This is a genomic window from Thiocystis violacea, from assembly GCF_016583575.1.
Lineage (GTDB): Bacteria > Pseudomonadota > Gammaproteobacteria > Chromatiales > Chromatiaceae > Thiocystis > Thiocystis violacea.
This window is the reverse complement of sequence record NZ_NRRG01000027.1, coordinates 1-57,671: the sequence shown is the minus strand read 5'-3', so window position 1 is coordinate 57,671 and position 57,671 is coordinate 1. Positions and strand designations below refer to the sequence as shown.

The following is a 57,671-nucleotide window of genomic DNA, read 5'->3' as shown; positions in this document are numbered from 1 at the left end:
CAACAGATAGACCACCGGGATCAGGATCAGGCTCAGAAGCGGGGCGGTGATCATGCCCCCGACCATGGGCGCGGCGATGCGCCGCATGACCTCCGATCCGACCCCGGCGCCCGCCATGATCGGCAGGAGTCCGGCGAAGATGGTCGCCACCGTCATCGCCTTGGGCCGGATGCGCATCACGGCCCCCTCCATGATGGCGCCTTCCAGACCGCCGGGTTGGTCGAGCCGTCCCTCCCGGCGCGATTGCCTCACCGCGTTGTCGAGATAGACGAGCATCACGACGCCGAACTCCGCGGCCACGCCCGCCAGGGCGATGAAGCCGACGGCGACCGCGACCGAGAGGTTGTAGCCAAGCAGATAGATCAGCCAGACCCCGCCGACCAGGGCGAAGGGCAGCGAGAGCATCACCAGGAGCGCCTCGCCAGCGGAGCGGAAGGTCAGATAGAGCAGGACCAGGATGATGACGAGCGTGACCGGAACCACCTGGGTCATCCGCGCCTCGACGCGGCGCATGTACTCGTACTGGCCGGACCAGGTGATGGAGTAACCGGGCGGAAGCTTGACCTGGTCGCGCACCAGCGCCTGGGCCTCGGCGACATAGCCGCCGAGATCGCGCCCTCGGATGTCGACGAAGGTCCAGCCATTGAGACGCGCGTTCTCGCTCGTCAGCATCGGCGGTCCGTCGACGATCGCCACCTCCGCGATCTGTCCGAGCGCGACCTGGGCGCCGGTCGGCGTCACGATCGGCAGCTCGCGCAGCTTTTCGGGGTCGTCGCGCAGCTCCCTCGGGAAGCGGATGTTGACCGGATAACGGCTCGGACCCTCGATCGTCTCGGTCACATTGACCCCACCCAGGCCAATCGCGACGATCCGGTTGATGTCGGCGATGTTCAGACCGACCCGCGCGGCGGCGAGCCGATCCGGGCGGATCTCGATATAACGTCCACCGGCCACCCGCTCCGAATAGGCCGAGGTGGTGCCTTCGACGCGCATCACCGCGCGCTCCACCTCCCGCCCGAGCCGTTCGATCTCGGTCAGATCCGCCCCGGCGATCTTGATCCCGACCGGGGTCTTGATCCCGGTCGCGAGCATGTCGATCCGGGTCTTGATCGGCATCACCCAGGCATTGGTGACGCCGGGGAAGTTCACCGTCGCGTCCAGTTCCTCGATCAGATCCGCCAGGGTGAGACCGGGGCGCCACTGGTCGCGCGGTTTGAGCTGAATCAGGGTCTCGATCATGCTGAGCGGGGCCGGATCGGTGGCGGTGTCGGCGCTGCCCGCCTTGCCGAACACCCGCTCGACCTCGGGCAGGGTCGCGATCAGTCGGTCAGTCTGCCGCAGCAGTTCGCCGACCGTGCCGATGGAGATCCCCGGCAGGGTGGTCGGCATGTACATGAGATCGCCCTCGTCGAGTTCCGGCATGAACTCCGAACCCAGACCGCGATGCCAGTCGCGCAGCACCGGGACGCCCGCGAAGGTCGCGCGCCAGCCCGAGGCCAGGCCCGCCTGCCAGTCCTCGACACGCGCCAGCGCGGCGCGATGCGGTCCCTCCTGCACCACCAGTCCGATCCCCTGCAAGGGCCATTTCAGCGGCGCCAGCAGACCGCCGACACCGGCCAGCGGGATCGCGGCGCTCGCCAGGACCAGGACCGAGACCAGGATCGTCAGACGCGGCCGCCGCAGCGCCCCGTCCAGCACCGGACGGTAGAGCCAGATGAGTCCGCGGCTGAGCGGATTGGACGACTCGCTCGGAATGCGGCCGCGAATCAGATAACCCATGAGCACCGGCACCAGGGTCACCGCGAGTCCGGCGGCGGCGGCCATGGCATAGGTCTTGGTGTAGGCCAGGGGCGCGAAGAGGCGTCCCTCCTGGGCCTCCAGGGCGAACACCGGCAGAAAGCTCAGGGTGATGATCAGCAGCGAGAAGAAGAGCGCCGGCCCGACCTCGGTCGCCGCCTCGCCGATCACTTCCCAGTGACGCGCGCGAGAGAGCCCCGGACCGGCCCGCTCCAGATGTTTGTGGGCGTTCTCGGTCATGACGATGGCCGCGTCCACCATGGCCCCGATAGCGATCGCGATACCGCCGAGCGAGAGGATGTTGGCGTTGATGCCCTGGGCCTCCATGACGATGAAGGCCATGAGCACGCCGAGCGGCAGGCTGACGATGGCCACCAGGGCCGAGCGCAGATGAAAGAGGAAGGCCAGACAGACCAGGGCGACGACGATCAGCTCCTCGATCAGCTTGCCCTGGAGGTTGTCGACCGCCGCCAGGATGAGCCCCGAGCGATCGTAGGTCGTGACGATCTCGACCCCCTCGGGCAACCCCGGCCGCAGCGCCTCCAGCCGTGCCTTGACCGCCGCGATGGTCGTCAGGGCGTTCTCGCCGTGACGCATGACGACGATCCCGCCCGTGACCTCGCCCTCCCCGTCCAGGTCGGCGACGACGCGGCGCATCTCGGGACCGATCTGGACATGCGCCAGATCGCGCAGCAGGACCGGAGTCCCCTCCTCCGACAGATCCACCGGGATGGTCTCAATGTCCTCCACGCCAGTCAGATAGCCGCGCGAGCGAATCATGTACTCGGCCTCGGCCATCTCGATCAGGGAGCCGCCGACCTCCTGGTTGCCCTCGCGCACCGCCTCGACGACCCGCGACAACGGGAGGCCATGGGCGCGCAGCTTCTCCGGATCGACCAGGATCTGATACTGCCGCACCATGCCGCCGACGGTCGCGACCTCCGCCACGCCCGGCACGGATTGCAGCTCGAATTTCAGGAACCAGTCCTGGAGCGCGCGCAGTTCCGAGAGATCATGGCGGCCGGTGCGATCCACCAGGGCATAGCTGTAAACCCAACCCACCCCGGTCGCATCCGGCCCCAGACGCGGCTCGGCCCCTTCCGGAAGCCTGGATGTGGCCTGACTCAGATACTCCAGCACCCGCGATCGCGCCCAGTAGAGATCCGTCCCGTCCTCGAACAGGATGTAGACGAAGCTCTCCCCGAAAAAGCTGTAGCCGCGAACGACCTTGGCTCCCGGAACCGCTAGCATGGTCGTGGTGAGCGGATAGGTCACCTGATCCTCCACCACCCGCGGCGACTGACCGGGAAAGCTGGTGCGCACGATGACCTGGACATCGGACAGATCCGGGATGGCGTCCAGGGGGATGCGCTGGAGCGCCGACAGTCCCCAGGCGGTCAGCAGAACCGCCGCCAACAGCACGAGAAACCGATTGCGAATCGACCAGAGAATGAGCGCTTTCACCGTTCTTCTCCCGCAGGGACGCTGTCCGACAAGATCCGTCGAACCGCGAGGAAGACGACGGCAGCAAGGGAATCAATGGTGCGCATGCGAACCTCCCTGGCCCTCGGAGGCCTGGCCGGACTCCTGGTCCATACGCTGGAAGGCGGCCTGGAGACTGGACTCGGAATCGATGAGAAACTGCCCCGAGGCCACCACCCGATCACCCTCCTCCAGACCGGACAGGATCTCGACCTCGCGACCCGAGCGCAGGCCCGCGACGACATCGACCGGCTGGAAGCGGCCATCGCCGAGCGCCTTGACCACGCTTGAGCGCGTCCCGGTGAGGATCAGCGCCTCGGACGGGATCTTGAGCACCTCGCGCTTGGGTCCGCCGAAAATCACCACATTCGCGAACATGTTGGGCTTGAGCGCGCCATCCGGGTTATCGAAGACTAGACGCACCCGCAGGGTCCGCGCCTTGGCGTCGAGTGACGGATAGAGATAATCGACCTTGCCCTCCCAGAGCCGTCCCGGTCGCGCCGAGACCCGGATCTCGGCGCTCAGACCCGGTGCGACCCAATCGATCTGGTGCTCGAAGATATCGACCAGGACCCAGACCCGGCGCAGGTCGGCGATCGTGAACATGGCGTCCGAGGTGCCGACGTACATGCCCTCTCGGGCCGTCATCGCCGTGACCACGCCCTCCATCGGTGCCAGGACCGGGATGGTCCGCAGCGGCTCGCGGCTCTGCTCGATCGCGCGAATATTCTCTTCCGGCACGTCCAGCAGACGCAGGATATTACGGGCCTTGTCGACCTTGACCCCGGACTCCTGGGGCCGAGGATCGAGCGCCAGGAGAAAATCGACCTGCGCCGAAAGGATGTTCGGCGCGTAGAGTCGCGCGAGCACCTGTCCCTTGCGGACCGGCTCGCCCTCCGAGCGCAGTTCGAGCCCCTCGATGAAGCCCTCGGCGCGCGGATGCACATGGGCGAGACGGGTCTCGTCATACTCCACCCGCCCCAGGGAGCGGACGTATTTCCAGAGCGTCCCCCGCTCGACGCGCGCCTCGCGGACAGCCATGTTGTGCATGCTTGCCCGACTCAGTTCGACCTCGGGAGACCGGCCGCCCGCCGGATCGAGTCGCTTCTCGACCAGCGTCATGCCGCAGATGGGACAGGTTCCGGGTTCGTCCCGGACGATGCTTGGATGCATTGGGCAGACGTACTTGGGATCCAGATGCTTGACGGCATGCTCGATGGCCGTGTCCCGCGCGGCTTCCTCGCGCGTCTCCGAGGGCGCGCCGTCCTCGCCGCCGCAAGCGGCCAGCAGCAAGGTCAGGGCCAGGATCGCCGGGGCGCCGACCCTGGCCTGAATCAGGCGCGAGACCCTCGCACGGCGTGCGCGCGAGAGGACTGGAAACCCGGACGCGGCCGGAATCAATGGATCCCGGCGCCAGGCCGGAACACTCGACGAATCACACATTTCGATGACCTCCGGCGCCGGATCAGGGGCGCCGCCATGGAGAGAGCAAGGGATCGCGACCCGCCAGCGGGGGCTGATCTGGCTTGGGTCGGCGCGGCTCAACTCGGGCGAGGTTGCGGAGGTCGGCGGGCCGGTTCGGGGAAGAACTGGTAGAAGAAATGGGCCGGTTGGGGCCGGGGCGCGGCCGCCTGGAAACGCTCCTGGCCCGGAGACCGGGTGGGCGGGACATGCAAAACGCCGATGGCGAGGGTCAGTGCGCATTTGGCGCACTCGAACAGCGCATCGGCCTCGCTGTCCGCCTGCACCGGGACGGCGGCGGCATGCATGGGACAGGCGGAATCGAGGGAGGAAGGCGTCTCGTGCAGACAGGGCAGCCAGGAGCCGGCCATGACCTCGGCCTGAAAGACGATCAGACAGAGCACAAGCAGGATTCGGATGATGCGGTTGCGGTGGCGCATGCCGCGAAAGATGGTGCCGATCCTGGAATTGCGCAAGCCGATACCTGGATCCTATCGGCGGCGGATCGGAACATAGGCCAGGGACCGGCCGAAGGGGGATGAGGGAGGTGCGAGGATCCGAAGCACCATCGGGGATCGCGCGGTCAACGACCGCGCGATCCAGGGAGACCGATTACTTCGGCGAGGACAAGGGGGCCATATGCTGCATCCAGGACGGCATCGGACGCGGCAATGGGGCCTTCTCGACGACCGGAGCGACCTTGGCCTCCACCGGCGCGGCGGCTTCGGGCTCGGCGACGACGGCCGGAGCCTCTTCCACGACAGGGGTTTCCACAACCGGCGCGGCTTCCACCGCCGTCTCCTCGGCGACCGGCTCGCTTGGAGCGGCAACCTCGGGCTCGGCCATGGCGGCCGGGGCTTCTTCGGCGACCGGCGCGGCCTCGACCGGCTCCGCCGTCACCGCTTCCTCGACCGCCGGCGCGGCCTCGATAGCGGTTTCCTCGGCGACCGGCGCCGCGGTGGGCTCGGCCGCGACCGGCTCGGCCGGAGGCGCGGGCGGTTTCACCAGGGCCACGGTCCCGATCGGGGCGATATTGACGGCGACCACGCTGGCCGGCAGCGGCGGAGGGTTGCCATAGAGCGCCTCGCTGGAGACCACATAAGCGGTACCCACGGCGACCAGGATACCCAGGCCACGCACGATGTACTGGCTCATGTCGCCCCCGATCAGCGTTGCCTTCATTTGCCCAAGACCGGGCACGACTTCGTTCATTGGATCTATCCTCTTGTTGTGAGTCGAGTAGCCATCGGCTTCGATATCGGCTAAGCCCGGCTAGGCTGCCTGAACCAACACTGGTGTTCAAGCAAGAATGCCGCTGGGTTCGGGCTGAGTTAATGCTCAGGATTGATGCGCGCTCGGGACGCCCGAGTGCCGACTAGGGTATATTTTCCGGATTATTACGGGCTAATTGCAACCGACGATCACTCAAGTCAGGTTGGTTCCAACCGATCCCACGCCGAGCCACGGTCGAATCGCCTTCGCGGATTCGGCGTCCCTCGCCGTCGACGCCGCCGCCTGACCCCTTCCCTAAGACCGGAGTACGAACACGATGACCGACTACGTCCGCTGGCTGAGCGACCTCGGGATGGATGATGTCCCCGTTGTCGGAGGCAAGAACGCCTCCCTCGGCGAGATGATCCAGAACCTGACCCATCTCGGGGTGCGCGTGCCTGGCGGGTTCGCGACCACCGCCGATGCCTACCGCGACTTCCTGGCGCGCGATGGCCTGGACGAGCGCATCCAGACCGTTCTCGACGAACTCGACGTGGACGACGTCCCGGCGCTTGCCGAAGCCGGCCCGCGCATCCGCGGCTGGGTGATGGAGCAGCCCTTCCCCGCCGCGTTGGAAACCGCGATCGACGAGGCCTATGCCCGTCTGACCGCCGAGGCCGGGACCGACGAGGTCTCCTGGGCGGTGCGCTCCTCGGCTACCGCCGAGGATCTGCCGGACGCCTCCTTCGCCGGCCAGCAGGAGACCTTCCTCAACGTCCAGGGACTCGACAGCATCAAGCACCGGATTAAGGAGGTCTTCGCCTCGCTGTTCAACGACCGCGCCATTTCCTATCGCGTGCATCAGGGCTTCGAGCATCGCAATGTCGCCCTCTCGGCCGGCATCCAGCGCATGGTGCGCAGCGATCTGGCCGCCTCCGGCGTCATGTTCACCCTGGACACCGAGTCCGGCTTCCGCGACGCCGTCTTCATCACCGCCAGCTATGGCCTTGGCGAGATGGTCGTACAGGGCGCGGTGAATCCGGACGAGTTCTATGTCCATAAGCCGACCCTGGCCGCCGGGCGTCCCGCGATCCTGCGCCGCACCGTCGGCGACAAGGCGATCCGCATGGTCTACAGCGACGCGGGCGCGGGCGCCGACGCCCACGTCCAGACCGAGCCGGTTCCCGAGGCCATGCGTCCGCTCTTCAGCATCGATGACGCCGAGGTCGAGGAACTCGCCAAGCAGGCGCTGATGATCGAGCAGCACTATGGCCGCCCGATGGACATCGAGTGGGCCAAGGACGGGACCGATGGCCGGATCTACGTCGTCCAGGCGCGCCCGGAGACGGTGCAAAGCCGCTCGGGCAACGTCATCGAGCGCTACATCCTGCGCCAGAAGGGACCGGTCCTCACCAGTGGGCGCAGCATCGGCAGCCGCATCGGCGCCGGCAAGGCGCGGATCGTCGAGAGCATCGCCGACATGAACCGGGTCCAGCCGGGCGACGTCCTCATCACCGACATGACCGACCCCGACTGGGAGCCGGTCATGAAACGCGCGGCGGCGATCGTCACCAACCGTGGGGGTAGGACATGTCACGCCGCCATCATCGCCCGTGAACTGGGCGTGCCCGCCGTGGTGGGCTGCAACAACGCCACCGAGGTGGTCAAGGAAGGCCAGGAGGTCACCGTCAGTTGCGCCGAGGGCGACACCGGGTACATCTACGACGGCAACCTGGAGTTCGACTACAAGACCATCGAACTCACGGCCATGCCCGATATCCCGATCAAGATCATGATGAACGTCGGCAACCCCGACCGCGCCTTCGCCTTCTCGGCGACGCCCAATGCCGGCGTCGGCCTGGCGCGGCTGGAATTCATCATCAACAACATGATCGGCATCCACCCCAAGGCGCTGCTCGAATTCGACCAGCTCCCGGCCGACCTCAAGGCGCAGATCCAACCGCGCATCGCCGCCTACGCCAGCCCGCGCGAGTTCTATGTCGCCAAGCTGGCCGAGGGCATCTCCACCCTGGCCGCCGCCTTCGCGCCCAACACCGTCATCGTGCGCATGTCGGACTTCAAGTCCAACGAATACGCCAATCTGATCGGCGGGACGCGCTACGAGCCGGAGGAAGAGAACCCCATGATCGGCTTTCGTGGCGCCGGTCGCTACATCGCCGAGCACTTCAAGGCCTGTTTCGAGATGGAGTGCGACGCCCTCAAGCGGGTTCGCGACGACATGGGTCTGACCAATGTCGAGATCATGATCCCCTTCGTGCGCACCCTGGGTCAGGCCAAGGCGGTCAGCGAGGCCCTGACGGCGCAGGGACTGGAGCGCGGCAAGAACGGCCTGCGCCTCATCATGATGTGCGAGCTGCCCTCCAACGCCGTCCTGGCCACGGAGTTCCTGGAATATTTCGACGGCTTCTCGATCGGCTCCAACGACATGACCCAGCTCACGCTGGGCCTGGACCGCGACTCCAGCCTGGTCGCCGAGAGCTTCGACGAGCGCGACCCGGCGGTGAAAAAGATGCTGTCGATGGCCATCGCCGCCTGCCGCGCCCAGGGCAAATATGTCGGCATCTGCGGACAGGGTCCGTCGGACCACAAGGACTTCGCCGACTGGCTGCTGAAGGAAGGCATCAGCAGCATCTCGCTCAATCCCGACACCGTCATCGACACCTGGATCTATCTGGCCGAGCAGGCGAAGACGCTCTGATCCGGGACGCGATGCCCGTGGCCTAAACAATCCCCCTCACGGGGGATTTTTTATGACTGACGGCAAGCGTTCAAAGGGACATCGACTCTGTGCTCGTTGCTTGGATCTGGCTGCACACCATAGACATCGGCCATCTTCCCCGCCTGTGGAGCGATGGCCTGGCGTCACTCATGTCTCCCGCCCTATCTGAGGCGCTGCGCCAGTTGCTGCGCGTCCGTGGGAGCGCCCCAGCCTGCGTCAATCCGCCACGACTCGCCGCCCGGCCGGGACTGCCGCTGCCAATCCTGCTTGAGGCCCTCCAGCGCACGGCCCCTCTGCGTGTCCTGGGGTTAGCGAGCGATGGCAGCGATCAATCCAATCTAGGAGATTTGTCGCGACCGAACGATCTCATTCACGCCGGAGCAGTTCCTCAGGCGCCTGGCGGCGGAGTGGCCGCTCAAGGGTGAGTCACTGGCGCCGGTGGCTTGAGAGCCTGATTCGCAGGCCGCTAGCCGGCCACCATGACACCGCGTTGTGATTGAATCCTGGTGTGGCCCCACGACTCGGAGACGACATGAACCAACTTCTTCTTTCAGATGCTCCCGACGCCTCGAACGCGCTTTCGCTTTGCATCGGTCTGGGGCCGGAAGCGGAGCGGCTGCTGACGGCGTTGCGCGCCCAGATGCAAACCGATGCGGCTATCGGAGGACTCGTTGCGCAGTCCGGCACGGATCCGGCCGTTGTGGACGCCTGGTCATCGGAGACCCCGCCCTATCCCTATGTTCTCGTCGTACTTGTGATCGATGCCCGCGATCGTCAGGCGCGTGACATGAGCCAATTCTGGGCTGCACGGCTGTCGCCGATCGGCTATCTGCGCGCCGCGCTCGTCATCGGCGATTCCCCAGCCACAGCCGAACCGTCCTGGCGGCAGGCACTGAGTGCGCACTTCGATGGGGTGATCGATCTCTGTCCGCAACACCCGCTGATGCGCCGGATGGCCGCGCTCAGCCTGAGCATCGGCCTGCTGTTCCTGAACCGGTCCCTGATCGGCTACGACGCCGCCGATGTCCGCGAGATCCTGCGTCTGGGATCACAGGCGCGCAGTGCCGCCACCGTCTGGAGTCGGCCTGAACGCTGTCCTCTCGCGCTCCAGCGTGTGTGGCACAGGCTTCAGCCCCGGCGGATTCAGGGGGCCATGGCCTTTCTGCATGGCAGTGTCAATATGAGCCTGAAGGAGTTCGACCGACTGGGCGATCATCTGCGCCAGCGTATGCCGGAGGATGCTTATATCTTGATCGCGTGGTTTCCGCATCCTGAGTGGCCGGACGGACGACGGGGTCTGGAGCTGATGCTGGTTGGCAACTGGGGCGATACGCCACTTGCGACTACCCCCGGATGGGTCGCCGGTTTAAGACAAAAAGTCGCCGAGATGCCGGATGATGAGGAATATGCGTGGCATCCAGTAGAACCCGTGGTGGCGGATGTGGATTCCAGTGATATTCCATTTTTCCTACGGCCTGCTCGTCGTTCAGATAACCAAGAATGAAGACTAAATTGACTGAAGCCTCCGCGTACTGGTTCTCTCCCGTGCCGTGTGAAATCACGTCTTCACGGATCTCTCTCGACTTCGATCTGCGCACAGCCGACCTGTTCTTTCGTGAACTTGTGGTGCCCGAACTTGGGCGTATCTGGTTCGCGCGGCAGCTCTCGTGGCCCTTGGCCGCACTTGCGCTCCACGAGGATCTGGCGAGCCACGGCTCGAACCCGCCCAAGCCCACAGCCATCTGTCACGGTATCGAGGCGCTCGCGTGCAAGCTGGAGTACCTCGTCGATCCGCGGGATCCCTCGCGCCGCATCCTCGGGCGACGCGCGTTTGGCCGCGACACCGAGCATGAGGTGTGGTCATTCCACCGGTTGCGCCAAGCGACGAACTACGTCCGCAACACGCACCGCCAAGCCGCGACGCGCGCGCTCCGAGTTGACGGTGGGCTTGGCTTCGCGAGCGGCTCGCGTTTCGATCTGCTCGAACTGGAGCCCGTCGGGCGTGCGCTGGCCGCCGCATTCCTTGAGCAGCGTGTCGGGAAAGGCGGCACCAGCCTTCGCAAGTGGCTGCTCGGGTGGCTCGAAGGCGAGCGCGAGATCTCGGGCTGGCCCAAGACCCTCCTGCAAGCGCTGTCTCCCGAACACCCTACCGATGACGAGCGCGCCCTGGTCCGCTCACGGCTGCTCGGAACGTCGTCGTACGCAGGCGAGAAGCGGCAGCACCTCGCCCGCGCGATAGGGCGCGCAGCAAAACTGCCGAGCATCGAGGACGGTGTCGTCGTTCGTCTTCGCGAGACCGGTCATCGCGAGCAAGCCAACGAAGTCGTCGTAGCGCGTGCGTTCGGCGCAGTACTCGACCGAGCGCGTGACGCCGTCGCGAGCCTGACCCGTGCGGTCGAGCCCGGGCGTGGCGGCGTGAAGCTCGCGAATCTTGCAGATGACTCGGCGCTCAAGAAATCGATCAAGGATCTCCGGACCACCTCGAAGAGCTATGTCGAGAAGGCGAACACGGCGGCCGTCAAGGAGACCACGAGCCGAGCGTTCGCAGACGCAGTCGTCGCGGGAGATGACGCGGAAGCCATTCGAATCCTCGTCCGGCGTTCCGGTGAGGTGCTCGGGCTCGCCGACAGCTTCGTCACCCGCGGCCCGCGGTTTCGCATCGTCGACGCCACTGATGACGCCAGCGACCTCGAAGACGGCGCGGCGAGCATCGAACCCGATCGAACGGGGCGGACGTTCCGCATCGCGAACCTCCACTCACTCCTGCGCGACGTCGACCCGCGAGGTTCGCGATGAGCGCCGAAACGCTACTCGACATCTTTATGCCGCCCGAGGGTCTGATTGGACACAGCGCGGCCCTTGTCGCCATGACCGGCACCGAGGATTTCCTCGAGGACGCCGTGCAGCGTTTCACGGGTCTCCGGCCCCGACAGCGCGCCGAACTGGGTAAAGTGCTCGTGTACTTGATACTCGACGGGCACTCGTCACCATCGAGGCAAGATGTCTTCCCACCAGGGCGCATCCCGGGCCTTCACGAGTTCCAACCCCGGTCGGCCAATCCCGGTTCGCTCCTGCACGCCAAGGTCGCGCTGCTGGCGTTCGCACCGAACCGCACCGGCGAACCTGTCCATCTTCGCCTCGTGGTACTTACGGCCAACTTCACCGACACCTCGGCACGGCAACAGCTCGAACTCATCTGGCAACTTGACGTGCCACTCGACGGCACCGCTGGTCCAGAAGACGGTGCGGATATCGTCGCGGCAGGTGCGTTCGTCGAGACGCTCCTCGCGCGTCGGTTCCATCGTGATGAGCAGACGCTCCCGGTGAAGGAGCGCAAGCTAACCGCACGACTCAACCTGCTCCTTGCAGCGGCATCTTCGGTTGCTCCTGCGAACCGCAAGCCGCGCTTCATCCACTCGCTCGACAGGCCTCTGTACGACCAGATCCGCGAACGCTTCCGCAGAGGGATCGACAAGGCAAGGAATCTGCTGCTGTGCGGCTCGGGGTTCTACGAGGAGCCGTCCAACAAGGCGCGCAAGCCCGCCGTCTTCGGCAAGCTCGAGAACCTGGGCGTGTTCACCACGAACGTGCGCCGCGTGGCGCTCGTCGAGCCCGGAGAAGCTGGCGCGGTGGCGACGTGGGCCAAGGCGGGCGACACGGACGGCTGGAAGGTCGTTCACCCCTTTGACGCACTCAACCACAACCGGCGGCTCCACGCGAAGTTCGTTTACGTGGGCTACCTCCGCGACGGGCATGTGAGCAACGGCTGGCTCTATCTCGGGTCCGGAAACCTCTCGTGCCGCGGCCTCCTCACTCACGGCGGGATGGCCGAGGGGAACGTAGAGACCGGCGTGGTCTTCGCGGTCGACGAACGGCTTGATGCTGAGGCGATCGAGCGTTGGCTGTTCTGGTCGGACGAAGCCGAGACCGTCGGCGACGATGAGTGGGCCATCGGTCAGGTGGGTGACGCACCAGATGCACAGCCCATCCTGGAAGCACCGCCGATCCTGTCGGCGACGATCGAGACTGTGCCGACCCGACGCCTACGATTGCTCTGGCGCGAGGACTTCTCGGGCAAGTCCCGCGTGAGGATCTCCTGGACGGGTGGCGACTGGTTCGACGTGAAGCGAGGGAGCGAGATCCCGCTGCAGAACAACGAGAGTCCAGCCGCGCTCAACGTCGCCGGCGAGAGCGACCGCAGGTGGGTCGTACCCGTCGTGGACGCCGCCGGGCGCGTTGAGTGGCAACCGCCACGCTTCGACACCTACGCTGATGCACTCGCGGCAATCCTCGATTTCCCGATTCGTCCTGCCGAGGCTACGGACGACGATGACGATGACGGTGACGAAGGGGATGGTCGCGACACTAACGGCAAGGGGACTGGAGAAAGGACGGGCGAGACGATCGAGCAGGAGAAAAGCTATGCGCTGCACGCCGCTGCCGAACTCGTCGAGAAGGTAGCGGCCCTACAGTCGGTACTGCCCGAGTCGATGCTCGGCGACTGGCTCGATCATCTCGACCGGATGTTCCGTGCGTCCTTTCCCCAAGCACTGATTGAGACTTGGCACACGCATCGAATCAATATATTCCAGCACTTGAAGGCAGCGGAACTGCGACCGCAATACCTGAATGAAAAGCAGCAAGCCAGGTACTCCGAGGTGCTCGATGGCGCCGCGCGTGCGTGGGGGCTGCGATGAGTTTCTCGTGGGCAGGTGCAGCCGCCGCGCTTCGCAAGTTCGTCAAGAAGGATGCAGCCAAGCCGCGTGCGGATCAGCATCTCGACGAGGGCCAGCGAGCGTCGCTCACATGGATGGCTGAGCGGCTGCCGCGGAGCGGTGTCGTGATTGCGGATGAGGTCGGTACCGGCAAGACGCGCATCGCGTGCGCTGTGGTTCACGCCGTCCTGAAAGCGGGCGGTCGCGCGGCCGTCGTCGTTCCGCACGGGCTCATGCACCAGTGGATCGCGGAGTCGCGGAAGCTCTGCGCAATCAGCCCGGCGCCGAAAGAACTCACGACGTTCACGGAGTTCCTGCGAGAAGTGTCGCTGAATGAGGCTTCGTGGAAGGAACGCAGCCCGCGTCCCGACGAGTCCGAATGGTGGCTCATCTCTCACGGATTTCGCGCACCGCTGGTCCGCAGAAACTCCAACTGGTGGCGAGCAGCGCTTCCCGCACTCGTGAAGCTGAATTTCGCGTCCGACTCCGAGCGCAAAGACGGGCGGACGCGGGTTGGTAAGCTCCATCGCGAGATCGAGAACGCGCCTGAATCGTCGTGGGGCTGGACGGGAATGGCGCAAGTCGCGACTGAGGTTGCCCGGCGCCTTGATGGACGTGATGACCTGCGCAAGCGGATCGAGGCGCTGCCTCCGCTCAGCATCGCGAGCCAGGACAACTACGCGCTCCTCGCGCAATTCGGCAACGGCGGCGACGGACGTCCGCTAACCGAGGAGCTGCTGGGCCTGTGGCTCGGCGAGTTCGATCTGCTCGTCATCGACGAGGCCCACAAGAGCCGGGGCGAGGTGGAGATCGAGGACACGGCACGGGGCGCGATATCGGGCACGGTGCTCGCTCACTTGGTCGATGCGCTCTTGAAGCAGCCCGAGCATGGGCGCCGGCTGTGCCTCACGGCGACGCCGATGGAACTTGATCTATCGCAGTGGCTCGACCTGCTTCGCCGTGCGCGCTGCGGGATCGACCAGGAGCGAGGACGACAAGTAGTGAAGCGCCTGCATGACGCCGCATCGCGCGCCGCCGTTGCCCCCGATGAAGGGAACCGTCTCGACGAGCTGTGCGCCGCCGCGAGGGCCTTCACCAAGACGCTGGCTCCATACGTGACGCGGCGTCGGCGTGACGAGGATCCGCTGGTCACCAACTTCCACGAGGGCACAGGGCTGCTTGAGGGACGGGCGCATCCACATCGACACCTTCAGCGCGTACAGATTGGATGGACGGAAACGGTCGGCCAAAATTCGCCCTGGCTCGATGTGCTCTTTGCGGCCGAGTGCATGAGCCAGAGCGCACGGGGCTTGAACAGGGATGTGTTTGAGTCGGCGATTCAGCTATCAGGTAACAGTTCCGATGAGAAAAAGCAGAAGCGGCTGAAGCACCTGATCAGGGATATGTACGTGCGACTTGCATCTGGTCACCTGAGTGCCGACATCTTCGACACTGACGTGCGAATCGTACCGCCTGAGGATTGCGAAGTTGTCGCACGAGGCAAATTGCAACGCACTGAATACTGGCGGGCCAGGATTCAGAAGTCCATGCGTTCCGGCCTCCACGAGGATGAGCATCCGCGCATTCTTGCTGCCGTGAAGGAGATCGAGAGCTGGACGCTGAAGCGCGAGAAGGTACTGGTTTTTGGCGTCTTCCTGCGCCCGCTTCGACTCCTGCGCGACGTGCTCAACGTGCGCCATGCGCTGTGTGCCGCCGATGCGGGTCGGCCGATCGCGTACGCCATTCACGCCGACAATGCACTGAGCGAAATCGCGTTGCGCCAGCTCTATCGCCTGCGCGCGGAAGGTGTGCTCAAAGGCCGTCTTTCCGCAGGCAGCAACAAAGAGATGCTTGACGCACTCGACGAGAGCCACAAGGCTTACGAACGCCTGCGGGACAGGGTACGTTTGCGCGCAAAGAAGCAGGTCGTCGCGTGGAGCAAAGACCCGTTGCTCCTCGGCGGTGCTTTGGATGACCCCGCGCTCAAGGGTGTGCTCGAAGACCACCTGGTTTCGTTCGTGCTCGACGACTTCCTCGCCAAGACATCGGTATCCGACAAGAAGGTTACCGACGAGCGTTTCAAGACGCTCGCCGCCGAGTTCGTCGAAGAGCGCCTGCTTCCGCTGCTTGGCGAGCTAGGCAATGAGGAGATCGACAAGAAGCAGGCCGTGCTCCGTCAGGAGTCACTGAGGGCACTTCTCGAGGACGACGACAGTCGCCAAAGCTTTCACGCGCGCCTTCTTCAGGGGGACACACGATGGCAGACCCGGCGCTACCTCCAAGCCGCGTTCAACCGTTCCGGCGGTTCGCCGTGGGTGCTCATCGCGCAGAGCCAGGTCGGGCGCGAGGGACTCAACCTTCACGAGTCCTGTCGCGTGGTCGTGCAGTTCCACGCAGAATGGAACCCCGCCGTCCTCGAACAGCAGATTGGTCGTGTGGATCGGAAGGGCAGCCACTGGGAGCGGCTCGCGCGGAAGTGGATTGAGGATGGAAAACAAGGAGAGCCGCCGTTCATCGAGGTACGTCAACTTGTCTTCGAAGGAACCTACGACGCCTTTCAGTGGGAGCGTGTGATGCGCCGACAGCACGCCTTCGACGCTAGCCTCTTCGGCTCACTGCTACCCGCTAACGCTTGGGATCGCGTGGCGAAGGACCGCCTCAACGAACTCAATGACTGCGCTCCAAGATTCAATCCTTGAGGCTCGACGATTGTTACGGATGATCCCTAGTCATCCTGTCCGCGCTCCTGCGCCAAGGTAGCGGTAGCCAAAAATGGGCATAAATGGGTGTAGTATTGGTTCATGCTAAAAACCGACACCCTCCAGATCACCCCCGAGATCCTGAATCTCATCGCCCGGATCGACGAGTTCAAAGGTGCCTGGCGTGCCCTGGGTACGCTCGCGCCTGACCGTCTGTTGGCCCTGCGGCGGGTGGCTACCATCGAGAGCATCGGTTCCTCGACCCGAATCGAGGGCAGCAAGCTATCCGATCGGGAAGTGGAACGGCTGCTGTCGCATCTGGAGATCCAGTCATTCGCCACCCGCGACGAGCAGGAGGTCGCCGGTTACGCCGAGCTGATGGATCTGGTCTTCTCATCGTGGCAGGACATCCCGTTCACCGAGAACCACATCAAGCAGTTGCACCAGATCCTGCTGCGCCACAGCGAGAAAGACGCCCGGCATCGCGGCCACTACAAGACCCACTCCAACAGCGTCGCCGCCTTCGATGAAACCGGGACGCAACTCGGTATCGTGTTCCAGACCGCATCGCCCTTCGATACGCTCCGCCTCATGGCAGAGCTGGTGGCCTGGGTGAATCAGGTGCGTGAAACCGCCCGACTGCATCCGTTACTGGTCATCGCCATCTGTGTCGTCGTGTTTCTGGAGATTCATCCCTTTCAGGACGGTAACGGTCGGCTCTCACGGGTGCTGACCACACTCCTGCTGCTGCAAGCCGGCTATGCCTATGTGCCGTACAGTTCCCTGGAAAGCGTGATCGAGCAGAGCAAGGAAGCCTACTACCTGGCACTGCGCCAGACCCAGGGCACGATCCGCATGGATTCGCCGAACTGGCAGCCGTGGCTGGAGTTCTTCCTGCGCTCCCTGTCCGAGCAGGTACGGCGGCTGGAGAAGAAGGTCGAGCGCGAGAAGATCGTGCTGGCGGCCATGCCTGAATTGCAGCTAGAGATCGTTGAATTCGCCCGCGAACACGGCCGCATCACCATGGGCGAGGCCATCAAGCTGACCGGTGCCAGCCGCAACACGCTCAAGCAGCACTTCCGCGTCCTGGTGGAACGCGGCACGCTGAATCAACACGGTAGTGGCCGTGGGGTTTGGTACGAGCTGCTATGACTGATTACAAAGGACTTCGCCGACTGGCTGCTTAAGGAAGGCATCAGCAGCATCTCGCTCAATCCGGATACCGTGATCGATACCTAGATCTATCTGGCCGAACAGGCCAGGACGCTCTGATCGGAACTTGGCGCCGAAATCACGGGGTTTTGGCGCCAAGACCTTCCCGGGCACTGAAACCGCATCGGATGGTCGTCTCCCGGATGCCCCACGGCGATTCGCCGATGGGGACCGGCTCAATCCGCCAGGAAAACCCCGCCCTGCCGACCCGCCCAGAACGGGATCGAAGCGGCTTTCCGGGTCTGCCTGGCCGCCTTGGGCTTTGCCTTACTCCGCTTGGCTCTCACCGCCTTCTTTTTGGCCGATACGGCGCGCTTGGCCGGTTTCGGCCGATCGGCACTCTTATCGGCGACTCGTGCCGGCGCTCCCTCGGGGAAGGATGCCGACGATCGAGCCTGCCCGGCCCGGCATCGTTCCAACTCCTCCACCAGCGCGTCCCGAGGCCGTCCATCCAGGGTCGCGTCAGGTTTCCGCTCGCCACAGGTTAGCGATGGCGGATCCGCGATCGAGGAACCGGCCGTGTCGCCCGCGACTGGAACCGATGCCGCGGGCGGAACGGCGGCACGACCCGTGAAAGCCAAGGCGTCCGGCGAACGCGCCACTGGAGCGGGCTCGGATCTCGGCCACAAGAGCCATCCGCCGCCGGCCACAAGGATCGCGATCAGCCCCATCCCGACGCCGGAGCGATGCCGCGCCCAAGGCTCGGCGGACGGCGAAGGTGGCGTCGGGGAGACGGCCACCTGGGACGCGGACAGGGTGTCGGAGGTCGGCGAATCCCGATCCATGGCTGCGGGATCGGTAGGCATGGGTCCGGCTTCCCGCTCGAAGGCGTTCGGCGTCGGTTCTAGGCCGGTGGTTCTATGCAGTCGGACGCGGATTTTCATTGGCGCTCGGGGCCGGATGGTGTTGCCTGCGCAAGCCGGGCTCGCGGATTAAGACAGGATCATCCCACGCCCGAAGGCTATCTCGTCAACCTCGGGGAGAGCCTGAGAGCCTGCCGGACATCCGAGGATGCTTCGGTGATTTCCTGACGATTGGTCAACCCTAGAAAAAGCCGTCAGCCTCCAGCCGTTGTATGGCCGTGGTTTTCGCTTCTTGCGGGCTTCAACCAATGGGTGAGCCTCGGCCGGTCTCGGTCAATGGCCAAGTGGCTGATTCCCAATAGCTGGCGGCTGGCGGCTGGAAGCTGACAGCTCTTTTTAGGTTAACCGCATCAATGCCTGTGCCCCGAGATTCAATCCGTGAACGGCAATGATTTTTGCCGATACGCCGAGGCAAGAATGGGTCAATGGGCGTAACGGGGAAGTTGGGGTTCACTGCCGTTCACCCCACCTCGGATGATGGCCGGTACGAATCACTCAGGGCGATCGCATCAAGCATTGCTAATATCCACCGAGCCGGACAGTCGCCGCCCCTACCGCGGACCGCACGCCCGTCCCATTTCCACACAACAGACTGAGCGAATAAATCCGTGGATACCATCGCCGTGATCGATTTCGAGACCACCGGACTTTCGCCGACCGACGGAGATCGCGCCACCGAGATCGCGGCCGTCCTGGTCCGCGACGGCCAGATCGTCGATCGTTACCAGAGCATGATGAACGCGGGTCTGCGGATTCCGCCATTCATCACGCAACTAACCGGAATCACGACCGCGATGGTGCGTCAGGCACCGCCCGCCGAGCAGGTGATGGCCGAGGTCGCGGACTTCGTAGGCTCCGCGCCCCTGGTGGCCCACAACGCGGCCTTCGACCGTAAGTTCTGGGGGGCGGAGTTAGGGCGAATCGGCCGCGAGCGGAACCAGGCGTTCGTCTGCTCGATGCTGGTGGCCCGCCGGGTTCTGCCCCAGGCACCCAGCTATAAGCTCGGCGCCCTGATCCAGTTCGCCGGTCTGCCGGCCGCCGCGCGCGCTCACCGCGCGCTGGCCGACGCCGAGATGGCCGCTCACCTGACGCTCTATCTGGAACGGGAGTTGATACGGCGCTTCCGTCTCGCGTCGGTCTCGCACGCTCTGCTTGGCCGGATCCAGAAGACCCCCAAAGGCCAGCTTCAAGGTTGCGTGACGCGGCATGGGTGCGTCCAGGGCGAGCGTATCGGTTCGCGCGCAACCCAATGATTGGGAGACCCAGCATGCGCCAGCGAGCGATGGCCCATGATTTCATCTCGATGATCGCCCTGATCCTGCTGACAAGCCGCGTCGTCGCGGCGGATCTCGCCGCCGATGTCGAGAAGGTTCTGCGGGAGATCCGCCAGGATCAGCCTATCCCCGAATTGGCGTATCTTCGGCCGGCGGAGCCCGTCAACGCCGATTGCGGCTATTTTCTGGGCCGCTATCGCGCTATCGAGATCAGTGTCGAGACGCATCCGAACAGCCCCCGCGTGGCCTCGATCCTGCTCCGCATCCCGGGACCGGATCAAACTCAGTGGATCCTGCCAGCCGTGACGCGGGTGATCGGTCCTCCGCATTCGAGCGACCCGAAACAGTCGATCCACGGCTGGGAATGGCCGAAATACCGTACCGCCTCGGTCCATTACGCGGGCCAGGGCGCGACCGACGCGGGCTTCACGATCGTCTCCCTCTTCTACCGTTAGGCGGTTTCCGGGAACGTCCGCACCCGATCGAAAGCTCCTGTCTATGACGGAGCGGATCGCGGGTACGAGGTTTCCTGGAAAGCACCTTCGTCCGCGCCCCAAGCACCCCGTAACCCCGCTTGCCGAGCGTCTCGATTCTCGCGCATGCTCTCGCTCACCCCCAACAGCCGTTCCAACCGCCACCATGCCGGAATCACGCCCCACCCGCCGCCCACTGAAGAGTCGGACCACGCCCTGGGCGCGCTGGCTGGCCCAGTGGCTGGCCAGGCACCGGGTCTCCCCTAATGCGATCTCGCTGGCGAGCCTCGTTTTCGCCGCCATCGGCGCCATGGCCATGCTGGCGGTGCCGACGGTCTCGGACGGCGCGCGCTCGACGCTCTTGCTGCTGGCGGCGGTCGGCATCCAGTTACGGCTGCTGTGCAATCTGCTGGACGGCCTGGTAGCGGTCGAGGGCGGTCTTGGCTCCAAGTCCGGTGAACTCTTCAACGAACTGCCGGACCGCCTCGCCGATCCGCTGCTGATCGTACCCGCCGGCTATGCGACCGGCCTGGCCTGGGGGCCTGAGCTGGCCTGGATCGCGGCGGTTCTGGCGCTGTTGACGGCCTATATCCGCGCGCTCGGTGGCGCGGCCGGGCTGCCCCAGGATTTCCAAGGCCCCATGGCCAAACCGCATCGTATGGCGACCATGACGGCGGGGCTGATCCTGGCCGCGCTGGCGGTCCCGGCCGGGTTGGACGGCCCGGTGCTGCTGGTCACGCTGGCACTGGTGGCCTTGGGGACGCTGATCACGGCCATGCGCCGCACCCGCGCCCTCCGGCATGCGATGGAGGCACGATGAGCCTCGAAACACTGGCCGCCGGCGCTCTGACGGCCCTGACACGATTGGTCACCGGGGTACGCGCGCGCTGGCCGGACGAGGCCCCGAGCACGTCGCCACGGGTCTATTTCGCCAATCATTCGAGCCATCTGGACACCCTGGTGATCTGGGCCTCCCTGCCGGCGACATTGCGCGCCCGGACCCGGCCGGTGGCGGCGAGCGACTATTGGGACCGCCCTGGGCTCCGGCGCTGGCTGGCCCTGCGTGTCCTGCGCGCCCTGCCGGTGGACCGCTCCGACGGTTGCGGCAAGCGCGAGGCGCTGCGTCGACTGATCGAGGCGCTGGACCAGGGGGATTCGCTGATCCTCTTCCCGGAGGGCACGCGCGGCGATGGGGCGGCGATCGGCGAGCTGCGTTCCGGGCTCTACCATGTCGCCAGGGAGCGACCCGAGGCGGCGCTGGTTCCGGTGTTCCTGGAGAACCTGAGCCGCATCCTGCCCAAGGGCGAGTTCCTGCCGGTGCCACTGATCGGCCGCGTGACCTTTGGCGCGCCGATTCGTCTCGGGACGGACGAGACCCGCCAAGCCTTCCTGCAACGCGCGCGGGCGGCCCTGATCGACTTGAGGAATCGGTGATGAATCCGCTGTGGGACCGAGAGATTCTGATGCTTCTGGGCGGGGTCGTCGGGCTGCTGGCGCTCGGCACCACCGTCGGGCTGGTCCTGGATCGACGGGTGACCAGCGACGCGGGGCGCGCGGTGGTCGTCAACCTCAAGGCCCGCGTGCGCTCCTGGTGGGTCATGACCGCCGCCTTCGCCGCCGCCCTGGCGACCGGCGGCGTCGGCTCGGTGATCCTGTTCGGGCTGCTCTCCTTCATCGCCCTGCGGGAGTTCATTACCCTGACCCCGACCCGGCGGGCGGATCATCGGACCCTGTTCTGGGCCTTCTTCGTCTTCGTGCCAATTCAATACATCCTGGTCTACCGGGAATGGTACGGACTCTTCGCCATCTTCATCCCGGTCTATGCCTTTCTCTTCGTGCCGGTACGCAGCGCCCTGGCCGGAGACACGGAGGATTTCCTGGCGCGAACGGCCAAGATTCAATGGGGCCTGATGATCGCCGTCTATTGCGTGAGTCACGCCCCGGCCCTGCTGATGCTCCAGATCCCCGGCTACGACGGCGAGGGCGCCAAGCTGCTGCTCTATCTGGTGATCGTGGTGCAGTTGAGCGACGTGCTTCAGTACGTTTTCGGCAAGACGCTCGGCCGGCGCCGCATCCTGCCCAAGGTGAGTCCGAACAAGACCTGGGAAGGCACCCTGGGCGGGATCGGCACGGCGACCCTGATCGGCGCCCTGCTCTGGTGGGCGACGCCCTTCAGTCCCTGGGCGGCGGCGGCCATCGCCCTGCTCATCAATCTCGCGGGCTTTGCCGGCGGGGTCTGCCTGTCGGCCATCAAGCGCGACCTGGGCGTCAAGGATTTCGGAACCCTGATCGAAGGCCACGGCGGAGTGTTGGATCGGATCGACTCGCTGTGCTTCGCCGCCCCCCTGTTCTTCCATGTGGTGCGCTACTTCTACACCTGAGCCGAATCAGGACGCTCGACGAGCGGATCCCGTCAGTTAGCCTGATCCTGGCTCGGCAGCCATCGCAACAAGGTCCGATAGAGCACCTCCGGTTCGATCGGCTTGGCGACATGGTCGTTCATGCCGGCGTCGAGACAGCACTGGATGTCCTCGACGAGGTCGCTGGCGGTCATGGCCAGGATCGGGGTGAGCCGGCAGCCGGCTAACTGGCGAATCGCCGCCGCGGCGGCCGGCCCGTCCAGCACCGGCATCCGCATGTCCATCAAAATCAGGTCGTAGGATCCAACGCCCGCCATCTCGACCGCCAGTTGTCCATTCCCGGCCACGTCGACCAGGAGTTCCGGACCCTCGGTCAGCAGATCGAGCGCGATTTCCTGGTTGATCTCGTCATCCTCGACGAGCAGGAGACGGCGGCCTCGGTGCGCCTGGCGCAGGGCCAGCTCGGCGGCGGCCGCGGAGGACTCGGGTGTGTCGGAGGCGCTTCCGCCCAAGGGCGCGTGATGGCGAAGGACCATGGACAGAAGCCGCTCGTGGTCGAGCGGTTTGGTGAGGGTATCGATCATGCCGGCGCGCCGGCATTTCTCGCGCTCCTCGACGAGTGCGTGCGCGGTCTGGCCGATGATCCGCAAATCCGGTACCAGGGCCAGGATGCGTCGCGTCGCCTCCAATCCGTCCATTTCGGGCATCTGCACGTCCATCAGAACCAGGTCGAAGGCGTCGGGCTGACGCCTGACCGCCTCGACCGCCCGTCGACCGTCCTCGACCAGGGTGAGCACCGCCCCCTCGCCCGTCAACATGTCCCGCAGCACCAGTTGGTTCACCGCGTTGTCCTCGGCGGCGAGGATGCTGACGCCGGCCAGTCGCCGCGACCTTTCCGAGCCGGCCTGACCGCTGGCCCGAACCGCTTCCACGGGAACCGCCGCCACCACGCAGGGCCACTCGATTTCGAAGCGGGCACCGCGTCCCGGCGTGCTCTCGACACGAATCTCGCCGCCCATCAGGGAAGCCAGCCCACCACTGATCGACAGACCGAGGCCGGTGCCTCCGTACTTGCGGGTAGTGCTGGAATCCGCCTGCTCGAAGGGGGTGAAGAGGCGGCCGATCTGCTCCGGGGTCAGACCGATACCCGTATCGATGACGGCGAACACCAGGCTGTCGCCCCGCCGGCCGGCGTCCAGGGTAATGCCACCGGTGTCGGTGAATTTGACGGCGTTCGAGAGAAAGTTGAGCAGGATCTGGGTCAACCGGGTCGGGTCGCCCAGGCAGGCGTCGGGGAGATTGGCGTCGATACGGGAGCTGACAGTCAAGCCCTTGGCGGCGGCGCGTTCGGCGATCACGGCGAGAGCCTCCTCGACCAGCGGTCGGGGGGCGAATGGCACCGACTCGACCACCAGCTTGCCGGCCTCGATCTTGGAGAAATCGAGGACGTCGTTGACGATGCCGAGCAGCAACTGGCCCGAGTCGAGGATGCGGGCGAAGTAGTCCCGGGATTGGCCCTGTCCGGCGCACTGGCGATGGCCGATCTGGGCGAGCCCGAGCACGCCGTTCAAGGGCGTGCGGATCTCGTGGCTCATATTGGCCAGGAACAGGCTCTTGGCCTGGTTGGCGCTCTCGGCGATCCGCTTGGCCTCGGCCAGCTCAAGGTTGGCGGCCTCCAGTTCGGCCGTGCGATGAGTCACCATGTCCTCGAGTTGGTGCTGGTAGCGCGCCAGCTCCTCGGTCAGGCGTTTCTGCTCGGTCACGTCCTTGTCCGAGCCTCGGTAACCCAGCGGATCCCCACTTTCGGACAGTATCGGCACGGCGCTGGTCAGCAGGACGCGCTCGCTCCCATCCTGGTGCAGGCATCGGTTTTCCAGATCGCGAAAGGGCTCGCGACGGGCGGCCCGCTCCTGAAACCAGTCACCGATGCGCGCGGCCTCGTCGGCCGACATGAAGTCGAAGGGCGTGCGACCAAGCAAGGCGTGCGGCGGATAGCCCAGAATCCCCTCGACCTGTTCCGAGACATAGGTATAGCGCCCCTCGCGGTCGACCTCCCAGATCCAGTCGCCAAGGGTGAGGGCCAGGTCACGGAAGCGCTGTTCGCTCTTGCGCAGGATCGTCTCGCTTTGCCTGATCCGAGCGAGAAGGACGGCCATCAGCAGCAGGCCGGAGAGGGTCAGCACGGTCGAAATGATCGCGGAACTCCACCACGCGAGGAATTGTTCCTCGGTGGCGCGGCCCACCAGCACGTAGAAGGGATAATCCTTGACCTTGTGGAACGCGAAGATTCGGTCGACGCCATCGGTCTTGCCGATATAGCGGATCACGCCTTGCGGCTCGCCGGCCTGGATGCGCTGATAGGGCGGCGTTTGGCGGGCCGCCTGGTTGATCTCGGATTCGACGATCGGCCAGCGCACGACCAGCCGGCTGTCATCGCTGCGGCGAATGCTCACCATGCCGTGCGCGCCGACCTGAATTTCCGAGAAGAGCCGGGAAAAATACGGCAGATTGATGGGGGCGACGATCAGACCGCGAAATTCGCCGGCCTCGCCCAGAATGGCGCGATGCGCCACCACGACCGGCAGGCCATTGTGCTTGCCGATCAGGGTCTCGGAAAATAGCAGATCCGGCCTGGGAGCCTCCCGAGTAGCGATGAAATAGGCCCGATCGGCGATGTTGCCGGCCTCGCGGATGTGGTCGCTGGCGAACACCAGGGCGCCTTGGGCATCGTAAACGTAGTAGCCCGACAACTCGGGGAAATTCCGCTCCAAGGCGCGCAGATCGCCGTTGATATGCTCCCGATATTCGATGGATGGCCCGGCGCTTGAGAGATCCTCGGCGATCCGCTTGGTCGTGGCGTCGATCCGCCGCAGGGTGGCATCGAAGCGGGTGGCGATGATGACGGCCTCGTTCGCGCAGGCCGCGTTGACGGACTGCTCGGTTTGCTGGCGCGTGTAAATCAGGAAATAGCCCAGCAGGCCCCCGGCCAGGACGGTCAGAACGAGAAAGTAGCCGAGATAGGCTTGCAGCGAGCCTCTTTCATGCCGACGGTAAGCGCTGGAAGCCTCGACCGCCGCGCGCGCACCCGGAACAGCATGGATCCCGCTCGCGCCGTCATGGCGAATATCGGGAGCGGTATCCAGGCCCGGCTGAGGCGGGAAACGGCGCATTGGATGCTCCTTGGCTCGCTATGATGTTGGAATCGGCCTCGAACCAGGCAACGACCAACCGCCCGCCGGGCCCAATCGCCCGTTTTTCCCTGATTCTGACGCGATAGTATCCCAGGATTTCGCCACACGGCGCGCCGATGCCCAATCATGAGGATGGCGTCGCGTTTTTGCGCGACCGACGCGGAGAGTCAGCAAGGGCGGCGGGCAAGCCTGCTCGTCGCGCGCGGGATGAAAAAGCCAGCCGCCCGAGCCCTGGGTTGCGAATCCTCGAATCGAAATGAGCGGGCTTGCGGCATACTGAACAAGCGTATCCGGCCGGGCGATCGACCGCTGTATTCACCAATGGCCGACACTTTTTTACCAAGCAAACAAGGATTTTCCATGGTCTCGCAACCCCTCAGGATCGTCGTGATCGGCGGCTCGGCCGCCGGCCCCAAGGCCGCCGCCAAGGCGCGCCGCATGGACGAGCACGCCTCCATCACGCTGGTACAGAAAGCACCTGATCTGTCCATGGCCTCCTGCGGCTATCCCTATTACATCGGCGGCGTCTTCGACGATCGCAATCTGCTCATCTGCACTCCGGCCGGGATCGTGCGCGACCCTGGATTCTTCGACAAGGCCAAGCGGATCGAGGCCCATGTGCTGACCGAGGCGCTGTCCATCGACCGCGACGCCAAGACGGTCACCTGCAAGCACCTGCCGAGCGGCGAGATCCGCGTTCTCCCCTATGACAAACTGGTGATCGCGACCGGCGCCACGCCGCTCCTGCCGCCGGTTCCGGGCATCGAACTCGATGGCATCACCACCCTGCACACGCTCGGCGACGCCGATGCGCTGCGGGCGGTCCGCGACCAGAAACAGGTCCGCAAGGCGGTCGTGGTCGGCGGTGGACTGATCGGCTTCGAGGTCTGCGAGGCGCTGCATCTGGCCGACATCCATACCACCGTCATCGAGAAAACGGACGCCATCCTCCCCTTCCTCGATCCCGAGATCGCCAAGCTGGTGGACAACCAGGCGCGCGCGAACGGGGCCGACATCATCACCGGCAATGGGGTCGCGGCCTTCCTCGGCGAGCAGGGACGACTGACGGGCGTGAAGCTCGACAACGGCACCGAGCTGCCCTGCCAACTGGCGGTGGTCGCGGTCGGCGTCCGCCCGAACGTCAAGCTCGCCGAATCGGCGGGGCTGCGGATCGGCGGACAGGGCGGCATCGAGGTCAACACCTTCATGCAGACCTCGGATCCCGACATCTATGCCGCGGGCGACTGCGTGGAATGCACCTCGCTCATCACCGGCCACAAGGTGCGCGCGCCCTATGGCGACATCGCCAACCTGCAAGGTCGGGTCGTCGGGCAGAACCTGATCCAGGAAGGGAGCGCGCGCTTCCCCGGCGTCACCCATACCGGCATCTGCAAGATCTTCGACTACACGGTCGGCATCACCGGACTGAGCGCCGGGCGCGCGCGCGAGTTGGGCCTGACCGACATCGAGACGGTCACCATCGCGGGACTGGACATCCCCGGCTACATGCAAGGCAAGCCGATGATCAGCAAGATGGTCGCGGAGCGCTCGACCGGCCGCATCCTCGGCTTCCAGTGCGTCGGCCCCGGCGATGTCAGCAAACGGATCGCGACGGTCGCCATGGCGATCCGCGGCCAGCTCACGATCGAGGATCTGACCAACGCCGACCTGCCCTACGCCCCGCCCTACTCACTGGCGCTGGATCACGTCATCGTCTCGGCGCATGTGCTCCAGAACAAACTGCTCGGACACATGCGCGGGATCTCGGTCGTCGAGGTCAAGCAGCGGGTGGACTCAGGCGCGGACTGCTTCATCCTGGACACGCGCAATCCACTGGAATTCGAAGAGATACGGCTCGGGATCGGCGAAACCCTGATCCCGCTCGGCGCCCTGCGCGGTCGGCTGGACGAGTTGCCGCAAGATAAGGACAAGGAGATCATCCTCTACTGCAAAATCTCGCTGCGCGGATACGAGGCCGCCGCCATCCTGCAAGGACATGGCTGGCGGAACGTCAAGGTGATGGAAGGCGGCATCATGGCCTGGCCTTATCCACGGGAGAAATGATCCGGGCCGCGTGCCGGGGCGCGATCAGCCCATCCTGGGCTGATCCCGCTTGCGTCTCAGTGCTTGCCAGGGTCGAGCGCCACGCCGCGCCGTTCGTAGGTCACGTAGGACAGAATGGCGGTCATCCTCGGATCGTCCGCCGCCAGCGGCTGGCCCTCCAGCGGATTGCGGATGCACCAGTTGACCATCTCCCAGAGATTGGCGACCTTGCCGAGCTGCTTCTGGAATTTGGGATAGGTCTCCGGGTGGGTGTTGGCCGCGTTGGGATGGCACTGGGCGCATGCCACCCCATTGGTCCCCAGATCCGCGCTCACCCAGAGCTGGCGACCCTGGTTGGCGACCTCCATGTATTGCTGGCTCCAGCGCTCCAGGTCCGCCTGGCTGAACTCATCCGCGAGGGTCTGGCCGACCACCGGGACGAGCGTCGCGCACAGCACCGCCACGATCATGTTCTTCGTTCGCATGTCTCTCTCCTCGCCGCCTCGGCTCAGTAGTGCGTCTGGGGTGGGATGCGGGCGTCCGCCGGCTGGAAACCCTGGTCCTCCGGCTGTCCGGTCGCCGCGTTGTAGGCCACGACACGGTTGCCGTTGTCATTGAGGCTGTAGTTCAGGGCGACCCGGCCGCTGTGGATGTCGACGAACTGCCAGCCCGTGGCGTCGCGCTCCTGGAAGGGATCGGCGCGGTTCATGGGCACGGTGAGCACGGGCAGATGGCTCGGGGCCTGGGCGTAGGTCTCCGGATAAGGCCAGGGCCAGGCGGTCGCCATCGCCGAGTTGAAGCTGATGTTGCCGATCTGGTTGTACTGGATCTGATGCACATGCCCGTAGAGCACCGAGACCCGCTCGAAGGGCGCGAGCAGGGCCTGGACCTGCTCGGCGTCCTCGGTCCAGAAGTTCCAGTTCCTGAAGATCTTTTGCAGTGGGGAGTGCGAAAGCACGACCAGTGGGGTCGTCTTGGCGACCTTCGCCAGATCCCGGCGCAGCCATTCCCGTTGCTTGTCGCCGACCATGAAGGGCGAGCCTTCGGGGTTGTCCAGCCCGGCCATGGTCATCATCCGATCCATCGGCGTCGGCCACTTATTGATCCAGTCGTCATGGGTCAGGATGCTGTTGAGCACGACGAAGTGAACGCCCTTGTGGTCGAAGCTGTAGTACTGAGGGCCAATCCGGCGCTCCCAGTATTCGCCGAGATCAAGGTAATAGTCGTGCTCGCCGAGCGCGTGATAGGTCTTGTAACGCAGGGGTGAGAGCAGTTCCAGTCCGTGGTCGATCTCTTCCTTGAGGCCGAGTTGGGCGATGTCGCCGCCATAGAGCACGAAATCCGGCTTGGGGCTGAGCAGATTGGTCTCGGCCACCGCGCGCTTGAGGCCCTGATCCCAATTGCGGACGAACTTAGTCCCCTTGATGTGTTGGATGTGGGAATCCGAGAGGTAGGCGAAAGTGAAGTCCTGACTCGGGTTGGCGAAGCTCAACCGCACCAGGCTCAGCGGCAGCAGGCCGGTCAGACCGATCGCGCTCGCCTGCTTCAGGAAGTTGCGCCGTGACAGTGGATGGCTCATGGTCCTCGTCTCCCGTGGGGCTTGTTGTCGTTGCGGTCGTGGCGGCGAATTCCGGGCTGGTCAGGGCTTCCAGGAAGGCCACCAGGTCATCGATCTCCGGCTCGCTGAGATCCAGCGGGCGGATGCCGCCGCTGAGATAGGGATTGACGCGGTCGGACTCCTGGCTCTTCCCTCCCAGGTTGTAATGAATGACCACCTCGCGCAGCGTATCCAGACTCCCGTCGTGCATGTAGGGCGCGGTGCGGGCGACATTGCGCAGCGTCGGAGTCTTGAAAGCGCCCACGGTGGAGATGTCGTCGGTCACGGCGAACCGACCCAACTCGGACGCCTTGGGATCGGTGAGGACCGTCTTGTCGACGTCCGCGCCCCGTCGCTTGGCCTCCAGGAAGGCACTGGCCAGCGGCGGAATCTCGTCCTGGATCTGGTTGATGCCGACGCCGACGTTGTGGAAGGCGTTGTCGGTGAACAGTGCCTGATCCTGCTCGATGACGTGACAGGAGACGCAGCGGGCCTTGTTGAGGTAGAGGTCGAAACCGCGCCGCTCCTGGTCGTTCAGAGCTCTCGGGTCGCCGCCGTAATGGTAGCGATCGAAGGGCGAGTTGCCCGCGATCAGGGTCCGTTCGAAACTGGCTATCGCCTGCCCGATCTCGGTCATGGTAATTTGCTCGCCGGCTTTCCCGTAGACGCGCTGGAAGGCTGCGGCGTAGTCGGGATCCGAGCGGACGACGGCCAGCAGCGGAGCGTGGTTCTCCAGTCCACCCTCGACCGGATTGACGAAGGGTTGATGCGACTGGGTTTCCAGCGAGGGCTCGCGTCCGTCCCAGAATTGGCTCTTCATGTAGGCCGCGTTGACGACGGTCGGCGCATTGCGGGTGCCGGTCAGTCCATTGACGCCAACCGAGACCCGCTTGGGGCTGTCCGTGAAGGCCATGGCTGGGTCGTGGCAACTGACGCAACCCACCTCGCCAGTCGCGCTCAACCGCTTGTCGTGAAAGATCCTTTCGCCCAACGCGATCTTTTCCGGTGTTTGAGGGTTGTCCGCGGGGACCGGCACCGGGGGCAGCCCGAGCGGTGGATTGGCCAGCGGCACGCCAGCGACCAGAAGCGCCATGGCGCCAATGCTCAATCGGAATTTCATATTGTTGTCCTCCTCCGTTCCCGCGTCGCGGGGGTGCTCGGACGTGATACAACCCGGAGCAGATTCGTGGAAATTGAAAATCCAAAACGTAACGATTGATTATTTCTATTGGCCTGGAACGAGCGCGGAATCACCGCCGACCATTCGACGCCTCGGCCCGGACGAACGATGGAACCCGATTCCAGGATAAAATCCTCGAACACCCTTGAGACACTATGAACATCGAGCCTTCAATGACCATCCCCCGTGCTCTTCGATTGTTGCCGCTCGGTCTGGCGCTCGCGCTCGGCGCGGGCGTCCTGGCCGCGGACGAGACCGGCGTCGTGGAACCCGCCCCCGTCGAAAGCGCGCCGGGTGATTTCACCTTCGCCGCGGTCGTGCGGCGCGCGGCCGAGCTGGCGGCCAATCCCTACGCGCCCGACCGTCCGGAGCTACCCGACTATCTGGCCGATCTGGACTATGACAAATACCGGGACATCCGTTTCGAGCCCGAGGAGAGCCTCTGGCGCAAGGATGGTCTGCCGTTTCAGATGCAGCTCTTCCCGCGCGGCTTCCTTTACAAGGATCGCGTCTCGGTCAGTGTGATCGAGAATGGACGCGCCGCGCCCGTGGACTTTCGGCACGACCTCTTCAACTACGGCAAGAATCAGGTGCCCCAGGAGATGCCCGCCGATCTTGGCTACGCGGGCCTGCGGCTCATCTATCCCATCAACCGGGACGAGCTGTTCGACGAGGTCGCCGTATTCCAGGGGGCCAGTTACTTTCGCGCCGTCGCGCAGGGCCTCAATTACGGATTGTCCGCCCGAGGGCTCGCCATCGACACCGGACTGCCGAGTCAGGAGGAGTTTCCGGTGTTCCGTGAGTTCTGGATCCGCAAACCCGACCCCGACACCACGGAGATCACCGTCTACGCCCTGCTCGACAGCGACAGCGTGGCGGGGGCCTACCGCTTCCTGATCCACCCCGGCGCCGAAACCGTCATTGACGTCAAGTCGCAGCTCTTCTTCCGCAAGTCGGTCGAGAAGCTCGGCGTGGCGCCCTTGACCAGCATGTTCTTCCACGGCGAGAACACCGATCGTTTCATCGACGATTTCCGTCCAGAGGTCCATGACTCGGATGGCCTGCTGGTCGAGACGGGCTTCGGCGAACGCATCTGGCGTCCCTTGGTCAATCCGGTCGGGCTACGGGTGAGCGGCTTCGAGGTCGAGAATCCACGCGCCTTCGGACTTTTCCAGCGCGACCGCGACTTCCGCGCCTACGAGGATCTGGAGGCCCACTATCAGAATCGCCCGAGCGCGCTGGTCGAGCCGATCGGCGATTGGGGCAAGGGCGTGGTCGAGCTGATCGAGATCCCCAGCACGGCGGAGCGCTACGACAACATCGGTGCCTACTGGATCCCGGAACGTCCGACCGAACCCGGCCAGGAGCTTGAGTTCTCCTATCGACTGCGCTTCGCCAAGGATCCGGAGGCCGGCATGCTCGGTGGTCGCGCCATCGCGACCCGGATAGGCGCGGGTGGAACCGACATCCTGGATCCGAATGTACGCAAGTTCGTGGTCGACTTCGCGGGTCCGACGCTCGCCGCGCTGGACCCCGAGAGCCCGATGGAAGCGGTCGTTCACACCACCTCGGGCGAGTTGTCGAAACCCGTGGTCCAGGCCAATCCCGAGAACCAGGGCTGGCGGCTCTTCTTCGAGCTGAAACCCGATGGCAACCGGCCGGCCGACCTGCGCGCCTTTCTGCGTCACGGCGAGGATGTCATGAGCGAGACCTGGAGCTTCCGATGGGTTCGGGAATAACACCCATCACGACATCGAACGGCGGCGATGGCCTATCCACGCAGCCGGCCGTCCTGGGATTGGACCAGACCGATTGGCAACGGGCCGCCGCGCGCCTGGATGACTATCTCCAGGCCATGGGGGTCAAGGATCCAGCCGAGATCGCGTCGCTGTGCGAGCAGGTACGCCTGACCGCCGAGGCACGGGCCTGTGCCATGCCGCTGGAGGATCCGGTGGAGGCGGCGATCGAGGAGATCGGCGCCCTGCTCGATCGCTGGCTGACCCAGGAGCTGGGCGGTGACATCGACGCCGACACCCTCTGCGCGGCGCGTGCCTCGGTGCTCGGCGGATCCGTGCCCGGCTGGAGCGCCCGCTGGGCCGGATTCACGGAGGACTCACCGGGCGCGGCGATCCGCGCCGCGCGTCTGGTCCCGGTGCCGGAGCGCGCGCCACTCGTCATGGAGCCGAACCGGATCGACCTCTGCTGTTATCGCTTACGGCGCCGGTTCGCCGCCGTCCTCGACTGGCTGCTTGGCCGTTCGGGCGGACGAACCCACCCGGCTGGAGAACATTCTTGAGCCTCATCGGTCATCTCGTCGGAATGGGGAGACATCTCCACCGGCCGATCTTTTTCTCCCTGGTCATCCTAACCACGCTGGCCGCCATGTCCCTGCTCTCGGCGGCGATCCAGGACCGCGGAACCACCCCGCTCGAACTGCTGCTGCTGATCCTCTACGCGATCCTGATCCTCTGGATCAGCGCCTCCTTCTGGACCGCGGCCATCGGCTTCGCGCGTCTTCTGAGGCGCCCGGAGACCCTCGCGGCCGACCTGGACGCCGCCATCCCGCCAGCGGGACGGGAAGCCTCCGGCGAACCCTTTCGCACCGCGCTGGTGATGCCGGTCTACAACGAGGATCCCGAGCGGGTCTTCGCCGGTCTGCGCGCCATGCACCAGTCGCTGCTGGAGACCGGACGGCACCAGGGATTCGAGATCTTCATCCTGAGCGACACCCGCGATCCGGATACCTGGATCCAAGAGGAACTCCAATGGCGCCGCTGGGCGCGCGAGCTGGGAGACTCGACGCGGCTCTTCTACCGCAACCGGGTGGAGAACACCGCGCGCAAGAGCGGCAATCTGGCGGATTTCTGCCGCGACTGGGGCGCTCGCTACCGCTACATGATCGTGCTCGACGCCGACAGCATCATGACCGGCGAGACCCTGGTGGAGATGGTGCGCCGCATGGAGGCCGACCCCAGCCTAGCCCTGCTCCAGGTTCCACCGGTTCCGGTCAACCGCTCGTCGCTATTCGCGCGCATGCTGCAATTCGCCGGCAGTCTTTATGGACGCATGTTCGCCGCCGGACTGTCCTACTGGCAGGGAGGCACGGCCAATTTCTGGGGGCACAACGCCATCCTCCGGGTCGAGCCCTTCGCCGCGCATTGCGGTCTGCCCAAGCTGCCGGGACGCGAGCCCTTCGGCGGCGACATCCTGAGCCACGACTTCGTGGAAGCGGCGCTGCTGGCGCGCGCGGGCTGGAAGGTGCGTCTGGCCGACGACCTCGGCGGCAGTTACGAGGAGATCCCACCGACCCTGATCGACTACGCCAAGCGCGACCGGCGCTGGTGCCAGGGCAATCTCCAGCACGCGCGCCTGGTTCTGGCGGCGGGCTTCAAGTCGCTCAGTCGCATCCATTTCGCAATGGGCGTCATGTCCTATCTGGCTTCACCGCTCTGGCTCATCTTTCTCGTCGCGACCGGTATCGAGGCCTATCTCCAGAGCCGGACCGCGCCGGTCTATTTCCTCGGCGAGAGCGTGCTGCCGGTCTGGCCGGCGTCCTACACCGTCGAGATGGCGACCGTGCTCTGGTTCACGCTCATCATGCTCTTCCTGCCCAAGCTGCTCGCCCTGGTGTTGCTCGCCGTCCATCCGGAACAGGCGCGGCGTTTCGGCGGACTGGCGCGGGCCAGTCTCAGCGTGCTAATCGAGAGTCTTCTGTCGGTGCTGCTCGCCCCGGTCCTGATGCTGTTTCAGAGCAAATTCGTGGCGGCCATCCTGCTACGTACCTCCGTGGGTTGGCCGACCCAGCAGCGCGGCGACCATCAGACGGGGTTCGGCCAGGCCCTCGGCGCCCATGGTCTCCACACCCTGATCGCCCTGATCGCCGGGCTGGTCACCTATACCTATGTCCCGGCCTTCTTCTGGTGGTTCACCCCGGTGCTGGCCGGGCTCGCGCTCTCCATTCCGGTCTCCATGATCACCAGCCGCACCTCGCTCGGTCTCCTGGCGCGTCGCGCCGGGCTTTTCATGACTCCTGAGGAAACCGACGAACCCCGCGTGCTCCGCGCATTGGACGAAAACCTGGCCAATCCGCGACCCTGTTCCTGCGCCGGACCCAAGGATCTCGATCTCTGGTCCAGGGCCGTGCTGGATCCCTGCGTTCACGCCCTGCACGCCTCGCTGCTCCCCGACGAGCGCCCGAGCCGGCGTCGGCGCCACTATCTGGAGGGACTCATCTTCCAGCTCCAGGACGAGGGACCGAACAGCCTGAACCCAAACGAAAAACGCGCGCTGCTCTCCCACCGCGACGGACTCCAGGAGTTGCATACGCTCTTGTGGGCGGACGGGGCGAGCCGTCCGGATTCCTGATCGATCCCCTGTAGGATGGGCAGAGCGAAGCGAAACCCATCCTGTACGCTCCGAGGCTCAAGAGACAGACCGCGCCACCCGGACGAGCCGCGAGATCGGATCAGCGGCTTTCCAGCGGGACGAGGTATTCAACCGGTCCCGCACGTTCAAGGAGCCAGCGGAGTAAAATATTCCGGATGGGGCGAAGGCTCCGTCTGGCCGGGGAAGCGGTTGCCAGCGGGACGGGGTATACATCCCGTCCGACAGGTTCCAGGACTCAACCCGAGGCGCAACAGGTTCCAGGCAGGGCGAAGGCCCCCGTCCGGCCGGGGCGTGTCCACGATAGGATCGTGCGCCCCGGCCAGGACGACGCACTTGTCGTGGTCATCACCTTAAGGCGGAGCGGCGCATGGCCAAGCCTCACGACACGGGTTACAAGGAGCTGTTCAGCCACCCGGAGTTCGTCCAACAACTGATCGAAGGCTTCGCCCCGCCCGAGGTGGCGGCGCTGATGGACTTCTCCACGCTCCGGAATCACAGCGGCAACTACATCACCCCGCTGTTCGAGGAAAAGTTCGAGGACGTGGTCTGGTCGGTCGAGGCGCGCTGGCAGGGGATCACCCAGCGGGTGTTCGTCTATCTGCTGCTGGAGTTTCAGTCCAGGGTGGATCATCGGATGCCCATCCGGCTGCTGCATTACGTGGCCTGCTTCTACGACCACCTGCTCAAGACCAAGGTGACCACTCCGAGTCGGGGCCTGCCGCCGCTGCTGCCGATCGTGCTCTACAATGGCTCGAAGCGCTGGACGGCGGCCGAGGATATCTATGAGCAGGTGCGCCCGGAGCCGCCGGCGTTCCTGCGTGCCTACCAGCCGCATCTGCGCTACTACCTGATCGACGAGGGCCGTTACTCGTCGGAAGAACTGGCGGCGATCGACAGCCCCCTGAGCGGTGTGTTCGCGGTCGAACAGGCGTCCGCGGACCGGCTCGCGTTGCAGGCGGCGGTCGAGCGGCTGGTGCGCCTCCTCCGGGCCGACCCCAACAAGGAGCGGCTCGACCGGCTGATCACCCGCTGGCTCAAGCGCCACTTGCAGCGCCTGGGCGCCGGGATCGATCTGGAGCGAATCAACAGCTTAATCGAGGATAAAGCGATGCTGGCGGAGAACCTGGAGAATTGGGCCAAGCGCGAGCGGCAGGAAGGGCGCCAGGAAGGGCGGCGGGAAGGGCGACAGGAGACCGCCCGCAACCTCCTCAAGTTGGGCCTGCTCAGCGATGCACAGATCGCCCAGGCCACGGGGCTGACGCTCGATCAGATCCAAGCCCTACGCGAGGCGGATCGCCCCTGAGAATCGGATCAGCGGCTTTCCAGCGGGACGGGGTATACATCCCGTCCGACAGGTTCCAGGACTCAACCCGAGGCGCAACAGGTTCCAGGCAGGGCGAAGGCCCCCGTCCGGCCGGGGCGTGTCCACGATAGGATCGTGCGCCCCGGCCAGGACGACGCACTTGTCGTGGTCATCACCTTAAGGCGGAGCGGCGCATGGCCAAGCCTCACGACACGGGTTACAAGGAGCTGTTCAGCCACCCGGAGTTCGTCCAACAACTGATCGAAGGCTTCGCCCCGCCCGAGGTGGCGGCGCTGATGGACTTCTCCACGCTCCGGAATCACAGCGGCAACTACATCACCCCGCTGTTCGAGGAAAAGTTCGAGGACGTGGTCTGGTCGGTCGAGGCGCGCTGGCAGGGCATCACCCAGCGGGTGTTCGTCTATCTGCTGCTGGAGTTTCAGTCCAGGGTGGATCATCGGATGCCCATCCGGCTGCTGCATTACGTGGCCTGCTTCTACGACCACCTGCTCAAGACCAAGGTGACCACTCCGAGTCGGGGCCTGCCGCCGCTGCTGCCGATCGTGCTCTACAATGGCTCGAAGCGCTGGACGGCGGCCGAGGATATCTATGAGCAGGTGCGCCCGGAGCCGCCGGCGTTCCTGCGTGCCTACCAGCCGCATCTGCGCTACTACCTGATCGACGAGGGCCGTTACTCGTCGGAAGAACTGGCGGCGATCGACAGCCCCCTGAGCGGTGTGTTCGCGGTCGAACAGGCGTCCGCGGACCGGCTCGCGTTGCAGGCGGCGGTCGAGCGGCTGGTGCGCCTCCTCCGGGCCGACCCCAACAAGGAGCGGCTCGACCGGCTGATCACCCGCTGGCTCAAGCGCCACTTGCAGCGCCTGGGCGCCGGGATCGATCTGGAGCGAATCAACAGCTTAATCGAGGATAAAGCGATGCTGGCGGAGAACCTGGAGAATTGGGCCAAGCGCGAGCGGCAGGAAGGGCGCCAGGAAGGGCGGCAGGAAGGGCGCCAGGAAGGGCGCCAGGAGACCGCCCGCAACCTCCTCAAGTTGGGCCTGCTCAGCGACAGGCAGGTCGCCCAGGCCACGGGCTTGACGCTCGATCAGATCCAAGCCCTGCGCGAGGCGGATCGGCACTAAGGATCGAATCAACAGCTTCATCGAGGACACAGCGATGCTGGCGGAGAACCTGGAGAATTGGGCCAAGCGCGAGCGGCAGGAAGGGCGGCAGGAAGGCGAGCGGATTGGGGTGCGGAAAGGCGAGCAAATCGGGGTACGGAAAGGCCGCCAGGAGACCGCCCGCAACCTCCTCAAGCTAGGTGTACTCAGCGACACACAGATCGCCCAGGTCACGGGGCTTGACGCTCGATCAGATCCAAGCCCTGCGCGAGGCGGACCGGCACTGAGGATCGAACCAACAGCCAGGTAGTAGGATCCGCACCGCCCCACGTCGGATCGGCTGTCTCTCTCAGCGCCTTCAACAACACATCCCTTTCCACCTGATCCAGCGCCGCATCCAGCGCGGTTTGATCTCCGGCCCCCCGCAGCGTCTGCCCTTTCTGGCTTTGTATGGCCCAGGCCACCGGGCTGACCGTCGAGCAGGTCGAGGCCCTGCGTGCGGCCGCCCAGCACCGAGACTCACGCCAGTCGTTCGCAACGCCGCTCGCCGCGGCCATCCAGGGCTCAGGCCGGGTCGGCGGTCTCTCGCATGACCTTCAAAAGAACCTGCCGCTCAACCGCATCCAGCGCCGCGTCGAGGGCGGCCTGGTCCTGCGCCGCCAGTCGCTGCTGCCCCGCCGGGCTCTGCAAAAACCGCGTCAGTGCCTGCGCGAGGGGATGCCCCTTGGTCGCGGCATGACTCAGCCACATCAACCCGGCCTCTTCGTCACGGGCCACGCCCGCGCCCGACAGATAGCCGCGTCCCAGGTAGCACATGGCGTCGGGATAGAACGGCTTCGCGGCCAGCGTGAGCCAGGGTACGGCATCCGCCGGTCGGTCGGCGGCGAGAAACATCAGCGCCAGGTCGCACTGCGCCACGGCGTCGCCACCATCGGCCTCGAGGATGACCGCGTGATCCTCCGGCTCCAGTGGCAGGCAGGCCAGGGGCAACACATCCTCCAGCCGCACCCGCGTCTTCTCGCCCGGCTCACGGGCGCTGATGGATGACAGACTGCCGTGTTCAATGTGGCGCCAGAGCGTGCGCTTGGTCAGACCGGTGATGGATGAGGCGGTACTCAAACTGATCGAAGGCATGGGCTTCTCTCAAGGACGGGTGGGCACGAGCGAGGCATTCAGTTTAGGTGATTTCCGAGAATCAGTATCCCGACCTCTCATGTAGGGGCGATTTAAACCGCCCCTATAACGGGTACTTCCTTTTCCGGAAATCACCTTAAAACCTGGGTAGTGCCTTGATTCGTAGGATGACGACAAACGAGCACACCCGTGGGAGCGGCTTTTAGCCGCGAAAAACCTCGCGTCGGCGCTCATCACAGCTTAAAGCCGCTCCCACGCAATTCTATCGATTGGGGCGCTACCAAAACCTGATGCGGTCGCGTCACGGGAGGGGGTGTGACATCGACCCCGGATGTCATAGGGGTGGGTGTGACATCGGCTCCGGATGTCATAGGCGGGATGTGCCATCTCAACGGCCGGGGACTGGCGAGGCAAGAAGGGAGTCTGTCATCTCCAGCAATGGCGAGGACTTGGATCGTAAGTCGACAAATCCATGCGAGTGGCATGCGAACTGCTTTAATGAGGCGCGGGAGACCTCGGCGGCGCGGCGATACATCAGGCCGAAATGGCCTCCCCGTCCAGACGGTTTCATCATCCATTGCGGAGAGATCCATGAAAAAGTTCCAACAAGGCTTTACCCTGATCGAACTCATGATCGTTGTGGCGATCATTGGTATTTTGGCGGCGATTGCGATTCCGGCTTATCAGGATTTCACGATCCGCTCACAGGTTGTGGAAGGCATTAATCTGACGGCAGACCTGAAGACCGCAGCCAGTGAGTTCTGGTCTCAGCGTGGGCGCGCACCACTGACTGCAAACATCGCGGACTCGCTCGGTACTCCAACGGATCCTACAAGTATTGTTGGCACGTATGTGGCGAGTGTCACACAAAACGGCTCTGACGATTCAGATGGAGCTTTCTGGTTCGATATTCTATACGGTGGCACCGCTAACGCCAAAATAAATGGTGGAACACTAACTATCTATTCGGCATCGAACACGGCAGGTAGCCTTGTTTGGGTCTGCGGGAACGGAACAGTCCCTAGCGGTGCGACGACTGCGGCGACAAACAATACTGATCTCCTTGACAAGTACATGCCTGCCGCATGCCGTCCGTAGTCTCTCTTAATTGGGGTTCGCTCCTTAAGACGGCAAAAGCCGGAGTCAAGAAAGGCTCCGGCTTTTTATTGGCGCATCGTGACCATTAACCGATATTCCACACATCAAATTTTCGCGATCGCCGGCTGTTTTTCGCAAAAAATTAGCGAATGGTAGCGAAAAAAACCAATCGCTATAGACTAAAAGTCCATAGTTTGAATTGCGGACTGAAAAGTCCTTGTCCGCAGACTTCACTGCCGACTGAAAAAGATAAGGAATGGCTGCGCGATGCCAAATTTTTATAACAGAACTTCCCCAAAGAAAGCCATTACTAAAAGCCTTGCACTAAAGTGCATGGTTTTTACTAGCGAATTGTTACAATAAAGCCAAGATTTTTATTGTCCGAAGCAAGGTTAAAACCACCGCCTTTAGGCGGTCAGATTTATCTTTTAAGCCTTTTGCGGCTTGTGGCCAACGCGACGAATGATGGAGACGGTCACCATGCGATCCTTGACCTGCATGAGAAAACATGGCGTGGGAGGTCTGGCTGGGCGCGCGGCGGCTTTTGCGTGACATCCAACGCCGTGATGGACGAAATGAGTCGGGCGTATTTGGGACATCATTTGAGACAAAGGCCAACGATCACTTCCGAACCAAGGCACCCTGAACGGGTCTTTCGACCCGTATCCGGACTTTCAGTCCGTCACTTCAACCCACCAGCTTTAGCTGGTGGTTGTTGAGTCTGGATATTTGATTTCTGGCTTATGAAAAAAGAGACGTTTTTTTTCTTTTTGCTTGCTGCTTGCCTCTTTATTTTGGCTTATTGGCCGGGGCTTTCAGGCCCTTTTCTGTTTGATGATTATCCAAATATCATCGAAAATGATCGATTGATTTCGATTCAGGATTTCCGTTTTTCATCCATTCGTGCCGCAATCAGTCAGGAAGAACCCGGTCCGCTTGGACGATCGATTGGTTTTGTTACCTTCGCGCTGAATATCGCATCCACTGGTCTGGATCCCTACTGGTTCAAATTGACCAATTTCGCGATTCATCTCCTGGCCGGCCTGGCACTTGTTAGTCTCTTAGGGATCTTAACTAAGACCGCACTCACTGAGCAGCGCCCTGACCTGATCGGCGCCATTAGTCTTGCTACCGCAGCGGCTTGGCTCGTGCATCCCTTCAATCTGACGAGCGTGCTTTATATCGTCCAGCGTCAGGCCGAACTGAGTGCTCTGTTTGCGCTGCTCTCGATGCTTCTCTATAGCCTGGCGCGTCAACGCCAGATCGAAGGCCGCCCTGGCGCACCCTTATTCTATGCCCTGCTCCCCATCAGCTTTATCATGGGCATCTTTAGCAAGGAAAACGGCGTCCTGATTCCGGGCTACCTGTTTCTGCTCGAAATCTGCTTTTTCCGCTTCCGCGCCCAGCGGCCCGCAGTGACGGCTTGGCTCAAGCGTATTTGCTTGACCGCTATCGTCCTCGCACTGCCCCTTGCGCTCTATGCCTTTTATCATTTCGGTTCTTACCAGCACCGCGACTTTACGCTGACCGAACGACTGCTGACGCAGAGCCGGGTCATCTGGTTCTATCTTCAGTCCATCCTCTTGCCCGATATCCGGGCGATGACTATCTTCCATGATGACTTCCAGCTTTCTCGCTCGCTGCTTGATCCAGCTTCGACCCTGTTCGCGATCGGTGGTGTCGCATTCCTGGTCGGGGCGGCCGTAGCACTCCGCAAGCGCGCGCCCGTACTCTCATTCGGCATTCTATTCTATTTTATGTCGCATGCTCTGGAGTCCACATTTATTGCATTGGAAATGGTCCACGAGCATCGCAACTATCTTGGATCATGGGGTCTGATCTGGGCGTTCTTCCATTATTTCTTCGTCTTCGCGTATCGTTATCAGCGGAAAGGAATCGCCATCGCGCTCTCATGCGCCATTATCGGAGTCCTGGCAGTCAACACGCGCATCCGTGCCGATTACTGGAGCAACGAACTGTTGTTGGTCGAATACCATGTGCACCATCATCCCGCCTCCTTTCGCTCCCTCGTCAGCGCGGGTGGGGCCTATGCCAGCTATGGGAACGCGCTGCGTAATGAAGAGGCGTTGCGTAAGGCGCTTGACTATTATCATCGCGCGGATCAGTTACGACCCAGCACCAGCGCGCCGCTGATTGCAATTGTCGGCCTGCTCGTCGTCCTCGGCGAGGAGGATCAGCTTCCGAAATACGAGATTCGGCTTGCGGAAAATCTTTCCCAACGACCCATCGATACGGAAACCATGAATGCCTTCGTGGTCGTCTCGCGCTGCCTCGGGAAAGTTAAGGATTGCACCTTTCCGCAACGGGTCTATCGCAATATGGCCGAGAGCCTGCTGCGCAACCCGAATCTAAACAATGTCAACAGCCAGACAGCGGCACAAATCTATTCGGCGAACAGCAACTTTGCATACATGGATGGCCATATCGAACAGGCCCTCGCCTACAATGAAAATGCTCTGAAAATTCATCCTACCGATCTACAGCACTGGCTGAATCAGGCCATGCTGCTTGGGATGGCTGGCCGCACGGCCGACGCCATGGCGCAGCTAGACAAGGCCCGGGGCATCGATACCACCAGCTACGGCCGCGAACGCATCGACGCCGTTGCCCGGCAACTGACTCAAAATTAGTAGCCTATGACAGTAGCGTGTTTTGTTGCTTTACTGACGCAAGTAGCGTCTGTTAAGACGTCAATCATAGTTCCACCAGCCAAATCGTTTCTCATGACCAAACGCCGCGCCTTCGTCATTCATCTGACCGCCAGCGTCCTGGTGATGCTGGCCCTGTTCGCCGTCATCCGCTGGATCTGGTATCCGGCGCCCTATTTCACCATCAGCGGTGGCTGGCCATTGTTGCAGATCATGGCGGGCGTGGATGTCGTGCTCGGACCTATCCTCACCTGGATTGTCTTCAAGCCAGGCAAGCCGGGGCTGAGATTCGACATGAGCGTGATCGTGGGGCTGCAGTTGGTCGCGCTCACCTATGGCGCCGCCGTGGTCCACCAACAGCGTCCGCTCTTCACGGTCTTCGCGGTCGATCGTTTCACCGCCATCCCGGCGGCGGACGTGGACCCTGGACTCATCCAGTATCCGGAACTCAGCCGCGCCTTCGGGATCGGCCCAACCGTCGCCCTGGCGCGTCTGCCCGATGAGCATGAGGCGCGGGAGCAATTCATGTTCGAGGTGTTCGACGGGGCGAAGGATCTGGAGTACCGAGCTGACTTCTATCAGCCTTACCGGCCTGACCTGGCCGACCTCAAGCGTCGGAGCTTGGACATCGGCCGATTGGCGGCACGCCACCCCGAGACCGAGTCGGGTTTGAAGGATCTGCTCGTGCGTCGCGGCGGCACGGCGGACGACTATCTCTACTTTCCGCTCGTCGGCAACAACAAGGACATCATCCTGGTCCTCTCATCGGCCGATGGCCAGCCGCTGGATTGGATCGATGGCGATCCCTGGTCCCGATGAATCGTGGAATAATCCGCTCGGATAGCTCCAGCTAGGGCTGGGATGAAATCAGTCAAGTCGCTTGAAGGAGTCAAACATGATGCAAGATCGGCGTATCGCGGTCGTCGTGCCCTGCTACAACGAAGCGACACAGATCCGACGGGTCCTGGACACCATGCCGGCCGAGGTCGATCGCGTCTATGTGATCGACGATGCCAGCCAGGACGACACGGTGCGCATCGTGCGGGAGTATCTTTCCAAGGATCCGCGTGTGCATCTGATCGTGCACGAGCAGAATCAGGGCGTTGGCGGCTCGATCGCGACCGGCTACAAGCAAGCCGTGGCCGAAGGGATGGACGTGGCTGTCGTCATGGCGGGCGATGGTCAGATGGACCCGGCCGATTTCCTCGCCATCGTGGCGCCGGTTTTGGATGGCGGCTATGACTACGCCAAGGGCAACCGGCTGTTCAGCGGTGAAGCCTGGGAGATGATCCCGCGAGTGCGCTATCTCGGGAACGCCATGCTGTCGCTCCTGACCAAGATCGCCTCCGGCTACTGGCACATCGCCGATTCGCAATCCGGCTACACCGCGATCGGCCAGCGCGCGCTGGAGGCGATCGACTGGGACCAGATGTATAAGCGCTACGGGCAGCCGAACGATCTGCTGGTGCGGCTCAATGTCGCCGAGATGCGGGTGACCGACGTACCGATTCGCCCGGTCTATGGGATTGGCGAGAAATCCGGTATTCGCCCACTGCGGATGATCCCACGGCTTTCATGGCTGATTATTCGCCTGTTTTTTTACCGTATGCTGCATAAGTATGTCATCCAAGATTTTCATCCTCTGCTTTTCTTTTATGTGCTTGGCATACTTTTATTTCCACCAGGGTTTCTCTTTGGTTTTTATTTGGTTGTATTCCGTATTTTTATCGGAACCATCGCAGAAACAAGTGCGCTTTTTGCTGTTTTTTTAACTATTATGGGACTTCAGTTTTTGTTGTTCGCGATGTTGTTTGATCTTGAAAACAATCGGCATTTGAAATAGCCATATTGCCGATTATTCCGCATCTGCTTTGATATCTTCAGGTAAAACAAAAAAGCTTCTAAAGAGTTTTTCTCTTTATAGTAGCGTATTGATTCTGGCAAAAATATTTTCAATGTTTGCCCAAGTCATAATCGGCAGACAAGCTGGACCAGAGTTTTATGGCCAAGTCACAATTATCATGATCTTGGCTAATTATCTAACTTTGCCGATGATCAACGGGTGGGGATTGGCTTATGTTCGCCTAGTTTCTGTCCATGGCCATAAACAATGCGGGGATCATAATAGACAGGCGTTAAAAGCTCTTTTGGTTACGATTCTCGCTGCATCACTACTAACGCTATTTGTTTTGCTCTTTATTGGTGATTGGTTGACCCAGAAAATGGATTTAACCAGAGAGATTCTTCTGCTCTCAGTCTTGCTGGCCTCCATGAATGCGTGGTGGACACTTGCGAAGCATATATTCCAAGCGAATCAAGACTGGCAAACTTATTCACTTGTTGAGTTTACATGGGCGATGCTTCTATTTTGCGGAATCGGTATCATTGCCACTCATGCATTTAGTCTTCAAGAGACAATTTCCGTTTTTCTTTTCGCGTATCTCGTGGCTGGGTCTATTGCAGCGAGGTCGATCGCAAAAAGTATATTTGCTTCGCTTCGCAAGGATTACGTACTGGAAATCGTGCGCCATGGTTCTCTATTGCTTTCCAATGCGGCAATAAGTGGTCTTGCCTTTGGCTTGGACCGCTTGCTTATAAATCACTATCTGGAAGCGAGCGAGGTAGGCATTTATCAGGCTCATTTTCTTGCCACTTATGGAACCATAGCGACATTTAGCGCAATGATCCTTAACTATCTTTTTCCATTTTTTTCTCAGCCAGTTTCTGAAAATAATACCGACGCATTAATAAACCGTTGGATGTACTATGTCTATCCCCTGGTTTTTATAACTTCCTTTATAAGCGGCTGGGTTATGATGACACTTTTTGGTTACCCAATATCTTGGCCGCTCCTTTTCTTGCTTAGTCTTTTTAACCCAATTAATTTTCATGGCCAAGTGCTCGCATGGAAATTAGCGGGGGCAGGAGTGAGCACATCGAAACGGATTGCGTTCGCGCAGATTGTATTTCTTATAAGTAGCATCGTAATACTGTTGCTATCAATTAGCTCGCTTGGTATATTGGCAGGCGGCCTTAGCTTATTGATTGCATCGATAATTACGCTTGTCGTACTCAGTCAACATTTCGTGCCAGCCTAACCCAAATGAAAGAATTTTACGAAGATTATTACAAGGAAGCGTTGTCGCAATGCTCAGGCCAAGGCTTGGACTCCAGATCATTTCGGTTGATAGCACGAAAGTACGACTGGAACTACCGTAAATTTTTTCGACTTATCCCTAAAGAAAAAGCCGTTCTCGATTATGGTTGCGGTATTGGGCAGTTTCTTTGCTATCTTCATGGGAAAGGCTTCACAAATCTTACCGGTATAGACATTTCTGAGCAGCAAATTACTCTTGCCAAAAGCATTCAAAACCATCTGAATTTTGAGTTTACGCCAAACCCAGATGAATGGTGTTTAAAGCATTCAGAACGTTTTGATGTCATTGTAATAAATGATGTTCTAGAGCACATCCTCCCGTATCGCACGGCTTCTTTTTTAACAATAATCCATAATACTTTACGTCCAGGTGGGTTGCTTGTCATTAAAACAGTAAACGCGGCCTACCCGCTCGGTTCGGCAGCCAGATATATTGACTGGACACATACAACAGCTTTTACTGACAGGTCGCTTACTCAATTGTTGCGACATACAGGGTTTAAGGATATTGCTTGCTATCAGGAGGAGATTGGCATTTACAGCTTATTGTTTCTCATTAAAAAGCTTGTTGTTTTTATAACAAGAGGCGTTTTGCGTTTGGCAACTTATTTCTCGGAATCTGATTGGCCAAAAATTATTTCTGTCAACATTATCGTAACAGCCAAGAAAAGCACTTGAACTTATCATGCTTCGCGTCTGCGCATTAACTTCTGGCATTAATGTTCCTTCATCACGTTTCAGGGTTCGACAACATATTTCCGAGCTTCACAAATATTCTATTGTTGTCGAAGAGCTAAAACCAAAATTCGATAAATACTCTGACGTCCCGCCTCCATTTAATAAGTTGAACCTTCGAAAAAATTTTTTTCCTGGGTATCTAGTTTGGGCAGGTATTCGATTAGGTCTCAGGATGCCGAGTATCATTCGGACTCATCATTACGAAATAACCTGGCTTGAAAGAGAAATTCAGCCCGGGTTTCTCACTTTCGAACGGATGCTTAAAAGACCTATTGCTTGGGATGTTGATGATGCTATATGGCTCAAGAAGCCTTTTGGTATAAAGACGGCAAAAGCGCTTTCGCAAATTTCTACAGTTACTATTGCTGGAAATAACTATCTGGCCGATTATTTGGCTGGCTTGGGGGCCAATGTCGTAGTTGTGCCAACTGCAATTGATACAGAAAGATTCTCGCCAAAAAAACAAGCTAAAGATAATGATGCGTTTGTTATTGGGTGGACGGGAACGTCATCAAATTTTTCTTACTTATACGCAATTGAGCCCGCATTAAGCGCGTTTATCGCGGATCGTAAGAACGCTTACTTTCACGTTATATCGGACGCAATGCCAAATTTTAAGCGATTGCCACGTGATAGAATTATTTTCAGTAAATGGTCGCCGACAACTGAATCAGAAAAAATTAAAGATTTTGATGTCGGAATTATGCCTCTCTTATGTGATGATTGGTCTAAGGGTAAATGTGCATTTAAAATGCTCCAATACATGGCCTCCGGCTTGCCGGTAATAGTCTCACCGGTCGGAATGAATGTTGAAGTCATGTCTCGGATGGAAAACAATGGTTTTCTTGCGCGAACTCTATCGGAATGGGTCGATGCACTTGATTATCTGTATTTAAATCCAGATGTCAGAGTCAGATGGGGTAAGGTTGGGCGGGCTACGGCTGAACATTTCTATAGCTCGGGAGTGATCGCAAAAAAGCTTGCAGAAATATTTTACTTAATATCCTAGAATGTAGGTTTTTTGTTATTCCGTGTTTTAGGTGCTAGCCTGTTACTGCCAGCACGAAATGCTTTTCCCAATTAAAGCGCAGATGCCGACTCGCCTGGATCTGAGACTCTAATAATCGGTGGCTTTCTCTGGTGGGGTATTTTAAATATTGACTTAACCGCTTTGTCCAATGCTTGACTTCTAATGGTAAAAGATTATCTGCCCCAAGGATTTCCCGATGTGGTGGAATGTCGCTAGCTAGGACTGGCACGTTATAGGCAATGGCTTCCAAAATGGCGTTAGGCATGCCTTCATGCTTAGATGGGAATAGCAAGATATCTATATTAGACCAGATATCTTTCGCATGTCTCCAGCCCATGAATTCCACCGGGAGTCCAGCCGCTTCCAGCCTGAGGGTCATCTCGCCTGGCCCCGTGCCATAGCAGTAAAGCGGCGGTGGCTGCGACAGTTGGCGCCAGCAGTCAAGCAATAGCCGCTGATTCTTGCGTTCTTCCAATACACCAACGACCCCGCAAATTAGCCCTTGGTGAGGATATCGGCGGGTCGCTGTGCAACGGGGTATTTCATTCGGGAGCGTCGCCAGGGATTCGATCCGCAACCCTGAATGACGATGGGCAATGGTTTGTTCGAGCGACCGGGAGACTGTCCAGATTCGGTTCCGCCATAATCCCCATCGTTCCAGGCGCCTTTCCAGGATGATCAGCCATGAGGGCCGTTCCTTGATCTCGTGATTTTCAAGGGTGTCCGCGCGTAGAAAGACTGCGGGCGGTTGCTTGAACAGCCATCGGCTGGGCTGTAACAAGAGTCCGTAATTGGCACCAAAGGTAAAGGCATACTGAATGCTGTGACGCAGACTAATCCATAGGAGTTGAATGGGTGCGAATAGATGAAACAGCGCCCAAAACAAGAGTGTTTCCGTCGATCCGGCCGGCCATGGAAAACGGTGGAAATGGCACTCTGGATGCCGGATCGGAAAAGGTTCGACAGCGAGATAGTGAACGCTATGGCCTTCGGCCAATAAGGCATCGATTCCGCGAAACAGGCGTTTACAAAACCCGCCGGGTTTCGGCCGATAGTAACAGGTCAGGATCCTTGCCATTGTCGCCAGAGTAAATAGACGTATAGGTTCCAGAGTCGATAGCCATGGTCACGCCGTCCTTGCCGATGTGCCTGCAAGAGCGTTGCGATATAGCTCGAATCGAATGGGTGTTGAACCGAACTCAAGAGTCCCTCCAGATGATTCCCTAAATCGCCGCGAAACCAGACATGCAGTGGAACGGCGAAGCCCTGTTTTCTCCGTCGCCAGAGTTCGGCGGGTAACCAGGCATCGAAGGTGTTCTTGAGCATTTTCTTACCCTGGAATCCGGACCGATGCCAAGTGCGTGGGAATGAGAAGGCCAGCGCGACCAGATCCTTGTCCAGAAATGGGCAGCGGGCTTCGAGCGAATAGGCCATGCTCGCCCGGTCGACCTTGACTAGGATGTCCTGGGGCAGGTAGACCAAGGCATCCCCGGCCATCATTTCCTGGATATCGTCGATGCGGCACTCATCCGGGAGTGCCGGCGGCGCATGGCCACGGGCGGATAGCGTGGGTGCCAGCCGGCTGAAGTCACCGGGACTGTAAAGCAGGGGGGCCACGTAGGGTCGCTCTCCGTCCCGACGCGCCAGGATGTCGAGAAACAGGTGGGCCTTTTTCAGCAGACTCCGGCTGTGATGGGCCATGGGCTCCGGAAAGGCGCGGATCAGGCTTTCGATGCTGGAGCGCATCGGTTTGGGTACGCGGCTGTACCAGCGCAGAATGGTACGCGCCCGATAGCGTTCATAGCCGCTGAAAAGCTCGTCGCCGCCATCCCCCGAAAGCGCGACCTTGACTCGGCTGGAGGCTAGTTCGGATACGGCGGCGGTTGGCAGCAGGGAAGAATCGCTGAATGGTTGACCGACGTGGTCTTGGAGCAAGCGGATCAGGGATTCCGCCTCCAGGTTCGACAAGACGGCTTCGATGTGTTCGGTTCCGGCGTGCGCGGCCATTCGGCGTGCATAGGCGCGTTCATCGTAAGCGGTCTCGGCGAAGCCGATGGTGAAGGTCTTGGGATGGATCCCGAGATGGCTCAGCGCGGCTACGATCAAGGATGAATCGACGCCCCCGGACAGGAAGGCTCCGACCTCGACATCCGCGACCATGCGCTTTTCCACGGCTTGGACGAAGCCTTGGCGGAGGCTGGCTTGGGCATCGGCGCGTGAGCCCTGAAACCCATTGACGCGGAGCTGCCAATAGGCTGTTTGCTGGATCGGACCACCCGGTTGCCAATGCAGGATGTGGCCCGGCAGAACCTCATGGACCTCTCGATAGGCGGTATGGCCGGGCAGATAGTAGCCGTAGCGTAAATAGTCGGCCGTGCTGTCGAGATCTTCTTCGAATGATGTTGTTGTGAGTCTTTTGAGGGCTGGAAGCTCGGAGGCCGCGATCAATCCTTCATCCTTGGCGCGATAATAGAGCGGCTTCTTGCCCATCGGGTCGCGGGATAGACGCAGGTGCCGTTCCTGAGCGTCCCACAGGGCCAGCGCCCACATGCCTTCCATGCGATCGAGAAATCCGTCGCCGCGCAGACAGAGCCCCGCCAGAACGACCTCGGTATCGCCTTGGGTGCGGAAATTCCAGTCCGTCGCCAATTCCTTGCGTAGTTCGCGGAAGTTATAGATCTCGCCATTGAAGCTCAGCCAGTAGCGCTCTTGGGGGTCGGGCATGGGTTGCCGGCTCGCGGCGAGATCAAGGATCGAGAGCCTGACATGGCCAACGAGCCAGGGATCTCGAACGATGAGTCCGTCTTCATCCGGTCCACGGTGCCGCATCGCCCCGAGCGCTCGATGTCCATGCGCAAGCAACTCATGCTCTGGAATGGTTGGCTGATACGCAAAGAGTATTCCACACACCGATGTTGCTTCCTTGGTTGATGGGTCGGGAATCGCTAGCGATTGTCTAGCACTTCGCGATAGAGCGCTGCGTACCGCTGCCCAGTTTCGGTCCAACTCATGGTTGCGACCGATTCCCGTGCGCGACGACCCAGCTCGGGGATCCTATGCGGATCCGAGATGAGCCGTTCCAGCCGACTGGTGAGTGCGGCGGTGTCATCCATTGGAAACAGCAAGCCATTGTCGCCATCGGCGATCAACTCCGTCACGGCGGGGATGTTGGATGCGATGACGGCGCGACCAGCCGCCATGGCTTCGATCAGCGCGTTTGGCCGACCTTCGGAACGGCTGGTCAGTAGAAAGACATCGTGCTCCGCCAGCACACTGGGGATGGCCGCCGGGGGATGCATGCCTGCAAACCGAATGCGCTCGGCGATACCGCGCGTTCGCGCGATCACTTCGAGACGCACGCGCTCCGGGCCGTCGCCGACAAGGGTCAATTCCCAATCCAGCTTCGGATCGAGCAAGGCCAGTGCCTCAAACAGACAGTCGATGCCTTTGACCGGCACGAGGGAACCAACGGTCAGCAGCCGTAAGCGTTCCGGCACGACTGGAAGCGGCACCAGGAAAAACCGCTCGTCGACACCGTTTGGAATCAGGGTGATGCGGGCCGCGTCGCGGACGAGTATTTGAGCGATCCGTTCCCTGAGTCCCTCGCCCACGGCGACGAGGCGCTGATTGAGACGGGCGCAGATCCAGAGGACAGCGCGAAACAAGCGGCTGCGCTCGGCCAAGGCGACATCCGATCCGCGCAGCGTCGTGATGCATGGCGTTCCGGTCAGCCGACCCGCCAGACCGGCGATGAGCCCCGTCGCGGACCAGTTGGCATGGATGAGGTCGGCGTTACGCGCGGCACCGAGACAGGCGAGAAACAAGGCGGGAAGGAAGGGTATCAACAATAACCGTGCAAGGTGGTTCTCGCGCAAGGCGGCGGGCAAGCCACCAGGTCCGTGCGTGAGAATCTGCCAGGCGCGCGGCGCATAGCGGAAACAACGGACTTGATAACCGTGCAGGGTGAGCCTGTTTACTCGATCGACCCCGCAAGGAGTCATCACGGTTGCGTGAATATCCTCCGGCAGATGCCGCGCCATTTCCATGATGAACGGCCCGCTGACGGCCGTTTCGTTCAGTGGAAAGGAGGTTGTCACAATCGTTACCCGCAGAGGGTTTCGAGCTTGCGGTCCGTCTGCTTCGTTTCCATTAAATGCCATCCGTTCCTCGTTGAGGGTGGGATCGGTCATGCTGGCCACGGCTTCGCGTGACTCTTTGCCAGTTGGTAGCCTTGCCCTCTGGCTCCCATTAGCTCCGACTCTCACATGGGAGCCATTCGCGAGGCTCCAGCGGTAAGGCTGCGACGTGCGAACCGTCGCGGACGGCGCGAATGCCGCGTCCGGCTGGAGTATCGATAAACCCCACGATGGCTTGACGTTCAGTCGGATGCCGGGCCGATCAGGTCGACCAGACTCGCGGCCTCGAAGATGTCGTCGAGCCAGGCGTCCAATTGCTCGATCGAGGCAGCGTCGATGCGTGGCTCCGCCCACGCGGGGAGCGCGCCGAATCGCCGCGTCAATTGTCGCTTCAGGGCACTGGCCTTGCCTTCGGCCTTGCCTTCGGCCCTGCCCTTAGCCTGGCCCTTGGCCTCGCCCTCGGCAAAGATCGATTGATAGGCGCGCGTTTCTTGAATGGGGGTCAGCAGGTTCAACATCGCCCAGATCTCCTTCGCGGTGAGCCCGCGAAATCGCTCGAAAAACCAAAATTCCAACACCTGTGCCAGGATGTCCCGCTCCGCGGGTTCGAGCGGCGCCGTTTGGACCGTGCGCCACAATCCTGGGGCTCGCGTCCGTAATTCATCGTCATCCTCGATCAGCAGGGGCGCGAAGACCGCCACGTAGGGGTTGTCTGGCTCGCGGTCCATCCATTCGGGCAGAACGCGATCCAGGAAGACCGCCTGGGTCAAGGATTGCGCGATCCCCGCCCGGCTGGGATAGCGCGGCGCGTCCCGCGCGCGGAGAAACACCCCGATGCCGACGACGTCGCACTCGGGATGCTGCTCGCCATAAAGGCCCATCTTGGTCAGTAGGTTATACAAGGTCTTCGGCAGCGCCTGTCCCTGGAATTCGACCACGTACACCGGCCCGGTGTGCCCTTCGGGCTCGAAGAGACCATCCAGGCGTCGTTCCAGGCCCTTGATGGTGAGCGAGGAAAAGCGATAGTCCCCGATCAACCGCTGGCCTCCGGTCAGCACCCGGAAGGCTTCCGCGCCGGCGGACAGGAACAGATAAATCGGGTGGTCGGTTTTCATCGTCCCTTTACAAGTGGTGTTGGCTGGATCCGTGACGCCAGACAGACGAGGCCATGCTCCAGGCGATAGTCTAATCCGCTGCCGGGGCAGATGGCCTGTCCCGCTCCGGTCAGCGGCAGATTCAGCCGTTCGCCATGCGCGCTCATCCAGCCGAGTTGCCGTGCCGGAACGCCGACGATGAGGGCGTAGGGTTTGACATGCCTGGTGATGACCGACCCGGCGCCGATGAAGGCGTATTCGCCGATGGTGACACTGCGGACGATGGTGCCATTGGCGCCGAGGGTAGCGCCCGTTTTGACCAGCGTCGGGCGGTATTCATCCTTGCGGGACACCGCCGAGCGTGGGTTGTAGAAGATACCGACCCATCTCAAGCACCAAACACCGCCCCCAGACTTGGCGCATCGAGCAAGCGTTCGCCCCAGTTCTCCAACTCGGCGGCGCTGGCCTCGGTCAGGCGTGAGTCGACCCAATCTGGCAGGGGGCCAAAGCGGCGCGCTAACTGGCGGCGCAACAGCCGCGCCTCTCCACGCGAGATTCCTTGTTCGATTCCTTGTTCGATTCCCTGCTCGATTCCCTGCTCGATTCCCTGCTCGATTCCTTTTTGAATGCCGATGCGTTCGGCGGTGGTGACGTATGGCATCTGTTCGGCCTCTTCGAATTCACGCAGGCGTTCATGATAGTCGACCTCCAGCGCCGCAGGCAGAATCAGCACCCAATCGATGAAGGTGTAGAGGCTGAAGATGTCCTCGCGGTTCCAGCCGTGTCGATAGAGTGCGCGCGTCAGGTGCAGCTTGTGCTCCAGGCGCGCGACCGGATCATGGCGGGTGGCGGTCGCGACCAGGTGGGCGCGCACGACAGGCGCGAAGGGGTTGGAGTTCGTCTCCAGCGCGGCGTCCTGGCCAGCGTAGTCGAGCAGTTTGACGCTGGGGAACTCCAGCAGGGCGCGACAGCCCCACAGCCGTTGCTCGTAGCGATGCGGACGCCAGCGCCGATGGCTGTCGGTCAGCACGGCGAAGCTGGCGACCGGACGCTGGTAGCGGTCGCTCAGACGCGAGTGATAGGTGTACATGCGGCGGGCGAAGTCGGTTTGTTTCTGACCCTGGATCTCGATATGGACCAACACCCAGGTCTCCTCGCCGCTGGCACGATGGACCTTGATGAGTTTGTCGACCTCGCGCCGCCCCTGTGTCGCCTTGCGCGTGACTTTTTGCAGTTCTTTATCGAGAAATTCCACGCCGCGCGACCAATCGATGTCGGCGGCGGCGAGCGGAAAGAAGAAGGCGAGGAAGGGCTGCGTCCAGCGATCAAGCAGGATTTTCCAGGGCGAGTCGAAATCGTCGCTCGCGGGGGCGTTGGCTGGCGGTTTGGAAGACATCCCGACCTCGCTTTCCCTGGTGTCCGCGCGCCCACCAGCTTTCTGGTTGACGGTCATCGGTGAGAGGTGCCGCGACTCCTGGGGTCTAGCGCACGTCTGCCCGTAGGTGATCATGTTCGAGACGATAGATCAACCCGGTGCGCGGGCAGACGGTCTGTCCCTCGCCAATCAGCGGCAAATCCAGCCGCTCGCCGTGCTGGCTCATCCAGCCGATCTGGCGGGCCGGGACGCCGACCATGAGGGCGTAGGGTTTGACATCCCTATTGACGACCGACCCGGCGCCGATGAAGGCGTATTCGCCGATGGTGATGCCGCAGACGATGGTGCAGTTGGCGCCGAGGGTCGCGCCTGTTTTGACCAGCGTCGGGCGGTATTCGTCCTTGCGGGACACCGCCGAGCGCGGATTGTAGACGTTGGTGAAGACCATGCTGGGACCGCAGAAGACGTCATCTTCTAAAATGACTTCGTCATAGACCGAAACGTTGTTCTGGATCTTGACGTTGTCGCCGATGACAACGCGGTTGCCGACGTAGACGTTCTGCCCGAGCGAGCAGCGGGCGCCGATGCGGGCGCCGGCGCAGATGTGGACCCAGTGCCAGATCCGGGTTGCGGATCCGATTTGGGCGCCGTCGTCGATGATGGCGGTGGGGTGCGCGTTGTAGTCCATGGCGCTTATTTCCTTTAACGCGCCCGTTTACAGAAGGGATGATAATCGCCTTGCAGGCCCTGGGGGGTCGCGTTGCGGATCTGATAGACGGTTTCGACGGCGGTGCGGGCGTCGTCCAGACCGTAACCGTTCCCGGCGAGAATTTGTCGGTAGCTCTCGGTGTGCAGATCGGCGAAGCCTTCGGAGAATTCGACTTCTTGTCCGCCGACGGTGATGGAGCGGTAGGTGCGCTGGCCCTGTTCGCGCTGGGCTTGGGGCAGGTGATCGGCATTCACCGAGAGGAACCAGCGCACGCCCGCGCGCTCCAGTTCCAGGCGGCCGGCGGCGCAGTCCTCGCGATTGAGATGCACGGTGCTGTAGCGGACCTTGCCGAAGACCCAGGACAGCATGTCGAAGAAATGCACACCGATGTTCGTGGCGATGCCGCCGGATTTCTCGGCGTCGCCCTTCCAACTGCGTTGGTACCAGTTGCCGCGCGAGGTGATGTAGCTGATGTCGACCTCATGGAGTCCGTCGCCGGCGGCCTGGATGGCGTCTTTCAAGGCGATGATGGAGGGATGGAGGCGCAGTTGCAGGATGTGATGGATCCTGGCGCCCGTTTCTGCCTCGATCTCGTGGAGGCCATCAAGGTTCCAGGGGTTGAGGACCAGGGGCTTCTCGCAGATGGCGTGGGCGCGGTTGCGTAAGGCGAAACGGATGTGGGCGTCGTGCAGGTAGTTGGGCGAGCAGATGCTGACATAGTCGACTGGCGTACCCTTGCGGCGCAACTTATCGATATGGCGATCGAAGCGTTCGAATTCGGTAAAAAAATCGGCGGCGGGAAAATAGCTGTCGATCACTCCGACGCTGTCGTTGGGATCGAGCGCGGCGATGAGCTGATGGCCGGTGTCCTGGATGGCCTTCATGTGGCGCGGAGCGACGAATCCGGCGGCCCCGATGAGTGCGAACGATTTGGTGTCCATGTGCTGTTCAGGTCTGTGCTTGTGGAGTCGTTAACGCGGGCTTGGACGATACACGTAGATCAAGGTTTGAAGCGTACAGAGTCCCTGAACGCGAGCGAAGGGAAACCGGACAGGCCAACATTCCAAGCCTCCCCGCCGCGCTGTGAGGATTCGCGTGGAAGCGAAAACGATGAAGGGCTGGCCCGTGGACCGAATCCTGTGATCGCCAAGGCATCCGCCAGAAATCGTTGGCGCTGACGGACGGATGCTACGGCATCGCCATAACATAGTTCACGAAATCCATCAAGAAATCGCCGGAAACATGATCCGCGAGCACCCTGTCGGTCTTCTTGGGCGCCGTTGCGAGCCGTTCCCAGGGTTTGAACTCCGTGGTTTGTACAAAACCATGGGCGTACCACAGTTTATGGGCCGCGCGCCGTCCGCGCACGGACCGAGGTATAAAGTCCGGCTTGAGGTTACACTCGTCCCATGACTGCGGACACCGCCCCCCCAGCGAACCCAGCGAGGAGCGCCTACGCCAATGGCACCGGCTGTTCGGGATCGCGCTCATGGGCGTCTTCGAAGGCACCCCTTGGCGGGTGGAGCTTGAACAGGAACTGGCCCTGCGTAGCCAATTGCTCGATGTCGCCATTATTGAAGCCACTGGGGAAGACGCCACGCACGCACCAGGCGCCGAATGCAACCCCGAGCCGCCCCTCGAACTGCCCGACGGTCTGGAGAACCTGCGCCCGCACAACCTGCTGACCTACAAATCCCGTCACGAAGCGCTGAACGCCTGGGCGCTCGATGAGCTGATCGGGCACTACGTCAACTACCGCAAGCTCAGGCTCGCTCCCGACGGCCAGCGCCATCCGCTACACGCCTTCGGCCTTTATGCCGTCGCCACGCGCTTTCCCAGTGGACTGGTGTGCGAGCATCCGTTACAACCCACCGCTTGGGAGGGCGTCTATGATCTTCCCTGGGGCGGACATCCGGTGCGCCTGATCGTGCTCAACGCCATTGCCAAGCACCCGCGCAACACCCCCTGGGAACTCTTTGCGAGCGAGCAAGATCGGATGCGCCAAGGGCTGATCCACTACCGCGCCCGCCATCCGCGCCCCAGCCAAGGCGGACACTGGGAGCTGCTGGAACACCTCTATCTGATCTATCAACGGGAGATCCCTGATATGGCCTACACCATGGAAGAGTTTCTACGCGAAACCCATGAACTGGTGCTCGCACGCATGACCCCGGAAGAGCGGCTCAAGGGGCTCGCCCCCGATGAAGTGCTCAACCGCTATGACCCCGAGGAGCGGCTTAAGGGCCTTGATCCCGCCGCCATCAAAGCCTGGTTGGCCAAGCAGCGCCGGGGTCATTGACCGTCCGCGATCGTCCCGCGCGCGCAAAATCAACACTGGGTTGCGCCAAGTCGAAGGAAGACGGCTTTAGCGATGTCCCGACACCACGGAGTCAAACGGCCATGACCAACCTTGCCCACGTCCGATCCCTCTCCGTCGACGACTATCTGGCCACTGAGGATGGCGCCGACATCCGTCACGAATATATCGACGGCGAGCTATACGCCATGACCGGCGCCAGTGATCGTCACGGCCTGATCACGCTCAATCTCGCCAGCTACCTGCGCCCACTCCTGCGCGGCACACCCTGCCAACTCTTCGCCAACGATATGAAGGTCCGGTTGCGGATCAATGAACAGGACGTCTTCTACTATCCCGACCTGCTTCTGAGCTGTGATCCAAGCGACCGTGCGACTTACTATCGCGCGCAGCCCTGTCTACTTGTCGAGGTCTTGTCCGACTCCACCGCGCGCATCGACCGACGCGAGAAATTCTGGGCCTATCAGACGATTCCCAGCCTGCGTGAATATCTGCTGATCTCGCAGACCGCGCACGAGGTTGAGGTTTACCGCCGCGCGGATGGATGGGTGCAGAAGATCATCACCCACGGCAGCGTCCGGCTCGATTGTCTTGATGTCGCGTTGCCGCTGGATGTGATCTATGAAGATGTGCCGCTGTAATGCCTGTCCGCCAAACGCGGTCCGTTGTGCCTAAGGATCCATCTAAACCGCGCCTGCTGGTCCTGACGTCGACCTTTCCGCGCTGGCGTAACGAGCATGAACCCCCCTTTTTTCCATGAATTGAGTCGGCGCCTGGTCGAGCCGTTCGACTAAAGTGGCCCCTGAAAACCGGACAGTCATTTAAGTTGTCAAGCCCGGCACGAAAGGGTTGATCAAAATGGGTGAAGCCAAGCGCAAGACCTACACGTCGGCGTTCAAAGCCAAAGTGGGGTTGGAGGCTGAGGTATCCCCTAGCTATTTATATTTTAAACAAAGACTTAAACAATGATTGCGGCGTGACAATGAACAGGCACAGGGGATCGTGGTCCTTGGGAAGTGACGAAACCACCCAGGAGACCCCCGATGCCTGTCATCACGATTCTACACCGATGCCTGGATCCGTTACTTCCACACATCTATTGCCG

General features: G+C 62.0%; 41 protein-coding genes and 2 pseudogenes (1 of these 43 running past the window's edge). 26 read left to right on the top strand and 17 right to left on the bottom strand.

Going from position 1 to position 57,671, the window contains the following annotated elements; translation table 11 throughout:
* The 4 genes from CKO27_RS13710 to CKO27_RS13695 form a co-directional block, all read right to left on the bottom strand.
* Positions 1-3,261 carry the 5' portion of an efflux RND transporter permease subunit gene (locus tag CKO27_RS13710; protein WP_200375468.1) on the bottom strand. The gene continues 39 nt to the left of window position 1, outside the view, so 3,261 of the gene's 3,300 nt are visible here — the first part of the coding sequence; it begins with the start codon at positions 3,259-3,261; its stop codon lies off the left edge, out of view.
* Between the two features lie 72 nt (positions 3,262-3,333).
* Complete coding sequence (locus CKO27_RS13705) at positions 3,334-4,722, bottom strand: efflux RND transporter periplasmic adaptor subunit (RefSeq protein ID WP_200375467.1); 1,389 nt, start codon at positions 4,720-4,722, stop codon at positions 3,334-3,336.
* Positions 4,723-4,820: 98 nt separating this feature from the next.
* Positions 4,821-5,216, bottom strand: a complete 396-nt coding sequence (locus CKO27_RS13700; protein WP_200375466.1) for a hypothetical protein — start codon at positions 5,214-5,216, stop codon at positions 4,821-4,823.
* A 136-nt stretch (positions 5,217-5,352) separates the two neighbouring features.
* Positions 5,353-5,952, bottom strand: coding sequence for a hypothetical protein (locus CKO27_RS13695; protein ID WP_200375465.1), 600 nt, complete (start codon positions 5,950-5,952; stop codon positions 5,353-5,355).
* A 337-nt stretch (positions 5,953-6,289) separates the two neighbouring features.
* On the opposite strand from CKO27_RS13695, the gene ppsA reads away from it, so the two are divergent.
* The 11 genes from ppsA to CKO27_RS13640 all read left to right on the top strand — a co-directional run bounded on the left by ppsA (position 6,290) and on the right by CKO27_RS13640 (position 22,309).
* Positions 6,290-8,671 (top strand): phosphoenolpyruvate synthase, encoded by a 2,382-nt coding sequence (ppsA, locus tag CKO27_RS13690; protein ID WP_200375464.1) that lies wholly within the window; start codon positions 6,290-6,292, stop codon positions 8,669-8,671.
* A 553-nt stretch (positions 8,672-9,224) separates the two neighbouring features.
* Positions 9,225-10,196 carry a hypothetical protein gene (locus tag CKO27_RS13685; protein ID WP_200375463.1) on the top strand — a complete coding sequence of 324 codons (972 nt, stop codon included), beginning with the start codon at positions 9,225-9,227 and terminating at the stop codon, positions 10,194-10,196.
* A complete protein-coding gene (locus CKO27_RS13680; RefSeq protein WP_200375462.1) occupies positions 10,193-11,488 on the top strand; it encodes a hypothetical protein in 1,296 nt (431 codons plus the stop codon). Before CKO27_RS13685 ends, CKO27_RS13680 begins: the two co-directional genes overlap by 4 nt.
* A complete protein-coding gene (locus CKO27_RS13675) occupies positions 11,485-13,389 on the top strand; it encodes a phospholipase D-like domain-containing protein (RefSeq protein ID WP_200375461.1) in 1,905 nt (634 codons plus the stop codon). Before CKO27_RS13680 ends, CKO27_RS13675 begins: the two co-directional genes overlap by 4 nt.
* The gene (locus CKO27_RS13670) at positions 13,386-16,106 is read left to right on the top strand and encodes a helicase-related protein (RefSeq protein ID WP_200375460.1); all 2,721 of its coding nucleotides are present in this window, start codon (positions 13,386-13,388) and stop codon (positions 16,104-16,106) included. Before CKO27_RS13675 ends, CKO27_RS13670 begins: the two co-directional genes overlap by 4 nt.
* A 102-nt stretch (positions 16,107-16,208) precedes the next feature.
* Complete coding sequence (locus tag CKO27_RS13665) at positions 16,209-17,258, top strand: Fic family protein (protein WP_200375459.1); 1,050 nt, start codon at positions 16,209-16,211, stop codon at positions 17,256-17,258.
* A gap of 1,531 nt (positions 17,259-18,789) precedes the next feature.
* Positions 18,790-19,434 (top strand): exonuclease domain-containing protein, encoded by a 645-nt coding sequence (locus CKO27_RS13660; protein WP_200375458.1) that lies wholly within the window; start codon positions 18,790-18,792, stop codon positions 19,432-19,434.
* Positions 19,435-19,448: 14 nt separating this feature from the next.
* Positions 19,449-19,910, top strand: a complete 462-nt coding sequence (locus CKO27_RS13655) for a hypothetical protein (protein WP_200375457.1) — start codon at positions 19,449-19,451, stop codon at positions 19,908-19,910.
* Positions 19,911-20,094: 184 nt separating this feature from the next.
* Positions 20,095-20,748 (top strand): CDP-alcohol phosphatidyltransferase family protein, encoded by a 654-nt coding sequence (locus CKO27_RS13650; RefSeq protein ID WP_200375456.1) that lies wholly within the window; start codon positions 20,095-20,097, stop codon positions 20,746-20,748.
* Complete coding sequence (locus tag CKO27_RS13645) at positions 20,745-21,362, top strand: lysophospholipid acyltransferase family protein (protein WP_200375455.1); 618 nt, start codon at positions 20,745-20,747, stop codon at positions 21,360-21,362. Before CKO27_RS13650 ends, CKO27_RS13645 begins: the two co-directional genes overlap by 4 nt.
* Positions 21,362-22,309 (top strand): phosphatidate cytidylyltransferase, encoded by a 948-nt coding sequence (locus tag CKO27_RS13640; protein WP_200375454.1) that lies wholly within the window; start codon positions 21,362-21,364, stop codon positions 22,307-22,309. Before CKO27_RS13645 ends, CKO27_RS13640 begins: the two co-directional genes overlap by 1 nt.
* Positions 22,310-22,341: 32 nt before the next feature.
* Here CKO27_RS13640 and CKO27_RS13635 read toward each other — a convergent pair whose 3' ends face one another.
* Positions 22,342-25,458, bottom strand: a complete 3,117-nt coding sequence (locus CKO27_RS13635) for a response regulator (RefSeq protein WP_200375453.1) — start codon at positions 25,456-25,458, stop codon at positions 22,342-22,344.
* A gap of 381 nt (positions 25,459-25,839) precedes the next feature.
* Here CKO27_RS13635 and CKO27_RS13630 point away from each other — a divergent pair, with 381 nt between their 5' ends.
* A complete protein-coding gene (locus CKO27_RS13630) occupies positions 25,840-27,543 on the top strand; it encodes an FAD-dependent oxidoreductase (protein ID WP_200375452.1) in 1,704 nt (567 codons plus the stop codon).
* 56 nt (positions 27,544-27,599) lie between these two features.
* Here CKO27_RS13630 and CKO27_RS13625 read toward each other — a convergent pair whose 3' ends face one another.
* The 3 genes and pseudogenes from CKO27_RS13625 to CKO27_RS24560 all read right to left on the bottom strand — a co-directional run.
* Positions 27,600-28,007 (bottom strand): c-type cytochrome, encoded by a 408-nt coding sequence (locus CKO27_RS13625; RefSeq protein ID WP_200375451.1) that lies wholly within the window; start codon positions 28,005-28,007, stop codon positions 27,600-27,602.
* Between the two features lie 23 nt (positions 28,008-28,030).
* Positions 28,031-29,101 (bottom strand): metallophosphoesterase, encoded by a 1,071-nt coding sequence (locus CKO27_RS13620; protein ID WP_200375450.1) that lies wholly within the window; start codon positions 29,099-29,101, stop codon positions 28,031-28,033.
* Positions 29,102-29,684: 583 nt separating this feature from the next.
* Positions 29,685-30,212, bottom strand: a pseudogene (locus tag CKO27_RS24560) (cytochrome-c peroxidase); the annotation flags it as partial.
* 260 nt (positions 30,213-30,472) lie between these two features.
* Between CKO27_RS24560 and CKO27_RS13615 the strand changes: the two are divergent.
* From CKO27_RS13615 to CKO27_RS13595, 5 genes are all read left to right on the top strand, one after another.
* Entirely contained in the window at positions 30,473-32,038 is a 1,566-nt protein-coding gene (locus tag CKO27_RS13615; RefSeq protein ID WP_200375449.1) for an OpgD/OpgG family glucan biosynthesis protein, read from the top strand.
* On the top strand, positions 32,023-32,595 hold the full coding sequence (locus tag CKO27_RS13610; protein WP_200375448.1) for a hypothetical protein: 573 nt from the start codon (positions 32,023-32,025) through the stop codon (positions 32,593-32,595). Before CKO27_RS13615 ends, CKO27_RS13610 begins: the two co-directional genes overlap by 16 nt.
* Positions 32,596-32,618: 23 nt before the next feature.
* Complete coding sequence (gene mdoH, locus CKO27_RS13605; RefSeq protein WP_200375481.1) at positions 32,619-34,664, top strand: glucans biosynthesis glucosyltransferase MdoH; 2,046 nt, start codon at positions 32,619-32,621, stop codon at positions 34,662-34,664.
* Between the two features lie 388 nt (positions 34,665-35,052).
* Positions 35,053-35,988, top strand: a complete 936-nt coding sequence (locus CKO27_RS13600; RefSeq protein WP_200375447.1) for an Rpn family recombination-promoting nuclease/putative transposase — start codon at positions 35,053-35,055, stop codon at positions 35,986-35,988.
* A gap of 194 nt (positions 35,989-36,182) precedes the next feature.
* Positions 36,183-37,130 (top strand): Rpn family recombination-promoting nuclease/putative transposase, encoded by a 948-nt coding sequence (locus CKO27_RS13595; protein WP_200375446.1) that lies wholly within the window; start codon positions 36,183-36,185, stop codon positions 37,128-37,130.
* Positions 37,131-37,673: 543 nt separating this feature from the next.
* On the opposite strand, the gene CKO27_RS13590 is transcribed toward CKO27_RS13595, so the two are convergent.
* Positions 37,674-38,243, bottom strand: coding sequence for a tetratricopeptide repeat protein (locus CKO27_RS13590; RefSeq protein ID WP_200375445.1), 570 nt, complete (start codon positions 38,241-38,243; stop codon positions 37,674-37,676).
* 591 nt (positions 38,244-38,834) lie between these two features.
* On the opposite strand from CKO27_RS13590, the gene CKO27_RS13585 reads away from it, so the two are divergent.
* The 7 genes from CKO27_RS13585 to CKO27_RS13555 all read left to right on the top strand — a co-directional run bounded on the left by CKO27_RS13585 (position 38,835) and on the right by CKO27_RS13555 (position 46,914).
* Entirely contained in the window at positions 38,835-39,341 is a 507-nt protein-coding gene (locus CKO27_RS13585; protein ID WP_200375444.1) for a pilin, read from the top strand.
* Positions 39,342-40,084: 743 nt separating this feature from the next.
* On the top strand, positions 40,085-41,992 hold the full coding sequence (locus tag CKO27_RS13580; RefSeq protein ID WP_200375443.1) for a tetratricopeptide repeat protein: 1,908 nt from the start codon (positions 40,085-40,087) through the stop codon (positions 41,990-41,992).
* Between the two features lie 93 nt (positions 41,993-42,085).
* Positions 42,086-42,829, top strand: a complete 744-nt coding sequence (tfpZ, locus tag CKO27_RS13575) for a TfpX/TfpZ family type IV pilin accessory protein (protein WP_200375442.1) — start codon at positions 42,086-42,088, stop codon at positions 42,827-42,829.
* Positions 42,830-42,905: 76 nt separating this feature from the next.
* Positions 42,906-43,853 (top strand): glycosyltransferase family 2 protein, encoded by a 948-nt coding sequence (locus tag CKO27_RS13570; protein WP_200375441.1) that lies wholly within the window; start codon positions 42,906-42,908, stop codon positions 43,851-43,853.
* Positions 43,854-43,881: 28 nt separating this feature from the next.
* Positions 43,882-45,108 (top strand): oligosaccharide flippase family protein, encoded by a 1,227-nt coding sequence (locus CKO27_RS13565; RefSeq protein WP_276570162.1) that lies wholly within the window; start codon positions 43,882-43,884, stop codon positions 45,106-45,108.
* Positions 45,109-45,113: 5 nt separating this feature from the next.
* Positions 45,114-45,845, top strand: coding sequence for a class I SAM-dependent methyltransferase (locus CKO27_RS13560; RefSeq protein ID WP_200375439.1), 732 nt, complete (start codon positions 45,114-45,116; stop codon positions 45,843-45,845).
* 7 nt (positions 45,846-45,852) lie between these two features.
* The gene (locus tag CKO27_RS13555; RefSeq protein WP_200375438.1) at positions 45,853-46,914 is read left to right on the top strand and encodes a glycosyltransferase family 4 protein; all 1,062 of its coding nucleotides are present in this window, start codon (positions 45,853-45,855) and stop codon (positions 46,912-46,914) included.
* 34 nt (positions 46,915-46,948) lie between these two features.
* Here CKO27_RS13555 and CKO27_RS13550 read toward each other — a convergent pair whose 3' ends face one another.
* The 8 genes and pseudogenes from CKO27_RS13550 to CKO27_RS13515 form a co-directional block, all read right to left on the bottom strand.
* A complete protein-coding gene (locus tag CKO27_RS13550; RefSeq protein WP_200375437.1) occupies positions 46,949-48,013 on the bottom strand; it encodes a glycosyltransferase family 4 protein in 1,065 nt (354 codons plus the stop codon).
* Positions 47,998-49,845, bottom strand: coding sequence for an asparagine synthase (glutamine-hydrolyzing) (gene asnB, locus CKO27_RS13545; protein ID WP_200375436.1), 1,848 nt, complete (start codon positions 49,843-49,845; stop codon positions 47,998-48,000). Before asnB ends, CKO27_RS13550 begins: the two co-directional genes overlap by 16 nt.
* Before the next feature lie 35 nt (positions 49,846-49,880).
* Positions 49,881-51,032, bottom strand: a complete 1,152-nt coding sequence (locus tag CKO27_RS13540; protein WP_200375435.1) for a glycosyltransferase — start codon at positions 51,030-51,032, stop codon at positions 49,881-49,883.
* Between the two features lie 281 nt (positions 51,033-51,313).
* Positions 51,314-52,186, bottom strand: coding sequence for a DUF2887 domain-containing protein (locus CKO27_RS13535; RefSeq protein ID WP_200375434.1), 873 nt, complete (start codon positions 52,184-52,186; stop codon positions 51,314-51,316).
* A pseudogene (locus CKO27_RS13530) lies at positions 52,183-52,536 on the bottom strand (LbetaH domain-containing protein); the annotation flags it as partial. The pseudogene CKO27_RS13530 and the gene CKO27_RS13535, both read right to left, overlap by 4 nt.
* A 17-nt stretch (positions 52,537-52,553) precedes the next feature.
* The gene (locus CKO27_RS13525) at positions 52,554-53,561 is read right to left on the bottom strand and encodes a DUF4351 domain-containing protein (protein ID WP_200375433.1); all 1,008 of its coding nucleotides are present in this window, start codon (positions 53,559-53,561) and stop codon (positions 52,554-52,556) included.
* Between the two features lie 85 nt (positions 53,562-53,646).
* Positions 53,647-54,228, bottom strand: coding sequence for an acyltransferase (locus CKO27_RS13520; protein WP_200375432.1), 582 nt, complete (start codon positions 54,226-54,228; stop codon positions 53,647-53,649).
* 14 nt (positions 54,229-54,242) lie between these two features.
* A complete protein-coding gene (locus tag CKO27_RS13515) occupies positions 54,243-55,190 on the bottom strand; it encodes a Gfo/Idh/MocA family protein (RefSeq protein WP_200375431.1) in 948 nt (315 codons plus the stop codon).
* 548 nt (positions 55,191-55,738) lie between these two features.
* On the opposite strand from CKO27_RS13515, the gene CKO27_RS13510 reads away from it, so the two are divergent.
* The gene (locus tag CKO27_RS13510) at positions 55,739-56,548 is read left to right on the top strand and encodes a hypothetical protein (protein WP_200375430.1); all 810 of its coding nucleotides are present in this window, start codon (positions 55,739-55,741) and stop codon (positions 56,546-56,548) included.
* A 101-nt stretch (positions 56,549-56,649) separates the two neighbouring features.
* Positions 56,650-57,207, top strand: a complete 558-nt coding sequence (locus CKO27_RS13505; RefSeq protein WP_200375429.1) for a Uma2 family endonuclease — start codon at positions 56,650-56,652, stop codon at positions 57,205-57,207.
* The last annotated feature ends 464 nt before the right edge of the window (positions 57,208-57,671 follow it).

What these genes read in the sequence shown, in the direction of transcription:
- CKO27_RS13665 (WP_200375459.1), top strand. Translation starts at nt 16,209, where the DNA reads ATGCTAAAAACCGACACCCTCCAGATCACCCCCGAGATCCTGAATCTC.
- CKO27_RS13675 (WP_200375461.1), top strand. Translation starts at nt 11,485, where the DNA reads ATGAGCGCCGAAACGCTACTCGACATCTTTATGCCGCCCGAGGGTCTG.
- CKO27_RS13550 (WP_200375437.1), bottom strand. Translation starts at nt 48,013, where the DNA reads ATGGCAAGGATCCTGACCTGTTACTATCGGCCGAAACCCGGCGGGTTT.
- CKO27_RS13625 (WP_200375451.1), bottom strand. Translation starts at nt 28,007, where the DNA reads ATGCGAACGAAGAACATGATCGTGGCGGTGCTGTGCGCGACGCTCGTC.
- mdoH (WP_200375481.1), top strand. Translation starts at nt 32,619, where the DNA reads ATGGGGAGACATCTCCACCGGCCGATCTTTTTCTCCCTGGTCATCCTA.
- CKO27_RS13655 (WP_200375457.1), top strand. Translation starts at nt 19,449, where the DNA reads ATGCGCCAGCGAGCGATGGCCCATGATTTCATCTCGATGATCGCCCTG.
- tfpZ (WP_200375442.1), top strand. Translation starts at nt 42,086, where the DNA reads ATGACCAAACGCCGCGCCTTCGTCATTCATCTGACCGCCAGCGTCCTG.
- CKO27_RS13650 (WP_200375456.1), top strand. Translation starts at nt 20,095, where the DNA reads ATGCCGGAATCACGCCCCACCCGCCGCCCACTGAAGAGTCGGACCACG.
- CKO27_RS13705 (WP_200375467.1), bottom strand. Translation starts at nt 4,722, where the DNA reads ATGTGTGATTCGTCGAGTGTTCCGGCCTGGCGCCGGGATCCATTGATT.
- CKO27_RS13570 (WP_200375441.1), top strand. Translation starts at nt 42,906, where the DNA reads ATGATGCAAGATCGGCGTATCGCGGTCGTCGTGCCCTGCTACAACGAA.
- CKO27_RS13555 (WP_200375438.1), top strand. Translation starts at nt 45,853, where the DNA reads ATGCTTCGCGTCTGCGCATTAACTTCTGGCATTAATGTTCCTTCATCA.
- CKO27_RS13635 (WP_200375453.1), bottom strand. Translation starts at nt 25,458, where the DNA reads ATGCGCCGTTTCCCGCCTCAGCCGGGCCTGGATACCGCTCCCGATATT.
- CKO27_RS13680 (WP_200375462.1), top strand. Translation starts at nt 10,193, where the DNA reads ATGAAGACTAAATTGACTGAAGCCTCCGCGTACTGGTTCTCTCCCGTG.
- CKO27_RS13620 (WP_200375450.1), bottom strand. Translation starts at nt 29,101, where the DNA reads ATGAGCCATCCACTGTCACGGCGCAACTTCCTGAAGCAGGCGAGCGCG.
- CKO27_RS13685 (WP_200375463.1), top strand. Translation starts at nt 9,225, where the DNA reads ATGAACCAACTTCTTCTTTCAGATGCTCCCGACGCCTCGAACGCGCTT.
- CKO27_RS13645 (WP_200375455.1), top strand. Translation starts at nt 20,745, where the DNA reads ATGAGCCTCGAAACACTGGCCGCCGGCGCTCTGACGGCCCTGACACGA.
- CKO27_RS13525 (WP_200375433.1), bottom strand. Translation starts at nt 53,561, where the DNA reads ATGTCTTCCAAACCGCCAGCCAACGCCCCCGCGAGCGACGATTTCGAC.
- CKO27_RS13580 (WP_200375443.1), top strand. Translation starts at nt 40,085, where the DNA reads ATGAAAAAAGAGACGTTTTTTTTCTTTTTGCTTGCTGCTTGCCTCTTT.
- CKO27_RS13510 (WP_200375430.1), top strand. Translation starts at nt 55,739, where the DNA reads ATGGGCGTCTTCGAAGGCACCCCTTGGCGGGTGGAGCTTGAACAGGAA.
- CKO27_RS13590 (WP_200375445.1), bottom strand. Translation starts at nt 38,243, where the DNA reads ATGCCTTCGATCAGTTTGAGTACCGCCTCATCCATCACCGGTCTGACC.
- CKO27_RS13515 (WP_200375431.1), bottom strand. Translation starts at nt 55,190, where the DNA reads ATGGACACCAAATCGTTCGCACTCATCGGGGCCGCCGGATTCGTCGCT.
- CKO27_RS13670 (WP_200375460.1), top strand. Translation starts at nt 13,386, where the DNA reads ATGAGTTTCTCGTGGGCAGGTGCAGCCGCCGCGCTTCGCAAGTTCGTC.
- CKO27_RS13585 (WP_200375444.1), top strand. Translation starts at nt 38,835, where the DNA reads ATGAAAAAGTTCCAACAAGGCTTTACCCTGATCGAACTCATGATCGTT.
- CKO27_RS13630 (WP_200375452.1), top strand. Translation starts at nt 25,840, where the DNA reads ATGGTCTCGCAACCCCTCAGGATCGTCGTGATCGGCGGCTCGGCCGCC.
- CKO27_RS13640 (WP_200375454.1), top strand. Translation starts at nt 21,362, where the DNA reads ATGAATCCGCTGTGGGACCGAGAGATTCTGATGCTTCTGGGCGGGGTC.
- CKO27_RS13695 (WP_200375465.1), bottom strand. Translation starts at nt 5,952, where the DNA reads ATGAACGAAGTCGTGCCCGGTCTTGGGCAAATGAAGGCAACGCTGATC.
- CKO27_RS13505 (WP_200375429.1), top strand. Translation starts at nt 56,650, where the DNA reads ATGACCAACCTTGCCCACGTCCGATCCCTCTCCGTCGACGACTATCTG.
- CKO27_RS13595 (WP_200375446.1), top strand. Translation starts at nt 36,183, where the DNA reads ATGGCCAAGCCTCACGACACGGGTTACAAGGAGCTGTTCAGCCACCCG.
- ppsA (WP_200375464.1), top strand. Translation starts at nt 6,290, where the DNA reads ATGACCGACTACGTCCGCTGGCTGAGCGACCTCGGGATGGATGATGTC.
- CKO27_RS13560 (WP_200375439.1), top strand. Translation starts at nt 45,114, where the DNA reads ATGAAAGAATTTTACGAAGATTATTACAAGGAAGCGTTGTCGCAATGC.
- CKO27_RS13520 (WP_200375432.1), bottom strand. Translation starts at nt 54,228, where the DNA reads ATGGACTACAACGCGCACCCCACCGCCATCATCGACGACGGCGCCCAA.
- CKO27_RS13610 (WP_200375448.1), top strand. Translation starts at nt 32,023, where the DNA reads ATGGGTTCGGGAATAACACCCATCACGACATCGAACGGCGGCGATGGC.
- CKO27_RS13535 (WP_200375434.1), bottom strand. Translation starts at nt 52,186, where the DNA reads ATGAAAACCGACCACCCGATTTATCTGTTCCTGTCCGCCGGCGCGGAA.
- CKO27_RS13615 (WP_200375449.1), top strand. Translation starts at nt 30,473, where the DNA reads ATGACCATCCCCCGTGCTCTTCGATTGTTGCCGCTCGGTCTGGCGCTC.
- CKO27_RS13600 (WP_200375447.1), top strand. Translation starts at nt 35,053, where the DNA reads ATGGCCAAGCCTCACGACACGGGTTACAAGGAGCTGTTCAGCCACCCG.